At 35.9% G+C, this 56,482-nt stretch carries 59 protein-coding genes, 6 tRNA genes, 1 rRNA gene, 2 pseudogenes and 1 riboswitch (1 of these 69 cut by a window edge); of the genes and pseudogenes, 21 read left to right on the top strand and 47 right to left on the bottom strand.

From position 1 onward, the window contains the following. Positions 1-37, top strand: the 3' end of a protein-coding gene (locus ACIQ1H_RS18150; protein WP_337980254.1) for a GNAT family N-acetyltransferase. The gene continues 419 nt to the left of window position 1, outside the view; only the last 37 of its 456 coding nucleotides appear in the window; the start codon falls outside the window, past its left edge; its stop codon occupies positions 35-37. Positions 38-74: 37 nt separating this feature from the next. On the opposite strand, the gene ACIQ1H_RS18145 is transcribed toward ACIQ1H_RS18150, so the two are convergent. The 3 genes from ACIQ1H_RS18145 to ACIQ1H_RS18135 are packed head-to-tail and all read right to left on the bottom strand — an operon-like array spanning position 75 to position 2,326. After that, positions 75-434, bottom strand: coding sequence for a YybH family protein (locus ACIQ1H_RS18145; RefSeq protein WP_402890669.1), 360 nt, complete (start codon positions 432-434; stop codon positions 75-77). 42 nt (positions 435-476) lie between these two features. Further along, positions 477-1,370: a DMT family transporter gene (locus ACIQ1H_RS18140; RefSeq protein ID WP_402890667.1), complete on the bottom strand. Its 894-nt coding sequence runs from the start codon at positions 1,368-1,370 to the stop codon at positions 477-479. Continuing rightward, a complete protein-coding gene (locus tag ACIQ1H_RS18135; protein WP_402890666.1) occupies positions 1,367-2,326 on the bottom strand; it encodes a proline dehydrogenase family protein in 960 nt (319 codons plus the stop codon). Before ACIQ1H_RS18135 ends, ACIQ1H_RS18140 begins: the two co-directional genes overlap by 4 nt. A gap of 114 nt (positions 2,327-2,440) precedes the next feature. Between ACIQ1H_RS18135 and pdxR the strand changes: the two genes are divergently transcribed. Continuing rightward, the gene (gene pdxR, locus ACIQ1H_RS18130; protein WP_402890663.1) at positions 2,441-3,832 is read left to right on the top strand and encodes a MocR-like pyridoxine biosynthesis transcription factor PdxR; all 1,392 of its coding nucleotides are present in this window, start codon (positions 2,441-2,443) and stop codon (positions 3,830-3,832) included. A 35-nt stretch (positions 3,833-3,867) separates the two neighbouring features. Further along, positions 3,868-4,362, top strand: a complete 495-nt coding sequence (locus tag ACIQ1H_RS18125) for an SRPBCC family protein (RefSeq protein WP_402890660.1) — start codon at positions 3,868-3,870, stop codon at positions 4,360-4,362. Between the two features lie 48 nt (positions 4,363-4,410). On the opposite strand, the gene ACIQ1H_RS18120 is transcribed toward ACIQ1H_RS18125, so the two are convergent. The 5 genes from ACIQ1H_RS18120 to ACIQ1H_RS18100 form a co-directional block, all read right to left on the bottom strand. Then, the gene (locus ACIQ1H_RS18120; protein WP_402890658.1) at positions 4,411-5,220 is read right to left on the bottom strand and encodes a hypothetical protein; all 810 of its coding nucleotides are present in this window, start codon (positions 5,218-5,220) and stop codon (positions 4,411-4,413) included. A gap of 158 nt (positions 5,221-5,378) precedes the next feature. Further along, positions 5,379-7,010: a ribosomal protection-like ABC-F family protein gene (abc-f, locus tag ACIQ1H_RS18115; protein WP_402890655.1), complete on the bottom strand. Its 1,632-nt coding sequence runs from the start codon at positions 7,008-7,010 to the stop codon at positions 5,379-5,381. Between the two features lie 479 nt (positions 7,011-7,489). Beyond that, positions 7,490-8,035 carry a transporter gene (locus tag ACIQ1H_RS18110; protein WP_402890650.1) on the bottom strand — a complete coding sequence of 182 codons (546 nt, stop codon included), beginning with the start codon at positions 8,033-8,035 and terminating at the stop codon, positions 7,490-7,492. A 138-nt stretch (positions 8,036-8,173) separates the two neighbouring features. Next, on the bottom strand, positions 8,174-8,686 hold the full coding sequence (locus ACIQ1H_RS18105; RefSeq protein WP_402890648.1) for a DNA-deoxyinosine glycosylase: 513 nt from the start codon (positions 8,684-8,686) through the stop codon (positions 8,174-8,176). A gap of 120 nt (positions 8,687-8,806) precedes the next feature. Then, on the bottom strand, positions 8,807-9,598 hold the full coding sequence (locus ACIQ1H_RS18100) for a DUF2268 domain-containing putative Zn-dependent protease (protein WP_402890647.1): 792 nt from the start codon (positions 9,596-9,598) through the stop codon (positions 8,807-8,809). 108 nt (positions 9,599-9,706) lie between these two features. On the opposite strand from ACIQ1H_RS18100, the gene ACIQ1H_RS18095 reads away from it, so the two are divergent. Next, entirely contained in the window at positions 9,707-9,964 is a 258-nt protein-coding gene (locus ACIQ1H_RS18095; RefSeq protein WP_173479307.1) for a hypothetical protein, read from the top strand. A gap of 74 nt (positions 9,965-10,038) precedes the next feature. On the opposite strand, the gene ACIQ1H_RS18090 is transcribed toward ACIQ1H_RS18095, so the two are convergent. Continuing rightward, a complete protein-coding gene (locus ACIQ1H_RS18090) occupies positions 10,039-10,710 on the bottom strand; it encodes a polysaccharide deacetylase family protein (protein ID WP_402890991.1) in 672 nt (223 codons plus the stop codon). A 434-nt stretch (positions 10,711-11,144) separates the two neighbouring features. On the opposite strand from ACIQ1H_RS18090, the gene ACIQ1H_RS18085 reads away from it, so the two are divergent. The 3 genes from ACIQ1H_RS18085 (at position 11,145) to ACIQ1H_RS18075 (ending at position 12,358) form a co-directional block, all read left to right on the top strand. After that, positions 11,145-11,267, top strand: a complete 123-nt coding sequence (locus tag ACIQ1H_RS18085; protein WP_255639596.1) for a hypothetical protein — start codon at positions 11,145-11,147, stop codon at positions 11,265-11,267. Between the two features lie 102 nt (positions 11,268-11,369). Beyond that, complete coding sequence (locus ACIQ1H_RS18080; RefSeq protein WP_173479305.1) at positions 11,370-11,672, top strand: YunC family protein; 303 nt, start codon at positions 11,370-11,372, stop codon at positions 11,670-11,672. Positions 11,673-11,707: 35 nt separating this feature from the next. After that, positions 11,708-12,358: an SIMPL domain-containing protein gene (locus ACIQ1H_RS18075; protein WP_402890643.1), complete on the top strand. Its 651-nt coding sequence runs from the start codon at positions 11,708-11,710 to the stop codon at positions 12,356-12,358. Positions 12,359-12,413: 55 nt separating this feature from the next. Here the strand turns inward: ACIQ1H_RS18075 and ACIQ1H_RS18070 are convergent, their stop codons facing one another. Further along, positions 12,414-12,959 (bottom strand): histidine phosphatase family protein, encoded by a 546-nt coding sequence (locus ACIQ1H_RS18070; RefSeq protein WP_402890641.1) that lies wholly within the window; start codon positions 12,957-12,959, stop codon positions 12,414-12,416. A 139-nt stretch (positions 12,960-13,098) separates the two neighbouring features. On the opposite strand from ACIQ1H_RS18070, the gene ACIQ1H_RS18065 reads away from it, so the two are divergent. Further along, a complete protein-coding gene (locus tag ACIQ1H_RS18065) occupies positions 13,099-13,350 on the top strand; it encodes a group-specific protein (protein WP_370635696.1) in 252 nt (83 codons plus the stop codon). 38 nt (positions 13,351-13,388) lie between these two features. On the opposite strand, the gene ACIQ1H_RS18060 is transcribed toward ACIQ1H_RS18065, so the two are convergent. The 3 genes from ACIQ1H_RS18060 to ACIQ1H_RS18050 all read right to left on the bottom strand — a co-directional run bounded on the left by ACIQ1H_RS18060 (position 13,389) and on the right by ACIQ1H_RS18050 (position 14,780). Then, complete coding sequence (locus ACIQ1H_RS18060) at positions 13,389-13,547, bottom strand: DUF1540 domain-containing protein (RefSeq protein ID WP_173479301.1); 159 nt, start codon at positions 13,545-13,547, stop codon at positions 13,389-13,391. 108 nt (positions 13,548-13,655) lie between these two features. Next, positions 13,656-14,267: a methyltransferase domain-containing protein gene (locus ACIQ1H_RS18055; RefSeq protein WP_402890638.1), complete on the bottom strand. Its 612-nt coding sequence runs from the start codon at positions 14,265-14,267 to the stop codon at positions 13,656-13,658. A 69-nt stretch (positions 14,268-14,336) separates the two neighbouring features. Beyond that, on the bottom strand, positions 14,337-14,780 hold the full coding sequence (locus ACIQ1H_RS18050; protein ID WP_173479299.1) for a VOC family protein: 444 nt from the start codon (positions 14,778-14,780) through the stop codon (positions 14,337-14,339). A 455-nt stretch (positions 14,781-15,235) separates the two neighbouring features. Between ACIQ1H_RS18050 and ACIQ1H_RS18045 the strand changes: the two genes are divergently transcribed. Then, positions 15,236-15,541 (top strand): YuzC family spore coat inner layer protein, encoded by a 306-nt coding sequence (locus ACIQ1H_RS18045; protein WP_402890635.1) that lies wholly within the window; start codon positions 15,236-15,238, stop codon positions 15,539-15,541. 108 nt (positions 15,542-15,649) lie between these two features. Continuing rightward, positions 15,650-15,751: riboswitch (SAM riboswitch) on the top strand. Positions 15,752-16,000: 249 nt separating this feature from the next. Beyond that, a complete protein-coding gene (locus ACIQ1H_RS18040) occupies positions 16,001-16,738 on the top strand; it encodes a cyclase family protein (RefSeq protein ID WP_402890633.1) in 738 nt (245 codons plus the stop codon). A 65-nt stretch (positions 16,739-16,803) separates the two neighbouring features. Here ACIQ1H_RS18040 and ACIQ1H_RS18035 read toward each other — a convergent pair whose 3' ends face one another. Together ACIQ1H_RS18035 and ACIQ1H_RS18030 are read right to left on the bottom strand one after the other, a co-directional pair. After that, positions 16,804-17,400 (bottom strand): DedA family protein, encoded by a 597-nt coding sequence (locus ACIQ1H_RS18035; RefSeq protein WP_402890630.1) that lies wholly within the window; start codon positions 17,398-17,400, stop codon positions 16,804-16,806. Between the two features lie 466 nt (positions 17,401-17,866). Beyond that, positions 17,867-18,640 (bottom strand): Cof-type HAD-IIB family hydrolase, encoded by a 774-nt coding sequence (locus tag ACIQ1H_RS18030; RefSeq protein WP_402890627.1) that lies wholly within the window; start codon positions 18,638-18,640, stop codon positions 17,867-17,869. 465 nt (positions 18,641-19,105) lie between these two features. Here ACIQ1H_RS18030 and ACIQ1H_RS18025 point away from each other — a divergent pair, with 465 nt between their 5' ends. Beyond that, positions 19,106-19,801 (top strand): DUF2225 domain-containing protein, encoded by a 696-nt coding sequence (locus ACIQ1H_RS18025; RefSeq protein ID WP_402890624.1) that lies wholly within the window; start codon positions 19,106-19,108, stop codon positions 19,799-19,801. A gap of 21 nt (positions 19,802-19,822) precedes the next feature. Further along, positions 19,823-20,176: a hypothetical protein gene (locus ACIQ1H_RS18020; protein ID WP_173479296.1), complete on the top strand. Its 354-nt coding sequence runs from the start codon at positions 19,823-19,825 to the stop codon at positions 20,174-20,176. Between the two features lie 58 nt (positions 20,177-20,234). Here the strand turns inward: ACIQ1H_RS18020 and ACIQ1H_RS18015 are convergent, their stop codons facing one another. Next, on the bottom strand, positions 20,235-21,068 hold the full coding sequence (locus ACIQ1H_RS18015; protein ID WP_402890623.1) for a MerR family transcriptional regulator: 834 nt from the start codon (positions 21,066-21,068) through the stop codon (positions 20,235-20,237). An 84-nt stretch (positions 21,069-21,152) separates the two neighbouring features. Here ACIQ1H_RS18015 and ACIQ1H_RS18010 point away from each other — a divergent pair, with 84 nt between their 5' ends. Both ACIQ1H_RS18010 and ACIQ1H_RS18005 read left to right on the top strand, forming a co-directional pair. Beyond that, entirely contained in the window at positions 21,153-21,620 is a 468-nt protein-coding gene (locus ACIQ1H_RS18010) for a GNAT family N-acetyltransferase (RefSeq protein ID WP_402890620.1), read from the top strand. Beyond that, on the top strand, positions 21,607-22,941 hold the full coding sequence (locus ACIQ1H_RS18005) for an MATE family efflux transporter (protein WP_402890617.1): 1,335 nt from the start codon (positions 21,607-21,609) through the stop codon (positions 22,939-22,941). Before ACIQ1H_RS18010 ends, ACIQ1H_RS18005 begins: the two co-directional genes overlap by 14 nt. 140 nt (positions 22,942-23,081) lie before the next feature. Here the strand turns inward: ACIQ1H_RS18005 and ACIQ1H_RS18000 are convergent, their stop codons facing one another. After that, on the bottom strand, positions 23,082-24,125 hold the full coding sequence (locus ACIQ1H_RS18000; RefSeq protein WP_173479292.1) for an AI-2E family transporter: 1,044 nt from the start codon (positions 24,123-24,125) through the stop codon (positions 23,082-23,084). Positions 24,126-24,591: 466 nt separating this feature from the next. Here ACIQ1H_RS18000 and ACIQ1H_RS17995 point away from each other — a divergent pair. Continuing rightward, positions 24,592-24,983 (top strand): annotated as a pseudogene (locus ACIQ1H_RS17995) (RidA family protein). A 122-nt stretch (positions 24,984-25,105) separates the two neighbouring features. On the opposite strand, the gene ACIQ1H_RS17990 reads toward ACIQ1H_RS17995, so the two are convergent. The 6 genes from ACIQ1H_RS17990 to ACIQ1H_RS17965 form a co-directional block, all read right to left on the bottom strand. Continuing rightward, positions 25,106-25,714, bottom strand: coding sequence for a flavin reductase family protein (locus ACIQ1H_RS17990; protein WP_173479411.1), 609 nt, complete (start codon positions 25,712-25,714; stop codon positions 25,106-25,108). Positions 25,715-25,734: 20 nt separating this feature from the next. Next, entirely contained in the window at positions 25,735-26,673 is a 939-nt protein-coding gene (locus ACIQ1H_RS17985) for a ring-cleaving dioxygenase (RefSeq protein WP_402890613.1), read from the bottom strand. 254 nt (positions 26,674-26,927) lie between these two features. After that, complete coding sequence (locus ACIQ1H_RS17980) at positions 26,928-27,470, bottom strand: cupin domain-containing protein (RefSeq protein ID WP_402890610.1); 543 nt, start codon at positions 27,468-27,470, stop codon at positions 26,928-26,930. A 525-nt stretch (positions 27,471-27,995) separates the two neighbouring features. Then, entirely contained in the window at positions 27,996-28,565 is a 570-nt protein-coding gene (locus tag ACIQ1H_RS17975) for a GNAT family N-acetyltransferase (protein WP_402890608.1), read from the bottom strand. After that, a complete protein-coding gene (locus tag ACIQ1H_RS17970; RefSeq protein WP_402890605.1) occupies positions 28,534-29,814 on the bottom strand; it encodes a histidine--tRNA ligase in 1,281 nt (426 codons plus the stop codon). Before ACIQ1H_RS17970 ends, ACIQ1H_RS17975 begins: the two co-directional genes overlap by 32 nt. A 369-nt stretch (positions 29,815-30,183) precedes the next feature. Further along, positions 30,184-30,705 (bottom strand): GNAT family N-acetyltransferase, encoded by a 522-nt coding sequence (locus tag ACIQ1H_RS17965; RefSeq protein ID WP_402890603.1) that lies wholly within the window; start codon positions 30,703-30,705, stop codon positions 30,184-30,186. Between the two features lie 351 nt (positions 30,706-31,056). On the opposite strand from ACIQ1H_RS17965, the gene ACIQ1H_RS17960 reads away from it, so the two are divergent. Continuing rightward, complete coding sequence (locus tag ACIQ1H_RS17960; RefSeq protein WP_402890600.1) at positions 31,057-31,764, top strand: DUF421 domain-containing protein; 708 nt, start codon at positions 31,057-31,059, stop codon at positions 31,762-31,764. A gap of 188 nt (positions 31,765-31,952) precedes the next feature. Continuing rightward, positions 31,953-33,398, top strand: a complete 1,446-nt coding sequence (locus ACIQ1H_RS17955) for an MDR family MFS transporter (RefSeq protein WP_402890597.1) — start codon at positions 31,953-31,955, stop codon at positions 33,396-33,398. Positions 33,399-33,517: 119 nt separating this feature from the next. Here ACIQ1H_RS17955 and ACIQ1H_RS17950 read toward each other — a convergent pair whose 3' ends face one another. Then, positions 33,518-33,733 (bottom strand): helix-turn-helix domain-containing protein, encoded by a 216-nt coding sequence (locus ACIQ1H_RS17950; protein WP_402890594.1) that lies wholly within the window; start codon positions 33,731-33,733, stop codon positions 33,518-33,520. A gap of 10 nt (positions 33,734-33,743) precedes the next feature. Then, entirely contained in the window at positions 33,744-34,229 is a 486-nt protein-coding gene (locus tag ACIQ1H_RS17945; protein ID WP_402890591.1) for a DUF2975 domain-containing protein, read from the bottom strand. Positions 34,230-34,913: 684 nt separating this feature from the next. On the opposite strand from ACIQ1H_RS17945, the gene ACIQ1H_RS17940 reads away from it, so the two are divergent. Beyond that, on the top strand, positions 34,914-35,384 hold the full coding sequence (locus tag ACIQ1H_RS17940; protein ID WP_402890588.1) for a DUF2975 domain-containing protein: 471 nt from the start codon (positions 34,914-34,916) through the stop codon (positions 35,382-35,384). 357 nt (positions 35,385-35,741) lie between these two features. Continuing rightward, entirely contained in the window at positions 35,742-36,188 is a 447-nt protein-coding gene (locus ACIQ1H_RS17935; RefSeq protein ID WP_402890585.1) for a helix-turn-helix domain-containing protein, read from the top strand. Positions 36,189-37,176: 988 nt separating this feature from the next. On the opposite strand, the gene ACIQ1H_RS17930 is transcribed toward ACIQ1H_RS17935, so the two are convergent. The 3 genes from ACIQ1H_RS17930 to ACIQ1H_RS17920 form a co-directional block, all read right to left on the bottom strand. Then, complete coding sequence (locus ACIQ1H_RS17930; protein WP_402890582.1) at positions 37,177-37,374, bottom strand: hypothetical protein; 198 nt, start codon at positions 37,372-37,374, stop codon at positions 37,177-37,179. 332 nt (positions 37,375-37,706) lie between these two features. Then, the gene (locus ACIQ1H_RS17925; RefSeq protein WP_402890579.1) at positions 37,707-38,879 is read right to left on the bottom strand and encodes an RHS repeat domain-containing protein; all 1,173 of its coding nucleotides are present in this window, start codon (positions 38,877-38,879) and stop codon (positions 37,707-37,709) included. Next, complete coding sequence (locus ACIQ1H_RS17920) at positions 38,842-39,921, bottom strand: hypothetical protein (RefSeq protein ID WP_402890577.1); 1,080 nt, start codon at positions 39,919-39,921, stop codon at positions 38,842-38,844. Before ACIQ1H_RS17920 ends, ACIQ1H_RS17925 begins: the two co-directional genes overlap by 38 nt. Before the next feature lie 24 nt (positions 39,922-39,945). Here ACIQ1H_RS17920 and ACIQ1H_RS17915 point away from each other — a divergent pair. Continuing rightward, positions 39,946-40,272, top strand: a pseudogene (locus ACIQ1H_RS17915) (DUF3888 domain-containing protein); the annotation flags it as partial. 927 nt (positions 40,273-41,199) lie between these two features. On the opposite strand, the gene ACIQ1H_RS17910 reads toward ACIQ1H_RS17915, so the two are convergent. From ACIQ1H_RS17910 to ACIQ1H_RS17825, 18 genes are all read right to left on the bottom strand, one after another. Continuing rightward, positions 41,200-41,562: a hypothetical protein gene (locus tag ACIQ1H_RS17910; protein ID WP_402890575.1), complete on the bottom strand. Its 363-nt coding sequence runs from the start codon at positions 41,560-41,562 to the stop codon at positions 41,200-41,202. A 647-nt stretch (positions 41,563-42,209) separates the two neighbouring features. Continuing rightward, entirely contained in the window at positions 42,210-42,344 is a 135-nt protein-coding gene (locus tag ACIQ1H_RS17905) for a hypothetical protein (protein ID WP_402890573.1), read from the bottom strand. 306 nt (positions 42,345-42,650) lie between these two features. After that, on the bottom strand, positions 42,651-43,508 hold the full coding sequence (locus tag ACIQ1H_RS17900; RefSeq protein WP_402890570.1) for a hypothetical protein: 858 nt from the start codon (positions 43,506-43,508) through the stop codon (positions 42,651-42,653). 62 nt (positions 43,509-43,570) lie between these two features. After that, positions 43,571-44,299 carry a TnsA endonuclease N-terminal domain-containing protein gene (locus tag ACIQ1H_RS17895; protein ID WP_402890567.1) on the bottom strand — a complete coding sequence of 243 codons (729 nt, stop codon included), beginning with the start codon at positions 44,297-44,299 and terminating at the stop codon, positions 43,571-43,573. Between the two features lie 153 nt (positions 44,300-44,452). Then, positions 44,453-46,255 (bottom strand): glutamine--fructose-6-phosphate transaminase (isomerizing), encoded by a 1,803-nt coding sequence (gene glmS, locus ACIQ1H_RS17890; RefSeq protein WP_402890988.1) that lies wholly within the window; start codon positions 46,253-46,255, stop codon positions 44,453-44,455. A gap of 668 nt (positions 46,256-46,923) precedes the next feature. After that, positions 46,924-47,445, bottom strand: coding sequence for a type 1 glutamine amidotransferase domain-containing protein (locus ACIQ1H_RS17885; RefSeq protein ID WP_139859488.1), 522 nt, complete (start codon positions 47,443-47,445; stop codon positions 46,924-46,926). Positions 47,446-47,563: 118 nt separating this feature from the next. After that, complete coding sequence (gene glmM / locus ACIQ1H_RS17880) at positions 47,564-48,916, bottom strand: phosphoglucosamine mutase (RefSeq protein WP_173479284.1); 1,353 nt, start codon at positions 48,914-48,916, stop codon at positions 47,564-47,566. Between the two features lie 324 nt (positions 48,917-49,240). Next, positions 49,241-50,317, bottom strand: coding sequence for a CdaR family protein (locus ACIQ1H_RS17875; protein ID WP_173479283.1), 1,077 nt, complete (start codon positions 50,315-50,317; stop codon positions 49,241-49,243). Further along, positions 50,310-51,146, bottom strand: coding sequence for a diadenylate cyclase CdaA (gene cdaA / locus ACIQ1H_RS17870; RefSeq protein WP_173479282.1), 837 nt, complete (start codon positions 51,144-51,146; stop codon positions 50,310-50,312). The genes ACIQ1H_RS17875 and cdaA overlap by 8 nt, the downstream gene beginning before the upstream one ends. A gap of 149 nt (positions 51,147-51,295) precedes the next feature. Continuing rightward, positions 51,296-51,919, bottom strand: coding sequence for a zf-HC2 domain-containing protein (locus ACIQ1H_RS17865; protein WP_402890561.1), 624 nt, complete (start codon positions 51,917-51,919; stop codon positions 51,296-51,298). Between the two features lie 13 nt (positions 51,920-51,932). Then, positions 51,933-52,496, bottom strand: coding sequence for an RNA polymerase sigma factor SigW (gene sigW / locus ACIQ1H_RS17860; protein WP_004225410.1), 564 nt, complete (start codon positions 52,494-52,496; stop codon positions 51,933-51,935). A gap of 134 nt (positions 52,497-52,630) precedes the next feature. Continuing rightward, positions 52,631-53,536, bottom strand: a complete 906-nt coding sequence (gene rocF / locus ACIQ1H_RS17855; protein WP_402890558.1) for an arginase — start codon at positions 53,534-53,536, stop codon at positions 52,631-52,633. A gap of 180 nt (positions 53,537-53,716) precedes the next feature. After that, positions 53,717-53,789: transfer RNA gene (locus ACIQ1H_RS17850), tRNA-Lys, on the bottom strand. A gap of 12 nt (positions 53,790-53,801) precedes the next feature. Next, a tRNA-Gln gene (locus tag ACIQ1H_RS17845) sits at positions 53,802-53,876 on the bottom strand. A gap of 20 nt (positions 53,877-53,896) precedes the next feature. Continuing rightward, positions 53,897-53,980 (bottom strand) — tRNA-Tyr (locus ACIQ1H_RS17840). A gap of 14 nt (positions 53,981-53,994) precedes the next feature. Beyond that, positions 53,995-54,070: transfer RNA gene (locus ACIQ1H_RS17835), tRNA-Val, on the bottom strand. 74 nt (positions 54,071-54,144) lie between these two features. After that, positions 54,145-54,219: transfer RNA gene (locus ACIQ1H_RS17830), tRNA-Glu, on the bottom strand. Between the two features lie 118 nt (positions 54,220-54,337). Further along, a tRNA-Asn gene (locus ACIQ1H_RS17825) sits at positions 54,338-54,414 on the bottom strand. A gap of 271 nt (positions 54,415-54,685) precedes the next feature. Here ACIQ1H_RS17825 and mbcS point away from each other — a divergent pair. After that, entirely contained in the window at positions 54,686-56,263 is a 1,578-nt protein-coding gene (mbcS, locus tag ACIQ1H_RS17820; protein ID WP_402890556.1) for an acyl-CoA synthetase MbcS, read from the top strand. A gap of 120 nt (positions 56,264-56,383) precedes the next feature. On the opposite strand, the gene rrf is transcribed toward mbcS, so the two are convergent. After that, positions 56,384-56,482 (bottom strand): 5S ribosomal RNA (gene rrf / locus ACIQ1H_RS17815); the annotation flags it as partial.

Raw genomic sequence — 56,482 nt, 5'->3', positions numbered from 1 at the left:
CGAAAGCTCACGCATTTATGCGGCAAAGCTAGATTAAGAGGGTTGATTGCAAAGGGTGCCCAATGCCAACTGCACTAGCTACTTAAATGCTCATGAATAAGCTTCCATTCATTATTTACTACTGTAAATACGTTTGTTGCTCTCCCGCTCCCTGATACAAATGTGCCATTATGATATCCTTCGTAATGGTATGTATAAATACAGGTAGCGGTAGTTTCATCAACGGTAAGCCACTGAACATTTGCCGCTCGATAAACTTCATTTTTTATGACATGCCATGCATGATTGAAATAAGCTTCTATCTCCTCTAGCGTTGTGCATGTTTTATCAGTAAACCAATAAACTGCTTGTGGGTGTAATAGCGCTTTGACATTATTAAAGTCATGCGTATTTGTTGCGTCAATGTACCGTGTTAAAACTTGTTGATAATCCATTCCCATTCCTCCTGTCTTCTTCTTTCCTGCTCTTCAAAACACTTATTTAGTTGCTGGTTGTCTAGATAGATAAAATATGGCAACTAAAACTAGTACACATCCAATTAATTGAACAGAAGTAATCGCTTCTCCTAACAACAAAGAAGATAACGCAATACTACTGATTGGCAAAAAGCCCGTTAAAATGCCAGCCATACTTGCTGACACTTTTGCTATCCCCAGATGCATTAAAATAAATGCGATGACCGTTACAACGATTCCAAAATAAAGAATTATGCCCCATTCAGCAAACGACACTTTTTCATATGCAAACTGCCTACTTTCATATAGAGCAAATGGTAGAAATAATATTGTCCCAAAACAGCAAACAATTGTAGAAATAGCTAACGCACTAACACGTTGGGAAATAAATTTCCCAACGATAATAAACAATGACTCGCACATAATTGCACCAAATACAAGTAAATTACCAACTACTGATATATGAGGAGTGTTAGAAATACCAAACATCCCAGGAGCATTAATCGTCGTAATTCCCATCATTGCAATGCATATGCCCAATACAATATTCTTTGTTAATTTCTCTTTCAATAGAAAAAATGACAGCAACCCCGTACAGGCAGGGACAGTACTTGTAATTAAACCTGCTTCAGTTGCTGTCGTTTGCGTCAGTCCATAGAGCATAAAAATATTAAATAAAAACACACCTGATAATGCTTGTAAAAATAAGAAGAGATAGTCTTTTTTTCGTATTGAAGGCATACCTTCAGCTATTAATAATATCGGCACTAAAATGATTGTTGCCACTAAAAACCTCAGTTCAGAAGCAAGAAATACAGGGAAGCTTTGAACAATAAGTTTACCCGCAACAACAGAGCTTCCTACTATACTCATAGCAAGGCTTATATTGATAATAGGAATGATTTGATTCTTCAATAATCTTCACTACTGTCTACTAATGCTGTACTTAACATGTCCGATACTGCTAAATATAGGTTCTCTGGGTTTTCGGCAAGACGATGACATAAATATAAATACCAATCCTGACCATACGGCAAATATACCTTACCGTTATATCCTTTTTCTTTTAAACCCCGAATTAACTCTGGTCGAATTCCATAAAGCGTCTCAATTTCTACATTCGTTTGCTGCAAATATTGTCGTTGTTCCATCACTTGTATAATGGATTCATCATGCGTAGCTATTGAAATAGGATGATTTAATTTAACTAATTGATCTACATATTGAAGATAACGACGATTCAACTCTTCTGATCGCTTCAATGCAATTGTATTTGGCTCTTGAAAAGCACCTTTCACGATTCTTATCTTCCCAGAATATTGAACAAGCTCCTGTATATCCAACGCAGTTCGGTATAAATGAGCTTGTAATGTAATGCCGATATTGTTGTATTCGGTCGCTATCTTTTTATATATGTTAAGAATATCGTCCGTCTTTGAGGATTCCTCCATACTAATCATTAAAATAATGCCGTATTTTTTTGCCTGCTGAACAAGTTGAACTAGGTGTTTATAAGCCATCTCTTTGTTTATAGACAATCCAATATGCGATAAATCGAATGATACAGTTTGCCCCATAGCTAAAGTACCAAGCTCTTCAATCAACATCATAAATTCGTTTGTAGCCTTTTGACATTCCTCAAGATTGACAGTATTTTCTCCAATATACTCAAGTGAAATTTGATAATCTTTCGCAAGAAAATTTTTTGCTATAGAAATGGCCTCCGCTCTTTCTTCCCCTGCTACATAGCGTCTTGCAGCCTTCGATAATAGTGGATAAAGTTCTTTCGATTGTTGCAAATCATTTTTCATTTGATTATTTCTTGCAGCCGATTTCAATGCTTGAGTAACTAATTCTTCTGGCTTTTTCATTTTTTCAGCTCCTATTCATTATTTAAAGTTACTGTATCATGGTAATATTGGTAAAAATAGAACCACTTACTATACTTTTTAACGGTACCAATTTGAAGAAGGAGACGAATAAACATGCTGTGGATACCAATAAATAGAGCATTAGATATACCTTTAAATAAACAGGTCTATCAACAAATTCGTGAAAAAATTTTAAATGGCACTTTACAAGGTGGCGAGAGGTTGGCATCAACACGTAAACTCTGTTCCGAGTTAAGTGTGTCTAGAAATGTAATATTAGAAGCTTATGATCAACTAATAGCAGAAGGATTTATAGTCTCCTATAGAGGTTCTGGTACATTTGTTGCAGATGGTGCCTTATTAACTCAATCTAACAAAGTTGTATTAAAGAACAGAACGGAAGAAAAAAAGGAAGAAATGAAAATTGATTTTCGTTCAGGCATTCCTGCGTTAAGTTTATTTCCGCGTAAAACATGGGCAAAATTATCTCATCGTATATGGAATGATACGAATCCAACACTTTTCGGTTACGACCTACCTGAAGGTCGATACGAATTGAGGGATGTATTAGCCAACTATTTATTGCGGACAAGAGGTGTCGAATGCCATCCAGAACAAATAGTCATAACTTCTGGTGCTACTCAGGCATTAACCATCATTGCTAGATTATTATTATCAGCAAATGATATCGCTATTATGGAAGATCCGATTACAAATGATATTCAAACAATATTTACATCTTCTGGCGCTTCTATTTATGCAATTCCAGTTGATCAATCTGGTATGAGAACATCCTTATTACCACATAATCAACAGCCAAAATTCGTCTTTATTACCCCTTCTCATCAGTTTCCATTAGGGGGTACTTTACCAATCCAACGCAGGATTCAGTTAATAAACTATGCAAGACAAAAACAATGTTATTTGGTGGAAGATGACTATGATAGCGAATTTAGATATGAAGGTCCTCCCGTAAACTCCTTACAAGGATTAGACCCCAATCGTGTTCTTTACGTTGGATCGTTTAGTAAAATTCTCTCGCCAGCATTAAGAATTGGCTATTTGGTTCTTCCAATAGACCTTGTTGAGAAATGCCGTCAACTTAAATGGTTCTCTGATTTACATACGCCTTCTGTGGAACAGCTAATTCTAGCTCACTTTATTAAAGAGGGATACTTAGAGCGACATATTGCAAAAATGAAGAAGTATTATAAAAACAATAGAGATTTTCTTATCGATTGTTTACATACAACCTTTTCAAATCGAATAAAAATTTTAGGCTTTTCTACAGGTTTGCACCTTGTTGTGGAAATACAAAACATCAACTTCTCAAGAGCACTACTTGATAAAATTGAACACTTTGGGGTGAAAGTATATCCAGTTGAAGATCATTCCATTAGTAAAGGAAACCATAACAATCGAATTATTTTAGGATTTGGCCATTTAAAGAAAGATGAAATACAAGAAGGCGTGACTCGATTATTCCAAGCAGTCTTTCCTAAATAAAAGGTCAAATAGTCTTAAATACAAGGAGGATATTTATGCTAGCTCTAGCTACCATTCAAAAACACCAATCAGGCTATAGCGCTCAATTTACTTGCCCATTGTCACATGCAATTAGTGAAGTTTGGGCGGTACTAACAGACAATGGCAAACTTCAAAAATGGATGAGCAATTTAGAAATGGTTGACCTTAAGAAAAATGGTAACATGCGTTTTAATATGAATGATGGAACAGATGCCTTTATAGAGATGGCGATTACGGATTATATGGAGCAGGAGGTACTAGAGTTTGAATGGGGCAAGGATAGTGTACGCTTTATGCTATCGCCAACTAGTGATGGCTCTATATTAAGTTTGCGTGAAACAATTGGTCAGCTATCTGACCATACACCTAAAGATTTAGCGGGTTGGCATATTTGCTTGGAGCAATTGTCGGACCTATTAAACGGTATTGTGCATAAGGAGTTTCCAATGGAAGCATGGCAAAATAGAGTAGCAGAGTATACGCTACTAGTAGATGAGGCTGAAAAGTAAATAAACAAAAAAATTCCTTGAGCGCAATTACCGCTCAAGGAATTTTATTTATTGATTAAAGACTGATGCAATTGCTAATGCCTTCATTGGATCCTTAATCGAATCAAGGGTATAGACTAGTTTTCCATCTTGCCATACGATTAAGTTTCCTGATTCATAGACGTCTAAATGTACCATGCCGTTTTCATGTGGAATCGGAAGCGTATGGGATTCTAAATATTCTACTGCTTGTTTCGCTAAATCTACTCCAGCGTCTGGATTATCTGTTCGGGTATGAGTAGCAATGGCCCATCTTCCTTCATTCCAGCCAGTCCATAACGAGCCAGCGCCTGCATCTTGGTAGCCATTAATATTGTAGCCGAGCGCTACTTGTTGCCCACCATTTTTACTATAGTCTTCATAAGCAATTTGTTTGCTTGCTTCATCAACACTGTCAAATAGCTTTACAGTAAGCTTGGCAATCGGTGTAGCAGCTGAAGCATTTTTTAGCTTCACATCATTAACAGGAATATATTCTTTGCTTTCTAGAAATAGTATTTCAGCCTGTGTATCTGTGCCATTCGTTGTTGCCGTTAAAAAATTCCCCTTTGTAAGCGGAAGATTATTTGGCATTACAACCGCCAGTTCTGTGCCAAGCTGCTCTTTTATCGTTTTTAATGCTTCTGCCTGTGTTACAGAAGAAACAGTGTCTTCACCATTTGATTCAGTTGTTGCATGCTCATTTTCATTCGATTGCTGCTCTTCTTGTGTATCGTTTTGCTGTGTTTGGTCTTGCTCGTTCACTTTCTCATCCTCATTTGTAGTACATGCGCTTAGCATACTAATCGTGAGTAAGCTTGTAAAAAGTAATTTTTTCATCTAGACACCCCTCTTTGGCTTTATATCAATTACGCTTTGGCGTTTTTTATTTGTTTGAAAAACCTATGATATAAGCCCGTTTTCCCCACATTATAAATGCGAGAATTTCTGCTGAATCATGTTTATTTTCCCCACTCTTTTCTCTCTTAAACGTGAAACTAACGAAGTTCGTTAATTTGCTTCGTTAAGTCATTAAACTTTCGATCAAGCATTGCATATTCTTTATCCTTTGCCGTTAGAAAGCTCAATTTGCCGAGTATTTCTTGTCTTTCATTTTCAAGCGTTAATCGTAGTGCGCTCGTATCATTGACTTGTGGAGGTGCACTCTCTCTCCATTTTCTTTCCATGCCATTATTTTTAAGCTCCCAAACAATGTTCGTCGTTTTTTCTAGAAAATAACGATCGTGTGAAACAACAAGCAATGTACCTGTATACAGCTCCAATGTTTTCTCCAATTGCTCTCGTGAAGGCAAATCTAAATGGTTCGTTGGCTCATCTAAAATGAGAACGTTTTTTTCCTCTAATATATAGGCCATAAGCTTACACTTCACACGCTCACCCATACTCATATTGCCAATAGGCGCTGTCCAATGACTCGCTGTAAACCCTAAATGTTTCATGACATTGCGGACTTTACCTCTTTCCTCGAACGTCTCCTTGTAAAAATATTGCTCTGGCGTCAGTTCAAGCGGCAAATCAAATACGTCCTGCGTTAAATAGCCAATATTGGCAGCAGGAGAAATCCATATATCCCCATCTGCTTTTTCTTGCCCTGTCAGCACTTTCAATAAAGTCGTTTTCCCGCTACCATTTGGACCAGTAATCGCAATCTTTTCGCCAAATTTAATTGTCATATTTACATCTTTCAATATAAGACGATGGTGAAAAGATTTTGTTACATGCTTACACTCTAAAAATCGTTTTCCTACCCGTTGGCTTGTTTCTACTGAAAATCGTACTTCCTCTTCTTGCTTAAGTTGTTCAACTTTATTTTTTGCTAATTCCTTTTCCAATCGTTTTTTCTTTGATTTCACTTGCGCATCCATTCGTTTAGCTTTAACTCGATAAAACTCCTTCACACCCTCTTGCTTCGTCGATTGCGCATGTGCCTTATGCGACCACGACGAAAGCTCATTCATCTGTGCTTCAATACGTTCAATGTTCTTTTGCTGTTTTTCATAGGCACGTTGCTGTGCTAATCGTTGCTGCTCTCTAGCCGCCATATAACTTGTATAATGCCCACTATGCTCATGCAATTTACCGTCTTCCAATGACCATATTTTCGTGGCAACTTCATCTAAAAAATAACGGTCATGTGACACGACAATAATTGTACCGCCATATTTTTTTACTTGGGCAATTAGCAGTGCTGTACTTGCTTCATCTAAGTGATTTGTCGGTTCATCCAATAATAGTAATTGCGCATGCTGTGAAAAGCCTCGTGCTAGTCGCCTTTTCAGCTTTTCGCCCCCACTTAAAGCGGTAAACTCTGTGTTTGGCACATGCCATTTCGCTAGTAAATTGGCTTCCTCTGCACTTACTTCCCCATTTTCAATAGCTGCTTGCTCTTGCTCTACATAAGCTATTTTGATTTGCTGTAACCACAATAGCTGCCCTGTTGTAGGAGTTAGTATGCCTTGAATGAGCTGTAATAATGTCGATTTTCCAGCACCATTTTTACCGATTATGCCAATGACTTCACCTTGTTTTACCGTAGCGTTCACATTTTCAAAAATTAGTGTATCATTCACTTCATACTGTACATTCTGTAATTTTAAAAATTCTTTCATTTTATCCGTTCCTCTCCGTATAGAGGGACAAAAAAATCCCTCCAATTATTTTGGAAGGATTAGTCGCGAAATATCATACATAAAAAAGCTCCAACATAGAGCCTCGTTTATGAGATGATCCAATACTAAAAAAGCTACACCCCATTAAAGAAATTTTAACGGGGAAATATGCGTTTTAAGTATACGGTTAACGATAGTCAGCGGTTATGCCTGTATCGTTACACTTATGGAAAATGGGCAGACTAATCCTATTTTTGGTTCATTGAAATATACATTTCATGTGCAAAAAATAAGATTAGTTAATCATCAGCCACCCATCGTCCCTTCATCTTTAGTTACAATAATTGTAACATCAATTGCTCAAAAACAGAATAATTATCATAAATTTCTCTCTATATTTTCGAAAAGGGCACTATGTTCACTACAATCAAAAGGGATTCATCTCGTTAAATCGACGAATCCCTCGCAATAAAAGTCCCTTATCTAAAACATTCGAATGCGAGGATGTTATCCCGCAAAATTGTACTGAAGCGCCAGCCAGATCTACTGCTCCAGCGGAATCCTGCGATAACTTCCCTACCAATAACCGTTGGGAAAAACCAGAAATTTCTTCCATTTCTCGTCCATATAAAAGTATTCCTAAATAAACATCTTTGAATACCACTAGATCCTCCATGCCATGCAGGCATAGCTGGCGAAAAACTTGGTGGAGCACTCGTTGGCATTTGTCCAGTAGATGGAGGGCCGTAATTAGGTGGTCCTATATTCGGTGGACCGAAATTTGGTGGGCCAAAGTTAGGTGGTCCCATATTCGGCGGACCGAAATTTGGTGGACCAAAGTTAGGTGGTCCCATATTCGGTGGACCGAAATTAGGCGGGCCAAAGTTAGGTGGTCCCATATTCGGCGGACCGTAATTAGGTGGGCCAAAGTTAGGTGGTCCCATATTCGGCGGACCGAAATTTGGTGGACCAAAGTTAGGTGGTAAACGTCTTTCCCCTAAATCATCATTAGGAAATATATTCAATGCAAACTCCCCCTTTTACATATTTCAATATATGTGTAAGGGCAATTGCTGATTGAGCCATTAGCCTATTCATCAATTTAGTCTTTACTTAACCATTTACTTTTTCGCCATAAAAGCTATGTTCATACGTTTAAGCTTTTATTGTGCTAAGTACGATTGCATCACTTGCCAATCCTCGAGTTTTTCATCAAATGTTTTAATATTTTTGCCTGGGATTGGGCTTGTCGATGGCATCTTTTGATATGCTCGCCCGTCTAAAACTTCAAAGCCAATATGTTTTTTAAACACTTCAAATGCTTTACCACCATTAAAAAGCACAAGTTTGATATTTGGATAACGTATAAAAAGTGTTTTAAAATCATTCGGTTTTTCATTTTTAATGGCTGCATCTAAACTGCCCTTCCGCTCACATGATTCGATTGTATCCCACAGTCCAATATGATTTTCCTTTAACAACGCTATTCGCTCACTATAATCTACAGGTATTTCTTGCTTTAAAATTTCCCCAATAATAGACCAAAAGTGATTGCGTGGATTGCCATAGTATTGTTGCTTCTCTAATGATTGCTTTCCTGGCATTGAACCGACAATCAGCACTTTTGTTGTGACATCAATTACAGGTGGCAATACATTTTTTACTTCATCTGACATAGCCATCACTCCTTTCTTTTATTGTAGCGTAAAGTTTTAGAACGGTCGTATGTAAAAGACGATCACTATCTAATTACAAACCCAGTTGTCAATGCAAGCATCGACAACTGGGTTTTGGCGTTATAACGGAAATACGGAGCCTGTCAGTATGTTTTTTGAACTTTCATTAAGAAGCTCTTGCGCCGTATGTTTTTGAATAGATGTTTTGACAATTTCATAACCAATGCAATATCCGATCAACGGTGGAAGCTTCCCACCATATAAAAATTCAACATGATTGTGTAAGCCTTGGACATGGATATTGGGCACAAAATCATCCTTCCAAATCGCTAGCATCTTTTGCAACGTATAATCTCCCAGCCAAGGCGCTAACCATTTAGACCCGTAAATTTCCTCTACTGCACATTCAGCTAAGCCTTCTAAAATTATGGAATCTAATAGCGTTACTTCTTGTAGCGATTTGTTTAAGTAGTGCAGTCGGCAAACATGATTGTACTCATGTGCAAATAATGCTTTAAGTTCTTCCCTTTCTAGCTCTCCTATAAATAAAAATAATGCATCTGGATAAGCAACACCATTTTTATTTGTAATGGTTTGCTCTTGCGTTATCGGGAAAATATAGATTGGAATATTTGGACCGTTCCACTGTTTCTTTAAATAATAATATTCTTCTTGAACAATATCCCAAGTTTTTTGATCCTGTAACTTCTTAATATTAATTTTTTCATGCGCGCGAAAAAGGCCTTGTTGCTGTAACTCAAACTGTATTTCGTGCGGTGTTCCACCATTGAAATGTTCTAGTAATCGGCTACAAAGAATAGTACGTTGCAACTCTTCAAAATCTCTCCTGTCTTTTAACTTTTGACTAGTCTTTAACTCGTAAAGCCAATCATCAGTTGATATGACTGACATACGTTCACCCCCTTGCAGTAGCTTATGTTTCCAATAGACATTCGGCTAGTGATGGTTGTAACCAACGGCATATATTATCTTGTAAGGACTAAGAAAGGAGGAGATTCTGTGAATCCAGCTGAATGCTATAATCTTTGCTGTAAATATCACGGTAAACGTGTAAGAATTACTGATACATCTGGGAATGTTCATGTCGGAGAAATAACTAAAGTGGATAGAAGACAGGTATGGATTCTACCTGATAGACAAAATAGAGGATTTGGTTTAGGATTTTGGGGTTGGGGTTTCGGAGGACCAGGGTTTGGCGTTGGTATCGCACTTGGTGCAATTGCCGGAATTGCATTAGCACCTTTATTATTTTTCTAGTTTAAATACCTCAAATACATGTTTAATATAACCGAAAAATAAGCCATTTCAATATTTTTGAAATGGCTTATTTTTTATTGGACTTTCTCTTGTTGCTGTTTTCTTTCAATTAATTCCGATACTGTTACAAATGTATAGCCCTGTTTTTTTAATGTTGGGATTATTTCTTCTAGGGCTTTAATTGTTTGTGTGCGGTTGCCGCCTCCATCATGAAATAAAATAACATCCCCTGGCCTTGTTCCACCAAGCACTTTTTGGACTATTTTATTTACTCCTGGTTCTTTCCAATCTTGTGTATCTTGATGCCAAGACCACATAACGACCTGGTAACCATTTTTTACAGCTGTATTAATTATTTTATCGTTATAGTTACCACCTACAGGGCGAAATAAAACAGGCGAAAAACCAGTAATATTACTAATCATTTCGTTTGTCCGCTGTAATTCATCCTGTAATTTAGAAACAGAAACTTTGAAGGGGTGCGTGTAAGTATGGTTGGCTAGTTCATGTCCCTCTTTATAAGTTCTTGACACAACATCTGGATACTTTTCTGCATTTTGACCAATAATAAAAAAGGTCCCCTTTGCTTCATACTTAGCTAAAATATCTAGCACCTGAGAGGTATATTTCGGATCAGGTCCATCATCAAAGGTTAAGGCTACAATTTTATCCTTTGTGTTAATATCCCATACAACCTCACCAGTCTCCTCATATTCACTACGCCCTTTTTCTGCAGAGGTACTCATTTCCGTAAAACATATAGAAATGAATAAAAAGCAAGCCGTCAAAAACAATACATTTTTACGTATCACAGTATCACCTCCCACAATTAATTGCATATTACAGCTCATCTTACTATTTACGAAACACGTCAAATTTATTCTTCAAAAAGACTGCCTGATTTTACTGATACGCGATAAAACATTATGTTGAAAAATCGTTTAATAAACGTTTTTCGCATACTTTACTAACTTTCTTTATCTAAACATTTTCCACATCCTTATTTCTAAATAATTTTCACGAAAACCGCGTCAATTTTTGAACGAAATGTGAAACCTTTCATTTTACACTTTATTTTTTAAAAAATCGGTGTAAAATAAGGGGCATATCTGATATATAACAACTACAAACAATTGAAAAACTGTTATATTACAAATTTGGGCGAAAGGGGATATTATACATGTGGGTTATTACTGTTTTTGAACAAGATACATACCGTATGTTCGAGTACACTACGCAAGCTGAGGCTACATTAGCGTTAAAAAATATACAACAAACAGCATTGCTTTCTTACACAAGATAAGTGTCAGGCACCCAAACAATTCACACACAATTTTTTAGTGGAAATACCGAACACCTTTTTATCTATTGCCATATGTATAGAGAGAAAAGGAGTGTGATGTTCATGGTGACGATTGAACCTATTATGATTAAAGGTCATTTTTTCACTGCTGTAATTGTACATTTACCAAAAACGACACTACTAACTATTTCAAATGATACGGGCTACATCATGTGTGGTGCATTAGATGTCGGTCTTTTAAATAGCCGCTTATTAGATCGGAAAATTATTGCAGGTCGAGCGGTTGGAGTAAAAACGATCGATGAGCTATTAACAGCCCCTCTCGAATCCGTTACATTTGAGGCTGAACAACTAGGCATTTTTGCAGGAATGACTGGAGTAGAAGCATTATTAAAAATGATTTAAAACACGACTAGAGCCCAGTCGGGAGGTGGTATTAAATGTATTTCACACAGACAAATGCACAATCGCTCCCTGCATCGCGCATAATGACTGTAACAGGCAACGGAAAAGTAGTGGCTAATGCCAGTTATGTGCAACTTCAAATTGAAGTATCTACGCAAGGGGAAAATGTGCAGCAAGCACAGCAAGAAAATGCTAGCATTATGAATCGTGTAATTCAATCCATCTTGGCACTATCTATTCCAAGAGAAAATATTCAAACTGCCACCTATTCGATTGCGCCTCTTTATGATTATGTAGATGGTAAACAGGTGTTTAAAGGCTATGAGGTGACAAACGCCATAACAGTAAAAGTGCCTGACACTAATCTTGTAGGGGTTGTTATTGATACGGCTGTAGAAAATGGCGCAAATCGTATATCCTCTATCCAATTTAAAATTGATAATGCAGATGTATACTATCAGCAGGCACTTAGCTTAGCACTTCATAATGCACAAATGAAGGCTAATACAATAGCACAGACGATGCAATTATCTGTGCATCCTCAACCGATAGAAATTGTTGAAGAAAACGAAAATGGCCCTGTGCTATATAAATCGATGGCAATGGCAGATTCATCAATGGTAACGCCCATTGAACAAGGACAGCTCACCATCAGTGCCGCTGTTCGCGTTACATTTCAATACTAAGCAGTACAACAAAGCCAGACTCCATTTATCATAATGAAGTCTGGCATCTTTTCTATTAATGATCGTTCCAAATACGTTCAATCACCGCTTCGTTTTGAATATAGCTTATTTGATAGACATCTGGATTACTGAGCCTTTGCCAAAACTGAAAATCTACGTCACTTTGATAACTCTTTACGAGCAAGGATATTAAATTGCCATGACTGACAATAACCGTCTGTTCAGTACCTCTCTCAGCCACTTCGTTTACAACGTTCTTGATGCGAGTCATTGCCTCCTGACTGGACTCCCCACCCTCATATTTCAAATCTAAATCAGTAAAAGTTATTTTAAGTTTTTCATACCAATCTGGTAAATTATCCGTGCTTAATGTACGCTCTGAAAGTCGGTCATCTAATTCAATTTTTTTGTTTGTTCTTTTACTTAATAGTTGAATGGATTGGATAGCACGTAAATAAGGACTCGAAATAATTCGGTCGATGTTATAAGTATAAAAAAAGTCAGCTAAACGTTTAGCCTGCTCATGTCCTCTTTCTGTTAAAGGCGCATTAGAAAATTGGCCTTGTGCTTCGCAATGTCTAATTACGTAAATCCGCTTCATTTGACTCCCCTCCGCATTCCAATAAATTATTCCGATCATTTTACTATTTGTAACAACTATAAGGAAATGTATTTACTCATGAACTGCCCATAATCATCATATATTTAGTCAGTGTAAAAGATGATGCTTAGAGGAGGATATGATGCAGGCTGAAAACAAACGCCTTCGGAAAATTCAACATCTTGCTCATGAAATTATGGATGAGATGAACGCAGGGAAAGAACTGAATGAGCTCGAAAGATTAATACCTGTCATTGATAATTTATCTCGTGCAATCGGTGATTTAACAGATGCTTATGGAAATTATTCAATAGATTATGTAGAAGAAAAAGTCAAAATTGCACATACTTTATTGTTCAAAAAAGACAAAGTAGATATGTATCAGTTATGAAAAAAGAGGGTAGCCCATTAAGGGTTACCCAAACGCTATTAATGCTCTTCAGGTGTAAATGTTTTGCAATCTGTTTCTTCACTATTCGATGCATGCTGACCTTTTTGACTTACAACGTAAATAGCTTCTGCAGTGCATTTATTACCAGAGCCCCAATACGTGCAGTTATTGACTTCACATAGAATTTGTTGTGCCATCGTATCACACCTCCTCTTTTGTTATATCTTTAACAAATTCGGAGTTTTCAATACTTAACTTAAATAAAACCCAAAAATATCCTCAAGTTACAAAGGCACTGTCTTGCTTTATCTTTCGTCAGTTTTAACGGCAACTAATTTATTTGCTGCGTGACAATGTTGAATATTGTTATCATGCTCATCTTCAAATTGGTAGGAACGATAATATGGAATTGACCAACGATGATATAGTTCTTTGATTTCGCCTTCTTTACATATCCCTTTAATAAATGGTGCTAAATCTTCTGGAATCTCTACTTCATCAGTGAAAACGGTAATAATATTTATTCCTTGTTGCTTCGTATGTATTTGCATTGATTGTATAATGTTATGCCACGCATCTCGCTCTAAAAAATGGAACAAGCCATGCGAAATAATTAAATCAAAGGAACGTTTAAACTCATATGTCGTAGCATCTTGGACAATTGCTTGTAAGCTATGTAATTGGTGTAACTCTTTGTATCGATTGATTTTAGCAATACCTGCCTCCGAAATATCGATAGCTTCCACCTCAAACCCAAGCTGCGCTAAATAGACCGCATGCCTACCATCACCACATCCTATATCTAAAATGCGTGCCCCAGCTTGCAATGTTTTTGCCCATTCAACCACTTCCTCACTAGGATTACCAAAAGCATAATGCGTATCAGCTAAGTAGTCTTTCTCCCAAAATGGTTTCACTCTACTGTCTCCTCTATATCTAGTTTATCTAAATGTGCTTTGACAAAATTTCATCAAAGCACCGCCAATCTATTGTTTAATAATTAACATATCGTTTTCATCAAATTCCCACATATCACCGTATGCCACTTCCCAATAAAAGCCGTTTGGATCTTGAAAATAGCCACTATAACCTCCCCAAAACACTGTTTCAGGCTCCTTTACAATGTTTGCTCCAGCTTTTTTTGCTAACAAAAATACTTCATCGACTTCCTCTTTAGACTTTCCATTGTAGGCAAGCGTAATACCATTAAAGCCATTACCTACAGTTGGTGGATTCGCTTCATTTATATCCTTTACTAAGCGATCAATTTGGAAAAGAGATATTTTAGTTCCTCCATTATTAAAGAAAATAACATCTGGATTTGCTTCATCCCCATAGACAACTACTTCGAACCCAAGCCCATCACGATAAAATGCCAACGATTCAACCATATTTTTCACACCTAATGTAATTAAATTTAAACGATTCATCCCATCTTCCCCTTTTCTACAGTATCTATTACATATTCTCCCTTTCTTGTGGCAAATCCTTTTTGCTTTATGCTATTGCCATTACTGTATACGCATTATCAAATTGCTACATGGCTGCACACATTGCATTATTGTCTCGATTCAAACATCTTTATTTCAGCCATTTCGATTGCCATTTTTTCTGATAAAAATAATATCATCCTCGTTCCGGACTTTTTTTACATTCATTGCAACATATATAAAAAGAGGACTACGCTAAGCTTTGTTCGATAAGAACGGGCTACTTCAACACAAAATAGAATGCCTCTACATAAGATACACTAAGATATTAGCTATAGATTGGAGGAATTCTGCTGTATTACAATCCTTATCCGTATTATGTTTATGTACATCAATATCCAAATTGGGGCGTTGCTAATTCGCCTTTCCCCCACCATTTGCCTGGACAGCTTGCGATGCCCACATCTCCAAACCCAAATCAGTACCCGCCTATTAATACATTGAAGTTGAAGACATCTGCCAAACAAATTCAGCCGATTATGCAGCAGGCCCAATTATTAACAGAGAAAATTGAAGGGTCCGATCAGTTTGCCCATGATCTTAAAAATGCCGCACAGCTTTCCAAGCAAGATGAAGTCCAAAAACTCATTTCTTCTGCAGGTGTTACAGCGAAATTCGAAGCGAAATATACGCCAGACAATATTCGAATTGTTTTATCAGAAGGTGGGTGCTGTAGTATCGCGGTCATATTATATTGGTAAGAAAGAAGGCATCTTATTTTTATAACCATGCACTCCTATAGAACTTGTAAACTATTTATAAGTATGCTAAAGTATTTGGTATTACTATTTCTGAAAATTCATATATTTTTCTTATCAAGAGAGATGGAGGGATTGGCCCTATGAAGTCTCAGCAACCAGTCTTAGGCATGGTGCTAATTCCAAATGGTGAAATTCACCAAAAGATGAGAAGACTGACTTCAGTTACACGAGAGTCCTCTTCTACAAGTAGGGCTCTTTTTTTATTTTTATTAATGGGTAATTTCCTATTAGTTTTTCTAAGAAAAATTATGAACTTTTGAATGTAGTAGGCTTGAGCTTGTCCGCGAAAGGTTCGCCTGAAGCGTAATGATGGGAATAATCATTCTTTTTTCACTTCGATGTTCGTATTTAATGACGCAATTGTTTCACCACTCATAATTAAGAAAGCAGGGAATAAAAATGACAAATGAACTTTTACAAGCATTACAGCTATTAAAAACTAAGCAATGGGTCGACTTAACACATACATTCGGGCCAGACTCTCCTCATTTCTTTATGTTTGAAGATGCAAAATTTGAAACGCTATTTTCCCATAATGACGGCTTTTTTGCACAACAATTTACGTTTCCCGGGCAATATGGAACGCATATTGATCCACCTATTCATTTTGTTGCAAATACGCGCTACTTAGACGAATTAGAATTAAAAGAACTTGTCCTTCCGCTTATTGTTATAGATAAGTCCAAGGAAGCAGAATTGAACAATGACTTGACGTTAAGCGTACAAGATATTTTAGATTTTGAAGCACAATATGGAGAAATTGAAGCAGGTACATTTGTTGCACTGCGCACTGATTGGAGTAAACGTTGGCCAGATAAGGACTTGTTCAATAATAAAGATAAAGACGGTCATAACCATATTCCAGGTTGGGGATTAGAAGCGTTGCAGTTTTTATTTACAGAACGGAAAATCAGTGCCATCGGTCATGAAACATTCGATACAGATTCAGCGGCGGATTTCCGTAAAAATGGTACGTTAGATGGCGAATATTTTGTACTAGATCAGGATACATATCAAATTGAACTGATGACAAATTTAGATAAGCTACCAGCCAAAGGGGCAGTCATTTTCAATATTGTGCCAAAGCCTGAAAAAGCTTCTGGATTCCCTGTGCGTTCATTTGCTATTTTGCCTTAAATTTAAATAAAAATGGTCTGCCTCAAATGCCAAATAAACATTTGAAGCAGACCTTTTTTTACTATTTATTTAATAGTATTTCTTTTTTTAAATACATAGTAAACAATCAGCATTAATACGATAAACACCAATATGGCATATAGGCTGTATTGAGATAAATACATTCCAACAAAACGCCATTTATTTCCGAGTACTTTCCCTAAAGTAATAAAGGTGAAAGTCCATATTATTGCACCTGCATATGCATAAACAGCAAACTTTTTATAGGGATAATTATTAATAGCTGCAATATATGCTGTTAGATGACGAACACCAGGTATAAAATAGCCAATTAATAATAGGACAGGCCCTATCTTTTCAAACAGTTTTTTCGTAAACTCAATTTTTTGTGCAGTGATATGAACTTTCGGCCCATATTTTTGTAATAGCGGTAACCCAAATCGACGCCCAACAAAGTAGCTGAGGGTGATGCCTCCTGCTGCTCCCACTGCAGCACTTATTAATGCAGGAATATGTTCTAAATTTTCACGATAAACATTATATCCTACATAGGTTAAAAAAATTTCGTCAGGAAGTGGCAGCCCGACAATCCCTCCAACTAGTATAAGAATGATTCCGAAATACCCGTAATGTTCAATAAGAGATTGCACGTGATGCACCATAAATTTACCCCACCTAAAGCCTTAATTTTCCCAATATCTTAGCTTACCATAAGCCTCTTAAAGTCAATTTTTTCTATCAATTACTTTTGTATAGGTTTAATCATTATTACATGTATATTAATATTGTACAATCATCATAACTTTATTTTCGATAAATTCAGTTTTTAAAAATTACTCTCTTTACCGTATCCTCCTATCTCTTTCAGTCTAAATTTCTATTTCACATCACTTCATTTTCATTACTGCCACCAGTGACGGATATGCTGACTGAAATCTAAATACATGTGACAATGGTAACGAGATCATCTACTCCAATTTATTCATACAATCTAATAACATTCCTGTCTATCCAAAATATAAGTAGCGTTGAGCACATACTATGGAAGTAGATGTTAAAAGCTAAAAAGGTTCTCTTAGGGGCCATTACGATAGCAGAAATATTTTATTTCTAATAATATTTAATACTCTAGATAAGTTGGAGCTTACGCAATGCATAATCAATGCCACCTTCATCCGAGTTTAACGTGACATAATCAGCAACATTTTTTAATGCGACACTGCCATTTCCCATCGCAATACCGTATCCAACTTGCTCTAACATATCAATATCATTCTCTCCATCTCCAAAAGCAATTGCTTCTTCTCGAGGGATGTTGAAATATTTTAGCACCGCGTCAACAGCGATGGATTTTGATACATCATCTTGTAGCACATTCATAATTGTCGGATGCCATCGTTCAAACTTTAAATTTGGAAATTGTGTTATGTACTTTTTCTCCACTTGCTCATTGGCATATAAACACATTAAGTAAACTTGCTCATTTAAAATATTATGATTCGTGGGAGGATAGTCATTTAAAGATAATGTCTCCTTCATTGCCTTTAATGTTGCTTGATGACGAACATTATTCATGAATAAGTGGTCAGTAAAAAATGTCAGGCTATCCCGATTATTATCAGCAAACGCTTTTACACTTTGTACGACATCTTGTGCGATGGGCATGCTATGGATTATTTGATTACCATGCCGAGTATAAGCCCCATTCGCAGTAATAAACGTATCGATACCTAGTTCTAGTAAACGATGGCACATAGATAGTGGTCTTCCTGTTGCAGCAACTAATCGAATTCCTTTGTTTCTTACTATTTGTAGAGCGTTCTTTGTACTCGATTCAATACAACCATCGCCATAATTGATGAGCGTACCATCCACATCAAAGAAAATAATTTTACAGTCCATTTCAATCTAGCCCCTTTCAATTAAATAAGAAAATATAGAAATTATTGTACTCGAAAATAAAGAAAACAGTAGCTTTCCACTTCCTTAAACTCCTTATTTAAAACCATATTATTGAATAGTAAATTTATCCTATGTGTATTATAATAAAACTACTTAAATTTTTTTATAAAAAAGAGCTTTTTAGGTATGTCAGACTTAATTTAATAAAGTAGATTTAAAACAGTTAACTTTTCCCTATGTACCACCGATAAATACTATTGCTAGTATATTTAAAGCAAACATTCCCTTTACATAAAAAAATATATTTTTTTCTTGGTACTACTTTAATCACGTTGAAGGAGTATACCAAAAAACATAGAATTGCTAAAATAGTAGAAAATCCATTACATATATTGAACGAGTATTCCCCCTATTTAAATAGAACTAAAGAAATGTTAAAAACTCGACACAGAGGAGTTGGTTCATATGGGTTTTAATATTTACTACTACGAAAGTAATGTGGAATGTAAATTTTGCAAAAAACAATATACAACATATAAGGTACGACCAAATCGTTTTAAAATAATCGAAGAACAAACGGATTTTATGCCCGTTTATGAAGGCTTGAATCCACTTCTATATGAAGTTGCTGTATGTCCACATTGTGGATATGCTTACCATAAATCTATGACGAGAACTTATGGACCGTTCTTGCTACTAATTGATGAATTGTATATTAAAGAACTACATAAGCCAATGAATATTTGTCGTGAACGCACTTTGGACGATGCGATTGTTAGCTATAAATTAGCCTATCTCGTAGCAAAGGCTTCAATGGAAGAGGCACTTTTAATGGCTAATATCGCAATAAAAATAGCATGGCTGTATCGTTTAAAAAATGAAAGTGAATCTGAAAATCACTACTTATATGCAGCAAGAGATTTTTACAGTAAATCTTTTGCGTCCAATCAAGAAGGCAGTGAACGAATTCAATACTTACATGCCGAATTAAGTCTTCGACTCGGTGATATTGTAGAAGCAAAAAAAGGATTTTCTCGGTTAATCGCGGATCGCAATGTCTCCAATAAATATCGTAAATTAGCTCGTACTCGTTGGGAAAACTATAAATATGACGAACAACCCGATAATGTTCCAGAAAATAAACAAGAAATCATTAAATAATTGAGAAGGGAGAGGAATCGAATGCTGCTGTTCGGAAAGAAAATAGACGCTCGCGAAGAAGATGTTTTTTCAGATTTACACCATTTTTTATTACGAAAAAATAATCGGCACTTAACGAATGATGAAATTGTTGCGTTAACAGGTATTTCATCAGACTTACTTTATAAATGGGTGAAGACAGGCAAGTTAAAAACCTCTATCTTTCCTAATCTTGGCGCACCATGTGAACGATGCGGTAAAATTACACAAGCCAAAATTTGTGTTAATTGTTCCTCATCCATCGTTAACACCTTACAGCAAGAAGAAAAAGATCAAGCGTGGTTTAATAAAATTCAACGCAATAATTCAAGAGCTAGCACTTACCATTACAAATAAATCTTTGAACACAAGAAACTACCTATATCGTGTATAGGTAGCTTCTTTTTTTGCAAGGCTACTTTGCCTTTTTGACTATTTCCATCATAATTTTCGTTACATAGTCTTCCTCTCGATTTTTAATAACCGCATCATAAATATATTCCTCATACACGTACTGTCCAAGCTCGTAGCCGTTTTCTTCCATAACCTTAAATAATCTTTCATACGTTTGCCCAAGCGTCGTTGATAACCCGATATGGTAACCAATAATAAAATCGCCTTCAATCGCCTTAAAATAAGGATGCCCTTCTTGTGGTTGGGGCTGTTCCATATATAAGTAACAATAATTATCATAGTTACCAGCTAAAACTTGCTCTCTTTTGGTGATGCCTCCAATTGGATAACCTGTATCAAGTTGCGAGCGATCCAATTCATCGATAAAATCTGAGACCGCCTTTACAAACTGTTCCTCCGTGGAATCTTCAATATTTTTGCTTAAATATAATGTCTCCTCAGGGAAATGCCCAATCGTCATACTGTCAAAATCTATATGCATCGCTTCCTCTGTTGTCTCTATTTTCACCTCAATAATACTTTCAATCATTTCAAGCTCTCGCCTTTTTTTTGCCACAAGCTCCTTTTGCTGACGCATTAAATCTAGAAAATTTTCTGGTGATTTATCTGACATATACTTTTGAATTTCTTTTAAAGACATACCAAGCGTTTTTAATAATTCAATAACGCTAAAAAAATCATATTGTGCGATGGAATAATAACGATAGTCCTTACTATCTTTCATAATTGGTGATAAAAGACCGATTTGATCATAGTAAATAAGCGTTTGTTTATTAACCTTACAAAGCTTAGCAAATTCACCTGTTGTAAAATATTTTACGTTTTTATTAAGCATTTTAAGTTTCCTTCCTTGACTATATAGTTACTATATACTTTAGATTGTAGCTATTCACAATAAATTTAGAAAGGTTTTGACATTATGTTCACGGAAATACGTGACATCACAGCTTTAAACAAAGAAGAAGTATTAGCTTTACACATCGCTGACAATCAGCAGAACTTTATTGAAAGTACACAGGAGTGCTTAGATGAGGCACATGACGATCGACGCTTTGTTCCAGTTGGTTTGTATAAGGAGGATATCGCAGTAGGCTTCGCAATGTATGGTGTATTTCCACATGAGGATGATACACAACGCGTTTGGCTAGACCGCTATCTAATTGACGAGCGTTATCAGCATAAAGGACTTGGAAAGCACTTTTTACAACAGCTTATCAATTTCTTACAAGCAAAATACAATTGCCAAAAAATATTTTTAAGCGTCTATGACAACAATAAAGTAGCCATTCAGCTCTATAAAAAGTTTGGATTCGTCTTTAACGGCGAATTAGATGAAAAGGGCGAAAAGGTGATGGTAAGAGAGGTACTTGCTCATGACGACAATTAATCCAATTGAAACAAGACCGTTAAAGCCATTGTTTTTATCTTACTTATTCCCAGCGATGATTGGGATGCTACTCATGTCTGTAAACATTTTAGTTGATGGTATATTTGTCAGTCACGGAGTTGGCCCGACCGCTCTAGCAGGCGTCAATATTGCCGTGCCGATTTTCTCCATTTTATTATCAATTTCCCTATGGATTGGTATGGGTGGTGCCACTTTGTACTCCATTTCACTTGGGGAGGGCAATAAAAAACGAGCACATCAGCTTTTTACACTAGCGTTTACATCAATGCTTGCAGTAGTTTTAACTTTAGTGCTAGTACTTTTATTTAACTTAAAAGAAATTGCCTATATTTTTGGGGCAAGTGATGTTACTTATCCTTATGTACAAGAATACTTACATGTAATTTTAATATTTGGTGTCTTTTACACAATCGAAAACTTACTAAGTATTTTTATTCGCAATGATGGAAATCCAAAGCTCGCAATGATGGGTTTAATTACTACATCCATTTTAAATATTATATTAAACTACGTATTTATTTTCGTGCTCCATTACGGTGTAAAAGGTTGCGCCTTAGCGACAGCAATCTCTACAATCATCGGCATGTCGGTGCTATGTCTCCATTTCTTCCGAAAGCAATCTGAATTAAAATTTGTATCTACGTTTTTCAACTTATCCGATTTGAAGAAAATATTTGCCATCGGTTTACCAAGCTTTATCGTAGAGGCTTCTATGGCGATTATCGTGATTTTATATAATGTATCGTTTTTGCACTACCTTGGTGCAAACGGTGTAACAGCATATGCAATGGTTAACTATATTCATACAGTATTATTAACCGTATTCCTAGGTATCGGTATGGCTCTACAACCTCTTGTCAGCTACCACCATGGTGCCAGATTAACAAAGCGATTAACTGCACTTTTGAAAATTGGTTTAGCAACTGCTCTTATACTTGGATTAAGCATTGCCATCATTGCTATGCTATTCCCTTCCCAATTAATAGCCCTATTCGGCGATAGTACGTTTGAAATTCGCCATATAGCAACCCAAGGTTTTGTTCAATTTGCAATTGGCTATGTTTTTTTAGGCTTAAATATGGTACTTGCGGAGTTTTTCCAATCTATTGAAAAGATTCGTCTTGCAACAACTATTATGTTACTACGCAGTATTATTTTATTTATTCCAGCGCTCTTATTGCTTCCTAAATTATTAGGCGCACAAGCAATTTGGTGGACTTTCCCCGTCGCTGAAGGTATTACTGCATTGCTGATTTTCTTATATATCCGAAGAAAGCCGCAGGCGGTTTTTTCCAACTAACGGGTAATATACTGCTATCGTTGATTTGCGTTACAAGCGGCGCTTTCCGCATCAACTACAATAATTGTTTGAGAATTGTTTGAGTGCCTGGCACCTTAAAAAGGAAGCATGCGCCTAGAGCGATGCTTCCTTTTTTTAATTTACTTATTTACTTTTATAGCTACAGATTGTTTAGGTTCTCCCTCGGTGGACGTTACACCTAGAACATCGAGCAAGAACATAAATAACGGAATCCCGATAATAAGTCCCCATACCCCAAGAAATTGCTCTGAGAAAAGGATTACAATAAATGTATAAAAAATAGGGAGATTCGTTTTAGCAGACATGAGCTTTGGATTTAGGAAATATGCCTCGATTGCATGTAGCACCACTACAATAATAAGAATGTAGACAATGTACATCGGGCCACCAATACTATAAGCGATAATGCTCAACGGAACTAATGAAATAATAACCCCTGCTACAGGAATTAAACCTAAGATGAAAAGCATTATTCCGAGTGCAATTAAATGCGGGAAGCCCATGATCGAGAGCGCTATAACAGATAAAACACAATTGACCGCAGCAATGATAAATTGTGCTTCAATCACTTTACCAAAAGAACGAATAAATATTTTAGAGAAATACGTTAACTCATCGTAAAGCGGACCAATTTTACTATCTTTAAATTTTGCAGTGAATTCAATAATTCGCTTCTTCTCCAGAAGAATGAACAAACTCAAAATAAGTGCTATGAAAACGTGCAAAATGACCTTACCAATGTTCGTTAAATTTTTAAGTGTAATGTCTACACCTTGCTCCAAATATTTACCGAGTTCAATCTTCTCAAATGTTGGGGCTAAATATCTCGCAATCTCATTATCATTCGGATTGAGATTAAAGGCTGCAATTAAATCAAACAGCTGTGTTATCTGTTGGGTCACAACAGGCAAATACTTATAAATAACAGCAATGATCCCGGCAACAAGTAATAAATACAGCGTAACTATCATCGCTTTTTCATTGATTGGCGCAATACGTCTAAACTCTTTAGTCGCCTTAGTAGAGAGCTCATTCATTAAGTAGGTCATAATGAATGTGAGAAGAATAAGGTTAATCATACTGCGCATTAAATATAATGCAACAGCGATTCCTGCTAGAATAATAAAACGTTTAAATCCATTACTTCGAAAAAAATTACTCATGCATTCGCTCCTTCCACAAAACGGCTCCGCCTCAACTGCCTACTTACAAAATAGGATATTATTAAGCAAGCAGACAAAATAGTAGTTATCAATATATATAATTTTCATGTCATTATTTGAGCTACTGGAAAAAATCTCTGTCTAGAAGAGTATTTCTATTACTCTATAAAATATAACAATAGGATGTTTTCTTACTCATAACAATTCCTAATCCAAGAAGTAAATCCATATATAATAGATTTTTTACACTTTTCAAATTAAAATGAAAGACAATACAATTAATCATAGTGTATTGAAAGCTATACCAGCGTTAAAGCCTTATTTTTATTACTTCTATTATAACCCTATAAACTGCGATATCCAAAGTAACTTCTTTTGTAAACAGCATCAAATTAATGGTTTTATGTTAATTTTCGTACGATATTTTAGAAATTTCACTAAATACGACCAGATAAGGATTGATTAAATGAAAATCTCAAGAAATCCCAAGGAAGTTCATCAACCTGTTGCACCATACGAACACCAAATAGAAATTACAGGGCCCAATAAATGGCTAACATTATCGGGACAAATAGGAATGGAAGTTGACGGCACTGTGCCTGAAAATCCAATAGCTCAATTGAAGTTAGCACTTAACAATATTAAAAAAATCTCGAAAGTGCTAGCATGACGGTTGATGATCTAACAAAGGTGGTTTTTTACTTAGTTGGGGATTTCGACTCAACAGAAAGAAAAAAAGTGATGACTGACTTTTTTGGCGATCACGTCCCATGTATGACGATGTTGTATGTAGTAGCACTTGCTGCGCCAGTATTCAAGGTGGAGATTGATGCTTGGGCATGCCAGGAAATGCAATAACCGAGGTTACATGGACCTTGAACTTATCCGTTCAAGGAGAAGAATAGCTCATGAATGGAGACCCGTCGATTTCTCGTACACTCCATTCACAAGCATATTTTTTGTCCAAATTTTCATTCTGATTAATTAGGACGTTCTATTTCAAAAAGCTCTCCTATTTTTGCATAACTCGATCCTGCAAGCCTGCTAACAGCCTTTAGTGCTCTTGGATTAATCTTTCCATCAAAATAAATCGTGTCGTCTAAATGAAAATGTACGACTTCGCCGATAAATAAATCGCCTGTCCGCTCCTCCCCATTCAGTAAAGGGATTGTCTGTACTAAGCGACACTCCATCCGAACTTTCGCCTCTTTAACACCAGGTACATTAATACAATGACTGTCTATAAGACTCAAGTTGGCCTTTTCAATTTCACTCTCAGTTACAGGCAGAGCAGCCGCTGTTTCATTAACCTGGCTAACATTATCTTCATCTACAATATGCACAACAAATTGCCCTTGATACTGAATATGACGAGCAGTATCTTTTAAGTACCCTTTTGATCTTTGAATGGCTAAAGAAATCATCGGCGGGTTAGATGATACGATATTAAAATAACTAAACGGTGCGCCATTTATAACACCTTGCTCTGACTTTGTCGTCACAAAGGCAATCGGTCTCGGAATAATACTACCAGTTAATAATTTATAGTTTTCACGCTCTGTATTTTTCTTAGGATCAATCGAAATCAAAAGATCCATCCCCCTTTTTATCAATCAACCGAACGAACTTTGATTGGTATTAATGTTCTTTCCAACTGTTCACGATGTGGCTCATACTGCAATGGTAACATTAATTGACTACCCATTGTTTCAGCTGTTTCGTCATGTGCGAATCCTGGAGGGTCTGTCGCAATTTCAAATAAAATTTCCCCTGCTTCACGGAAATAAATCGCATTAAAATAATTACGATCTTTTACTTCTGTTACATGTTGTCCATGATTCATTACATACTCTTGCCACTCTAAGTGATCTGAATTATCCTTTGCGCGCCAAGCAATATGGTGAACTGTTCCAACACCCATTTGACCACGTATGCCAGGTACCGTTTTTAAATCAATAATATTTCCAATAGCGGCGCTTGATTTAAAGCGGGCATATTCCCCTGCTGTTGCGATTTTTTCAAGCCCCATTACCTCTGTTAAGACCTTTTCTGTTTCTTGAGGACGACTTGAATAAAGTGTTGCTCCACCAAACCCTTTTATTGCAACCTCTTGTGTAACCTCGCCAATTGTCCAATTATTCAATTTGCCTTCTGCACGTGCAACTAATTCAAGATGAAGTCCATGCGGATCATCAAATTGCACGACTTGTTCGCCAAAGCGTTCAGCTTTTTTGAATGGAATAGAAAATTTCGCAAGACGATTAATCCAAAAAGGCAATGCCCCCTCTGGTACCTCATATGTTGTAACGCCAACTTGTCCATCACCGATTCGTCCTTTATAAGCATTTGCCCAAGGGAAAAATGTAATAATGGTACCTGGTTGCCCAGCACTGTTACCAAAGTAAAGATGATATGTTTCTGGGTCGTCAAAATTGACCGTTTGTTTGACTAATCGTAAACCTAAAATTCCTGCATAAAAATCAACATTTTCCTGCGGATGCCCAACAATAGCTGTAATATGGTGAATACCTTCTGTATGTTTGCTCATAATGACCATTCTCCTCTGCAAATAATTTGCTTTCTCTTGTAATAATTTCTAAGAATGTGTTACTTCAAACTTCTAACAAGAAACAATTTGTAAACCTACATTAATATCTCGAATTAATTTATCTTGAATTCGAGATAATTATAACACGGTATTTTTTGTTTCGTCAATCACTCTGCTAAAATTGATTTTTCATAGCATATAAAAAAGCAAAGTTGCTTCAACAACTTTGCCTATCATTAAAAATCTATCATTTGCTAATGACCATAACCCGCTTCCGCAGCCATTGCATCTGCTTTTGTAGGATGAACTGTCCCAAATGGATGGTTAGGAGGAGCATAAATCGAAAATAGCTTTAGTGGCTCATTTCCTATATTGGTTACATTGTGCCATGTTCCAGCGGGTATGACGATGGCATAATCATCATAGACATTTCTAGCAAAGGTTAAATTATCTTTACTACTCCCCATTTGAGTAACCCCTTGCCCTTGTTCTATATATAAAAACTGATCAACATCTGGATGCATTTCTAAACCAATATCCTCCCCAACATGAAGACTCATAACCGTTATTTGCAAATGATCTCCTGACCAAATAGCTGTACGGTACGTATTATTAAGCTTAGTTGCCTCTTCCATATCAACCACAAAAGGTTTTTTTCCAAAATCGGTAGTCAATTGATTATGATTACCATAGCCTGCTTGATTAGGAAGGACTGCCTCGTAAGGAACAGGCAAGTGCATAGGCTGATTACCGTAGTTATACATTGGGACATTTACATAATAAGGCACATAGTACATTTTCTCAATCCTCTCACAGATTATAAAAGTATCCTATGCTTCTGTTTGATGAAATGTCCCCACGCTGTAGGAGTAAGCAAAGCTACAGTTCTATCTGAGCAAGATAGATAGAGAACTTGTTTCTTAGATAAAAGGCTAGAGCATAAATAGCCAGTTTTCACGTCCCGAAAAGCTGAGCATAGTAAAGAATCACATAGACAGGAAGTGCTATTGAAGTAAGTAAATACATCACCATTTCGCCCTTCGACAGCTTTCTTTTCCATTTCGTTAGCTTTAGTTGTCTACAATAAACAAAACTTGAAAGTATTATTATTAAGAATGCAAAACCTTTTACGTTCTCTAAAAAGAGAATCAACCCTTTCTCCCCCTTTGTTGTGCAAAAAATACCTCTATTAATAGTAGATGACTAAATAACAAAAAGAATCTAGTATTTAATTTTTATGCTGCTGATATCGCAAAAATACTCTACCCTCTTAAAAGTATTTTTGCAGAATATCTCGTGAGTATTACTTCTCATTTTTGCACTTAAATATGTAAAACCATTAAATCCTCGTCAAAATACTGTCCATTAAATTTAAGGGCATTTCGTTCTACACCAAACACCTCAAAGCCTAAAGACGTATATAATGTCTTGGCTGGTATATTGTCAGAGACGACTGTTAACTTAATTTGCTCCAAACCTTCACAACCTTTAGCCCTCTCTATTAACTTACGCATAAGTAATTTACCTACCCCTTGCCCTCTACCTTCAGGAGCTACATACATGCCGAATATATTACTTTTATGACTTGTTTTCATATTGCTCTCGCGCATAAAAGTAACGATTCCAACTAACAAATTGTTGTCATTAAAAGCACCGAGAACAAATTTATCGTTCGTTGTTTCTAATCGCTCTGCGACGGTTTCCAATGAAAAGTTTACTTCACGCTCATAGGTTGAACCAAATGCCTCTGGATTAATTTGTAATGCACTTAATCGCACTTCTTGATACGACTGAGCATCTGATTTATTTAAAATACGAATTTCCATCATGTCTCCCCTTACGTCTGTTATTGAAGAAATATTAAATGTATGAATCGAAAACAAATTTTTCAATAGAGGTCTCTCCAGTATCCATGTTCTTTATAATATATTGATTTTGCTTCACTTCTTCCTCTCCTAACACAATGACGAATGGAATATTGTCTCGATTCGCTTTATCCATTGCTTTTCTTACCTTTTTTCCATTGAGTTCTACTTCCACACGATACGCTTTCCGCAATTCCTTTGCTAATACAAGAGACTCCGCTACTGTATTTATTGGGATAATATAAATATCAACGAATGTTTCCTGTTTCTTTCGCTCGCCCAACATCATGGCAGTAAATATAACGTCCAACCCAAATGAAATACCTACCGTGGCAAACCTTTCTGTTCCTCCCAACAGGCCACCAATTGCATTATCATAGCGTCCTCCACTTCCAATACTCGATGTCATAAGGCCATCGCTTACGAAAATTTCATAAATCGTACCTGTATAAATTTCTAGCCCGCGCGCTAGTAAGGGATTAAATAAACAACTTTGCGAAATGCCCAGCATATTTAAGTATCGTTCTAGTTCTAGCATTTCTGCTAAACCTTCTTGAATGGAGGGTTCCTTATATTGAGCAAAATAAGCAAGTGTAGTTTTGCTATTATCCAATAAAAAATCTTCGATATTTTTTAGTACCAATGCGTCTAAGCCTAATTCCTTTAACTCCTTTAGAACAGCAGCATTCCCGACTTTTTCAATTTTATCTAGTATTAAAATCACTCGACTTTGGGCATCTGCATTTACACCGAAAATACTAAGTAAGCCTACTAATAACTTGCGGTTGTTATATTGAATCACAACATTTTGTTCCAACTCTTCAAAAGCATCTAAAGCCATTATCATCAATTCTGCCTCTGCTGCTTGTGAATCAACCCCTACAATATCTACGTCACATTGTGTAAACTCACGAAATCTTCCCGCCTTAATCGGGCCGTCTCGAAACACTTTGCCTATTTCATAACGTTTAAATGGCATCGGTAATGTAGGATTCATCGCTATTACTTTTGCAAATGGAATCGTTAAATCATAGCGTAGTGCCAGTTCACGCTCTCCACGATCTGATAGCACATACATCTCTTGTAAAATTTCAGCACCCCCCGCATATTTAGATGCCATTAAACTTGTATAGTTTAAAATAGGTGTTTCGAGTGGTTTACACCCGTATGCAATAAACGTATCTTCTAATGTACGGCGAATTTTACGACGAATACACTCTTGCTCAGGTAAATAATCTTGTGTTCCTCTAACATTTTGATAATCCATTTTCTTCATCATCTTCACTCCTTCGTTTTTAAGAAAATAAAAAAACCGTACAAACATAAGCTCCAACTTCGGCTTAGTTATACGATTTCATGGGAAATAGTCTTCCTATTCATTATTAAAAAATTAATAAAGATAGCAAGACTAATGGATATGATGATGTGTAGTTGTGGACAGTAGACGATTTAAAATCGACATATAATCTCCTCCATTCAATTATTCGTTACTTTAAATCAATTGATGTTTTTTGTCAATTCGTTATTTTCTATTAATACTGACTTTAGTCAAAAATATTAGGTGCAAGCAGATTGCATTGTTAAATTACTTTAAAAAGAAAAAAGCAGTTACTCTGTATAGCTAACTGCTCGTTAAAACTTGGATTTAGAGTAGTTTTTGATAAAGTTCAAATTTATCTAAACCATATTTGCTGTATCCCAAATCAATCGTATCAATATAGTCAAAACCATATTTTCTATAAAGTTTGATCGCTGGTTTATTTTTTTCATATACATCCAAACGAATAGCTTTTATGTTCATTTCTTTACTATGTTGAATAATAAAATCCATAAGTTTTGTTCCAAGCCCTTTATTAAGATATGTAGGATGTACAGCAAAAGTATTTACTACCAATATGTCTTCATCATCGAAATTATTATGCCAATTCGCTGTAGAATAAGCTGCTTCTTGTTCATGTCTTAAGATGACAGTGCCCACAATATGATCCCCATCTTGCATCACATATAAATTGCCTTCCTGTATGCCATTTTGTGCAGTTTCTTTTATTGGATAGACCCCTTTTTTCCATCCTGGATAATTTATATGAGTCTCAAGGTAATCATTTAAATCATTATATAAAGATTCAATTTCTTCAAGATTGTGTTCCGTTCCCTTTTCAATCCTCATAATTTCTTCCTTTGCTATTTAGTTATTTTTAAAACCTAAATTATATGGATATTATACCTTATTAATATTTGGTAAACGATTGCTAATAATGAATTTAAAATGATGGCTTTAATGCACCGCTTCGGAGGTTGAATATTTCCGTAGATTGGGTATAGAACACTACCTATATGAGAGGAAGATAGGCAAAGCGTTAATCAATACTTCCGTGTTTGCTAGAAATTAATAAGGACATTCAGAACCGTTTGTGTGCGCACTACAGGCGCTCAAACAATGAACTGGACTATGACTAGAAGGGTACGTTATTCGTATCCTTATTTTGCTTAAAAAATTTAGTACAGAGGAGTTGATTTTATGACATATATGAATATTGGATTGAAGTTATTTTTTGGATTTATTGCTTTATTACTTGTAACGCGCTTGTTGGGCAAAAAAGAAATATCGCAGCTTACCCCCTTTGATTTTATTTATTCCATTGTTCTTGGTGGCATATTAGAAGAAAGCATCTATGATAATAAAATTTCACCGTTTCATGTCTGGTTTGCAGTTTTTGTATGGGGCGTCATGCTGTTTATCATCGAAAATGTATCACAACGCTACGATAAAGTAAGGGCTCTTCTAAAAGGTGAATCTTCTATCCTCATTAGAGATGGTGAATTCAACTTAAAAGAACTGGAAGCCAATCACTTAGAGATGGAGCAATTACGAATTATGCTACGGCAACACGGAGTCTTCTCTTTGCGAGAAGTATGTGATTTGTACTTGGAACCAGGTGGTACAGTCAGCTTAAAAAAATATGCTAAATTCGATGCGGTCACACCAGCAATGCTCAATTTAGAGCCAAAAGATGATTCAATCAATTTTCTATTTGTAGATGATGGAGCAATTAACGAAGAAATTTTAAGATATACAGGCAAATCAAAGGAATGGCTTTATACTGAATTGCAAAAGGAAGGCTATCCCATTATTCAAGATATTTTGTATGCAGAATGGTCAGAGACCGATGGGTTTTTCATTAAAACCTATTCAGATCAAAAAGACGATTTAAGCAAAGAGAATTAAAATAATCGTTCATTCTCATATTGAAAATACGCGTGTTTTCCTTTAGACTTAGATTTTCTTTGCATTTTATCTACAATTTTAGCAGCCTCCAGTATGACATACTAGGAAACTAGATTTGTTATTTGGCAGATTTAAATGTAAGTTATATATGGAAGAAATTTAACTAGATGGAAGTATAGAGGTAATTTATGAGAAAAAAAGTTATAGTGTCATTAATGTTAATGACATTCCTTTCTGCTGTAGAAGGAACAATTATTAGTACAGCAATCCCCCGTATAACAAGTGATTTATCGGGTGTTGAACTTGTTAGCTGGGTATATGCCATTTATATGCTTGCTACAGCCGTTTCGACGCCTATATACGGGAAACTAGCGGATTTATTCGGTCGAAAAAAAGTTTTACTTATTGGGGCTACAATATTTTTAGTCGGCTCTGCTCTTTGCGGTGTTGTGACTTCAATGGAACAGCTTATTATCTTCCGTGCCCTTCAAGGTCTAGGCGCAGGCGCTATTATGCCAATTACAATGACCATTATCGGTGACTTATATAGCGAAGTGAAGGACCGTGCAAAAGCACAGGGGTGGATTAGTGCCGTTTGGGGTATTTCTGGTGTTATCGGACCATTAGTAGGCGGATTTTTAGTTGATTCTCTTTCTTGGCGTTATATATTCTTTTTAAATGTTCCTTTTGGCATTATCGCTTGTATAATGATAGTCATTTATTACAAAGAATCTATTAAGCCTGCTAAGCATCATATCGACTATCTTGGTGCGACTGTCTTCTCTTTAAGTGCAATTGCTCTACTATATGCATTATTAACAGGTAGCAGTAAGAACAACTGGGGTGACATGACCATTATCGGTCTATTAATCTTTGCCGTTGTGTCATTTATTATTTTCTTATTTATTGAGAAGAAATCTCCAGAGCCATTAATTCCGCTAGCACTGTTCTCTAACCGTACATTATCTACTATTAATGTACTAACACTGATTTCAGGTGCAATGCTTATTAGTATTACAATGTATCTGCCAATTTGGAGCCAAGGTGTATTAGGGAAAAATGCAACAGATGCAGGGCTCATTTTAATGCCACTGCCTGTTATGTGGACAGTTGGGACTATTTTTTCAGGTAAATTAGTTGGACGCTTAAATACGAAGCAAATCATTCTCATTGGGGTTAGCGTTCTATCTGTAGCTGCCTTTACATTATTTACATTGTCCGCAGATTCACAAGCCTTCCTTATTTATGTTGGCGTCGGATTATTCGGATTAGGTATGGGGCTTGTATCACCTATTTACATGGTAACTATTCAAACGGCTGTTTCCAATCAAACGCGCGGTACAGCAATTGGCTTAAATACATTTATCAATACGTTTAGCCAAACATTAGGAGCTGCAGTTTTCGGAGCGCTGTTCAACACGATGATCCACGCACATGGTATTCAACACCTTGATCTTGTTTCCTCTGGCGGACATGGAGGAACGACAACAAATGTAATAACTGATTCCCAAGAGGCATTAGCTTCTAGTGTACATTACATTTATATGGGGACTTTTATATTAGCACTCATCACGTTGTTGATTGTTTGGTTCTTTTTAAAGCCAGCCACTCAACTATTGAATGAGCATAAATAACGAATAAATAAGCTATAAAGAGATTACTCTTTATAGCTTATTTTATAAAAGAATACAATGTAGCTATCCTTTAGCATTTCTATCAACAACCGTTCATGAAAATTTATTGCCTGTTTTTATTATATATCTTCATCGCTTTTGTACTCCAAAATATCTCCAGGCTGACAATCCAAAGTCTTACATATCGCTTCTAATGTTGAAAATCGAACTGCTTTTGCCTTCCCATTTTTCAGTATAGAAAGATTCGCCATAGTGATACCAACCTTCTCTGAAAGCTCCGTGACGCTCATTTTCCGCTTTGCCAACATTACGTCTATATTAATAATAATCGCCATATCATTCACCTCAAACCGTTAAATCATTTTCTGATTTTATGTTAATCGCTTCTTGTAGAAGTCGTTGGAGGATAGCAGCAAAAACAGCGATAACGAACGAAGCAAATATGATAATAAGTCCTATAAATCCAACAGGAGGATCAACTTTCTTCGCTATAAACGAAAAAAGCGGCATACCTACTATATAAAAACCACTAATTGTCACTGCGCAGTACTTAATGTTTTTTAACGCCTTTACCGATAAATCTGAGAACGCCGTGTTCTCCTCAATGTACCGTAAAAGATTAAATGTCTGATAGAGCGCAAAGTAAAAAGGGACTGCCGCTCCATACATTACAATGAAAATGGGATATTTCATTAGTGCAATATTTGGATACAAAGTTGATGAAAAATTCGCTATTCGGGGCACTAAAAATATACATAGAGCAAGAACTGCAATTCCAGCCAGAAAAAGAAATACCTTTAAAAAAGTAGTTGAGCCTCGTTTAATATTCATATTAAGCACCTCAGTTATGTAATGACAAAATTAATTTAACATAAAATTTATTGTTTTACAATAAATATAGATTGTTTATCATTATATAATAAATAGTTCTTACACAAACTTGAAATATATTTAAAAAGCATTTCCTATTACAAAGAAATGCCTCTACTTTAAAATATTAAATTTACAATTTGAAAGAAAACTGGGCAACAGGTAAAAGCGAAATTTCACATCATTCCGTTGTTGTTTTTATAAGTAATGTTAAATATTTTAAGCTTCACACTCGACCTCTAGATTTTTAATCGCCAACATCGAATTATCCTGAATGATTCCCGTATCTACGAAACCAAATGAAACGTATAATGTTTTAGCTATGATATTATTTGTTCGATAAAAGAGAGCCCATATTCTGCTTCACCATCTGGCAAAGTTTCAATTTCCATCAACATTTTTTCAAAGGCTCGTTTGCCATATCCTCCACAATATGGCTTGAAATAAAATTAAACCTCTTGCGCCAATCGCACCTGATTTTGCAGCACCCCCTGACTGAAGTACGATTCCTATATGATTATTAAACAAACTTTTGAATAACAACAATAATTTAATGAAAAACAAAATAAATATATTGATAAACGATAAAAAATAGACTAATATCGTATTAAATCATTTTATTATTAAATCAGTGAGGTGCTTCAAATGAATGTTAAACTAAGTTCAATTTTTTTCTTAAAGACCATTGCTTTTGTGATTGGAGTTGCGGTACTTGCTGTGTGTATATATTGGTTACCTCAAGCAGCTATACGTGATGCGAAAGTGCGTCCAGGAGATTACTCGATATATCCATTGTTAATATGTGCCTATGGAGTATGCATTACGTTTTTTGTTGCGTTGTCTCAAATATATAAACTATTAAGTTATATCAATATAAACAATGCTATTTCTGAGTTATCCATTAAATCCTTGAAGGTTATTAAAAAGTGTGCTTTTACAATTATTATCTTCACTTTGTTATTAATAATTTACTTAAGGATTTTGGCTATGTTCACAGGTGAAGACGCAGCAGGTCCGATAGCCCTTGGTCTAATAGGAATTTTAGTAACAGCTATCATCGCTGCCATTATAGACGTACTTCAAAAGCCTATAAAACATATACTAGAAAACATGTAGCAATTTATTTTTCATGTTTAATACCTATTTTCCCTCTGAAGGATGACTCTTACATGAAAAATGGGTGCCTATTCTTTTTTTAAAAGGACACCCAAAATTTAGACAGTATATGAAGGATTGAATTCGGTAAAGTCACCGAGCTCAATCCTTTTAATTTCTCCTTTATACGTTTGTAAGTATAGTATTCAAGTTCATGCTTATTACGTCACTTTACCACTTTACTTAAAATAATTAACAGGGCTATAACCAATAATAAATGCTGTTTCTAAGGGGAAACTAATAGTTTACACCCTAGCAACGATGCGGTTCTTTTGTTTTTTAGTGCAATTAAATATACTGTGGATAGGAGTTGATCATATGTATTTTTCTTCAAAAATAAAAGAAGAACGTCAAAAGCATAATATGTCACAACAACAGCTTGGAGAAAAACTTAATATTAGTAGACAATCTGTTTCCAAATGGGAACGTGGAGAAAGTTATCCTAGTATTGAATTATTAATTAAGTTAAGTGACATATTTGATATTACTCTTGATGAATTAGTAAAGGAGGATAATTCTTTGAGAGAGAAGATCATAAAAGACAGTCAAAAATTAGTCTATCCACGGTGGAAATTGTTTTTTGATATTCTTCTAATAATTGGATTTTTATTCATACTAACTAAAATCGTCATTGTAATAGGTAATAAATTATTTGATTTAAACATCGTGTTTTTACAAAGTTCTTTATTATTTCAAATTTTACCGTTTTTCATGACGATCATTGGGGCAATTGGCAGTGAATCTCTAGCCAAAAAATACAAATGATCTTTTTAGTTTTATCCTAATTATTTAGGAAAGTCCCTTCAAAATAGTCTGAAGGGACTTTTTCAGTATATTTCTTCGTCATTCAATTATATGGCCAGTTTGTGGAATAAAAAAAGATCCTGCATGCATAGCAGGATCTTTAATCAACATGTTGGTTTGAAATAAAGTTTGATCAAAAATATGTTGCAAACGTTGATTTTATAATAGAAGAACTCTCCGCATTTTAAATAAAGATTAATCAAAATGTGTAGATAAGGTTTTCCTTGATTAAAATTTTTATAAAAAAGATTAATTAAAACTTCTCTATATTCATATAAATAAATTTTGTGGCATTTGAATACGTTACAACTAAAAAGCTTTTAGATTAATTATACTATGAGCTACATAACCCTCTGTTTTCACCTACTAAGAGCTACCTTTTAATAAGGTTGCTTTTAATTGTATAAGTTCTATTATCAATCTCGATTAATGAAAGCATATCTACTGTACCTATAAAAACTTGAAAGGTCGAACGCAAATCTTAGAAATTTTATGCTTTGTAATAATTAATCCGGATGATTATGTTCTAAAATTACCGTCATTAATTCAGATATTCATTGAATAGAGTTCACGGTATAAACCACTCTTCTTAAAGTTATGCGTCCATAACATTTGTTTTTCTACAATTTGTAGTGATTACGACTCTTTATTTTGCATCATTAAAGTCAAGAATACTTAACTTTGATTTCTTTATATTGTATTTTTCGGATAAACAGATATCAAAAAGCTGTAAACCTGAACTATACATAAATTGGCATCAAATCTAGGGATTTGAGTGCTTCAACACATATCTAAACATAAAGACCCCGTAAATGTTAAATTTGTATCTAACATTTACGGGGGAACTGTTGTTTTTTTCTTTTAAACTAGTCTTTTATTAAAACGCTCAGATACTTATTTTAATAATTAAATTTCACTCTGTATTTATTAAAATAAAGGAGGATTATTCTCAGATAATAAACCCAACTATAATTAATAATACTCCTAAATAAAGCAACGCGGTTGGACCCATAAATGGATCTGTAAAATATTCAATAAACGAGAATATTTTATCTTTCGTACTATTTTCCCCTTTTAAATTTTTAATAGCAAATATTAATGAAATGGTACATGCCATTAAACCAGAAATTATAAAGATGATATTCATACATTTCTCCTTCTTTATAAGTAAATTCCTAATTTTTTCAACTGTGCTATCGCAAAATCTTTCCAACTTTGTTTTCCTGGTTTATTATTAGTTAGTTTTACAGCTTCACTTAATATAAAATGTTTTCCTTGAATAATTCTTTTATATAGTTTCGCTTCTTTTTCTGTTAGATAACCTAATTTTACAGCTGATCTAAATAACCCTCCTACTTTATATATACCAGATAATCCGCCATTTAAAGCACCGAGACCAGCTGCTGTTCCTACTATTGCGATTAAATTAGATCTGTTATATTTTCTTATTTTTAATTTAACCTCAAGCTTATAAGTTAACTACGCAATAGCTGCTCCTGTTAATGCACCTATGACAACCCATGCTAATTCACCATCTGGGTCAACAAGCATCACTGGATTATTATTTGCATAACTATAACCATTCAGCGTTAAGGGATTCATTGTATCCCCACGCACAGGATCTAATGATAAGAAAACACCAGTATCTGGATTATAGTAACGTGCCATTAAATAATATAACTTTGTATCTTCATCATAACGGTATCCTGCATATCGATATGGATTGATAGAGTCCATATGATCTATACCACTCTGCGTTAAAATGTTACCCCATGCGTCATATGTGTAAGATGCTACAAGTTTGCCACTTGCATCTGTCATCCCCAGTACATCACCTCGATAGTTTGTAAGGTAATGATAAGGTTTGCCTTCGTAAATCATTGTGAGTGGGTGACCGTTATCATCGTAAACATAACTTTTAACTGCGTAGGAGGAGCTTTTATCCTTTTCATAAAGAACGCGATTGCTATCTCCATCATAAGCATAGTAAATAGGTCCATTACTATCTTTACTATAGATTCTTCTCCCTTTTTCATCATAGCCATATTCTGCAATAATAGTGCCTGAATTACTTTTTACTTTCGTTAGCTGATCAAATGCATTCCATTCATACGTATACGTTCCATCACTTGTTAAGTTTCCATCTGGATCGTACAGGTATTGCTGATTGTTTACATACGATAATTGATTTGCATCATTATATTGGTACGTTGTAGATTCTGTTTTTCCTGCATTTTTCACGAGTTTTGTTAGACGATTCCCAACCTCATCATACGTATAGTCCATTTGTGGACCACCAATATATGCTTCTTGCGTTAACTGATTCAAAGCGTCATAACTGGAATTTACTTTATTAGTAATGCTTTTAATATTGTTGTTTACATCATACTCATATGTGAACTTATTCCATTCAGATAAACTATCTAGCGATAATGTCTCTTCTTGTAAACGACCAGATTGATAAACTTTTGAGAGTTTGCTGCCGTTTGTGAAATTAGTATCTTTTAATTGTCCGGTCACATCATAAGTAAATGTTGCAAGTGGATTGTCGTTTAACTTTATCTGCTTAGTATTATAAGCATCGTCTGGTTCATATTCTAATGTATTATATCGTTTAAACCCTGGGAATGACAGTTTTGATAAAATATTCATCACCTAAATATTCATAGCTGATATCACCATCAATATCCCCTTTATCAATTGTTTTTAATAATCCATTATCATAGTAGCTAATCCGTTTTAAAGTAGATTCATTTTCTCCATAAATTAGCTGATCGTCCCCATCCTTTGTATAACGCCACACTACTTTTCCATTTACAACAACTGTGGAACTTGGGGCTTCTTGGTCAATTTTATATTCAATACGATCATTCTTAGCTGTTTGAAGTAATGTAAGCTCACCATTTTCATCATATTGATAAGAAGTTGCATTATTATTAGGATTTGTTTCTTTCGTTATTTGGTTTTTACCATTAAATTCAAATGTTGTAGTAAAGCCTTTTGCATTCGTTATCTTATTTAAATTACCATTTCCATCATATTCGTACGCAGTTTTCTGCTGATTTGCATCGGTTACGGTTTCTAGTTCATTTTTCAAATTATATTGATACTTTGTTTCATTTAGCTTGCCGTCTTTAGATGATAAAACGTTACCAGACAAATCTTGCACTGTAGTTGTCGTGTTGTTAAACGCATCCGTATAGGTAATTACTTTTTTGGAATCACTATAATTTGTTGCAAAGGTTTCCCTAACCCCATCAGATGTTTCCATCCATTCTAAATCACCGAAATTTTTATATTTATAAGTAGTCGTAGCAATACCAGAAGTAGATGGTATTTCTGACTTTATTAAATTCCCTTTATCATACCAATACTTACTTACCTTATTTCCCGAATCCGTATGTGTCTCAACATTTTGGAATGAAGTATACGTATACAATTGCTTATTGTTTTCCGCATCCGTTGTATTTAATAGATTACCGTTACCATCGTATTCATTCATCTGCAAAACTTTAGAAACACCATCAATAGTCTCTGTTTCTTGCAAAAGGTTGTAGTTTTGATCGAGTTTATAAGTTCTTTCCTCCCCAGCAGGAGAAATGATTTTTTCGATAACATAATTATTGTTAACAAAATATCTTGTTACACCTTGTTCTGGGTCGGTAATTGTTGCAACGCCAGTTAATCGATCCAATGAGTATTCAGTTTTAGGTTGGCTAAAGACTCAAACGAACTTAGATTAGAGGATTTGCTTATGATTATGCTAACTCCTTATATTGAAAAAGACTTAACTAGCTACTATTATCCGAAGATTTTCAAAGATGTTACACCACATGTTACTCCATGGAAAATTGAAGTTATTGAAACTAAAAGAGTTAACGGTTTTCGTGGCTTTATATTGCAAATTACATTTGAAATTGAACCAACAGTTGATCAGTATATCCCTCTGGGGAAGGACCGAATGATATATGAAATATCTTTTGGGCCTGATGTTAAACTGATAAATCACACTCATTTAGAGATATATAAATATCCGCAAGAATAAATATATTGAGTAATTTTCAAATGTGCCTTTATCAAGATTAAAAAAATTAAGTATAAATATTAATTCTTCGCTAGTAGTTAGCCCTCTTTTCATCAGTTAGGGTACAAAGGTTGATGATAAATTCTCTCGCTAAATTATAGCTTGTACTTTTTGTATCAATTTATCACTTATAGTGTTTCTAATGATAAAAACATTTAATGGCATCTCATAACGGATGGTTTTAGGTATTCAGATTAAGCGGGGCGAATAACTACGTCCCAAAGCCACTAACCAAAATGTAGTATTTAGTTTGTTCATGCTACAAGGAGATACAATACCGGCATTATTGAGATAATATACAGCAGCTAGAAAAAATAAGTTGTCTTACCATAAGCATTGTAATCACGCAATGCTTATGGTAAGACAACTTATTTAATAATTTATTTCTTGTTCACTGATTATGTTAATAGAAATGAGACAATTGAAAAGTCCCATCTACATTCCGTTATTAATAAAACTTTAGTACAATCAAATGCAGTATTGTATGAACTGTATGAACTGTCGCCATTTTAAAATTTTTATTAAATACTTACACATGTTCTCATCATGATAAAGTAGAACAGCATATAGGGCACCTTTAACAATCTTATATAATATTACTTTTATATGTGAGAACTTATCCGAGTAAGATGCTCATGATACAAAATTGTTCGGTTATCCACGTGTTTAACATCAAATTCGATTTCGTATTGTAAACGTGAATAGGTTAAAACACGCGAGATACGTCCTTTCGCATTCTTCAAATGTTCCAATAATACAACAAACCCCTGCAAAGTTCCCAGGGATTTTATTGACACTTTTGTTTTTAAACACTATAGCCAAACTTTGATTTGGGAACGTTATTTTGTATAGCTTTGTATGCTGCATGGTGAGAATTAATTAACCAAATTAATCCCCAAAATGAATCATCCATTTATTTTTTTTTATTGCTTCATCAATTTTTTTCATTAAATTCTCAAGTTCTTCTGATTTATAATCGTCGTTCGCTTCACGCACAATCTTTAAAAAGTAAGCATGAGAATTCGGTGGTATCAATGTTATTCCGAAATAGCAGAGATTGTTATACGGTCTATCTGTGCTATGTGCGAATGTCTGTAAGTTGTCTATTTTTTTTCCGAAATCTGTAGCACATAGGTCGTCAAGAAAGTCGCCATCTACGGTTATGCAACCATATTTTTCAGGGTCATATCTAATGTCATCTTTAATCTCTTCTATACTATCAATTATTCCAAACTCATGAACATGGGGCATATTAACAACTCCTTCGTCTTACCTTAATACATAGCTCTATTATCTTAAATTCCAATGACCATTTTTCATTGTTCCCAAAGCGACGTTTGGTAACATTTCTATGTCATTCAGAATAACTGAATCGAGTTTCTATGCAGGTTACCTGCTTGTTTAAAAATCGATTTTTGTGAATTCGTGTCGTACTCCAGTGGATTTGAAAATTGTATATCCAGCATTAGATTGACTTAAATTATTATTCATATTTTTACCTCAATAATCGTAAATAGTAAACTTCGTATATCAAATCTATCTGTAACATAAATACCTATATTATTCCTGTGAAGCGTTTTTATAGGTGATAGATAAGCCTTTGACGTTATCGCCAGCTTTTCCCCCACTTCACACCGTACGTGCGACTTTCACCGCATACGGCGTTCCAACTAATCCAATTCATTCGGAATTTTATGTATATGCAAGATGATATGTAGAATTAGATAGCTTCGTTAAGACATTGCTCACGCAATTCATTGACTTTTTTAGTTGCTTTTTATCTAACATGAGTGCATTTAATAACACTTGTATTTTCTCGTATGAATGAGACGGTGAAAAGATTCATGCAATATCAATAGATTCCCGTATGAATCATCTTTTGAAAGATGGTACGATATTTATATGATGACAATGCCAATCGTCCAGTCCTTATTCGATTCCTGTAACAGCGCATTTTCCATATTGTGCAATAAATCGGCTAATCCGATTATTGTCGTATTCAACAAATATAGCACACCTTCAACGAATTTCATGGCCATGAGACACATTTATAAAGGCAATAAATGTTATTCAATAATCAGGCGCGATTTAGTAATAAGGATCGCCCTTTTTCATTATAGGGCCATATATGTAGGATTGTACATAAAGCTATCGAAAGTGTAGGCTTTTGATTCAAGAAGGAATAATGCCGTTTTTGTTGAAGTTAAAATAAATACACTAGCAGCCTTTACTGCTAGTGTATTTAAATACTTCGTAAAAATTGATATCTAAAATTTTTTTCTCCAGTAAAAAAGTCGTAATTGTTCAAACTAAAAATGTCTATGTAATAACATGGGCATTTATTTACCGTGACTTAATATTTTTGTAGTAGCAGTATCGGTTACAGTAATATATACACCAGTAATTGTATTCTTATATTTTTTTTGAGCTACATAATTACCTGATGCGCCTGTTTTAGTTAATGTCCACAGACTAGTTGATTCGGTAATTTTTTTTACTATATCATGAGTTTGCGTGGCTGATTTTAGATATTGTGTTACAGTTTTCGCTCCTACTTCATTTTTATGTTTACCAAAATGGTAATCTACACTTTTAGCTCTAGAGCCATAAGTTCCTGGATGCCATTCAGATAATTGGCTTTCAGTATAACTTTTATCTATTTCATCAGAAGAAGTAGATTGAGTTAAACCACCATCAGTTACTGTAATAGTCACATAATATTTCATAAATGCGGATATTTCTAACATATCAAAAGTAAATGTTTTTGGTGCAACAGAATATACTCTAGTTGCACTTTGTGATTGTTCACTATATCCAGTAGCAGAAACTTTAACTGTTACTTTGTCTAAAGGATCACTACCGATATTATATACTTTTACTTTTACACTAGTATCAGTAATAGTAGTATCAAATGTCACAAGATTGGCACCTAAAGGTTCTATAGGCTGTGTTTGATTTTCATCTATTAGATTTTCATCTATTAGACTTTCATCTATTAGACTTTCCTTTTCTAAAGTTATTTCTTCAGGGAAAGATACTGTACCAGAAAAATCAGATGTTCCATCAATCATGAGAGTTTGTTCAAATGTTTTTTCGTTTGATTCAGCATAGGTGTTACTTGCTAAAGAAAATTGAGTTAAACCTAGTGTGAAAATAACCGCAAGCTTTAACAAAATTCCTTTTTTAAATAATTTCATTTCAATTTCTCCTTTATTATCTTCATATTAGAATATTATACTAATATTTACAAATATTCTAGTTATATAATAACATAAGGATTTTTATAAAGAAACCATTTTTTTGGAAAAACTGTCAATGAAATCTTACCTACTCTAATGCTTTTGCTTTCACATAATATTCTCTGTAACAGTGCCATTGCTAAATCTTCAATATGTTGTCGGTTCACATTTTGAAATGCCTCATATTTTTGAATATCATAATAATCATGAATATAGCTAATATTCCGAGCCATTTCTTTAGGAATCTCCAACTCTGTTACAATGCCCCAATCAATTTGCCTTCGCTCCCAATAAACTCGTTCAATCTCAAACTTTTCAATAACTCGCTGTTTTAGTAGCTCATCTTTCATTTTTATTGTTCGTGCAAGCTCTACTAACCCATTTCCTTTTTCTACAGTTAATAAAAAATCCGTTGTCATTACAACTGGCTCATTCGTTTTAGGGTCTGTAGGATGTTTTAGACCTAATTCATCAGCAATGACAATTGTTTCTTCCAACGGCAATAAAGGAAATTGTTCTCGAATATCAATAACAAAATCAGAATATTCAATTAAATAAAAGTAGTTTCGTTCCAAATCTGATAAAAATTCGTGCTGCCTTTTCGTTTTAATACCTTTTAAACGAGTGGATCTTCCCAATGAGGAAACATCTTGAATATTCAACCACGGTTTATAATCAGCACCAATTCCCGAGCCACGACCTTCTTTAATCCACTTTTCAACTTTAGATGTTCTAGTTCTTTTAGACATAAAAAACACCCCTTTGGCTAAATAATAACCAAAGGGGTAAAGCTTCGCAACTTTTTTATAATCGTCGCGACTTTATTTTAAACGTCGCATCTTTTTTATAAACATCGCGACTTTATTTCAAATCTACACAACAACCACAATACCACTCTAGCCTTACTCTACAGTTACTGATTTCGCCAAGTTACGAGGTTTATCAACGTCGCAGCGACGGTGTAATGCCGCATAGTAGCTAATCAACTGTAATGGCACTACAGAAACGAGTGGTGTTAAATATTCATTGACATGTGGAATGATTAGACGGTCGCCATCTTCGTCTACGCCAGCCATTGCGATAATGCATGGGTAAGCGCCACGTGCAGCTACCTCTTTCACATTGCCGCGAATATTTAATGCTACCGCTTCCTGTGTAACAAGGGCGAATACTGGTGTTCCTTCTTCAATTAGGGCAATTGTACCGTGTTTTAGTTCGCCACCTGCAAAGCCCTCTGCTTGAATATATGAGATTTCTTTAAGTTTTAAAGCACCTTCAAGACTTACGCAGAAATCAATGTTACGACCGATGAAGAACGCATTGCGTGCAATTTTTAAATAGTCTTCTGCAATATCTTCTAACACATCTTTTGAATCGATAATTGTTTGAATACCGTTTGCTGCAATTGCAAGTTCTTGTTTCAAATCAAATTCTAACCCTTTACCACTTGCTTTCGCTGTCACATATGCTGTTACTGCAAGTACTGCTACTTGAGCTACATATGCTTTTGTAGAAGCTACCGCGATTTCTGGACCTGCGTGTAATAATAGCGTATGGTCTGCTTCGCGTGATAGCGTAGAACCAGGTACGTTCGTAATTGTTAATGTTGGGTAGCCTAGCTCTTTAATTTTCACAAGCACTTGGCGGCTATCCGCTGTTTCACCTGATTGTGTAATGAAAATGAATAGCGGTTTTTCTGATAGTAATGGCATATTGTAGCCGAATTCACTTGAAATATGAACTTCAACAGGAATGCCTGCCATTTTCTCAAAGTATTGTTTACCGATTAAACCTGCATGATAGCTTGTGCCAGCAGCGATAATGTATAAACGATCTGCCGCTTGCAATGCTTGTAAAATGTCTGCATCAATTGTTAAATCGCCATTTTCACCTTCGTATGCTTGGATGATTTTACGGATAACTGTTGGCTGTTCATCCATTTCCTTTAACATATAGTGAGGGTACGTACCTTTTTCAATATCGCTCATATCAAGCTCTGCTGTATATGGTGCACGCTCTACTACTGTGCCGTCTAATTTTGTAATTTCAACACTGCCTTTGTGTACGATTACAACTTCCTTATCGTGTAATTCCACAAATTGGTCTGTCACTTGTAGCATTGCCATTGCATCTGACGCAACTACGTTAAAGCCTTCACCTACACCTACAAGAAGTGGTGATTTGTTTTTCGCGACAAAAATTGTATCTGCCGCTTCAGCATCTAACAATGCAAGTGCATAAGAACCGTGTAATAATGATAATGTTTTGCGGAATGCTTCTGCTGTTTGCAGACCATCTTTCACAAATAGCTCCACTAACTGCACGATAACTTCTGTATCTGTGTCAGACTTCATTGGAATGCCTTTTAAATATGTTTTTTGTAATAAATGATAGTTTTCAATAACACCATTATGCACAATCGTAAAACGACCTGATGTACTTTGATGAGGGTGAGCGTTTAAGCGGTTTGGCACTCCGTGAGTTGCCCAGCGTGTATGACCAATCCCAACTTTTGCCGCAACTTCCTCGTCTACTGCTTCACGTAAGTCAGCAATACGACCTTTTTCTTTGAAGATTGTTACGCCCTCTTCATTGCGTACAGCAATACCTGCTGAGTCATAGCCGCGGTATTCCAGCTTCTCTAACCCTTTTAATAAAATTTCCTTTGCATCTGATTCACCAATATATCCTACAATTCCACACATAATTACTTTTCCTCCGATATTGTCATATTGACGCAATGACAAACTAGACCTCAGCCTATCGACATTTTTTCAGTGGGCGTAAACCGTACCACTTATTTTCATCTCAAAAATAAGCATACTTATGCGCGCACATCCTCGTACTATTTTAGCCATCTAAAATAGTGCTTCGCTTCGATATGTGAAGTTTTCCTATTTATCTATTGCTTTACTTATACCTTCTCCATTTTCTGTACATTCAATCACTTAAATGCTTTCAAAATGAAAAATGACAATCGGGTATGTCGATCGGGAGGCATCCGCCGAATTTTCGATAAACCTCCACCTCGTCTGCTGAAGATGTCTTCGTCCAATTTCCTCAGCTCAGGCGCTATAATTGTTTTCCGATTTATGTGCGTTCTTTCCTCCTTTTGCACTTGCTAAGCGGACAAGGTTTAACCGAGCCGTCAGCTTCTCCATAATACTCAATCATATGCTATTCGTCAAATTTTCGTTATAAAAACTTCTTCTTTTCCTCTTTTTTTAAGACGAATTTTAGAGCAAAGACGTAAAAAAATAGCATTATCCGTACATTGATTAAACGCGTAATTTTATAAAGCAGCATAAAACGTAAGACACAACATGGATTACCTGTTGCATCTTACGTTATAAGTGCTTAGAGGGCCTTATAATTAACTCTCTTTACTTGCAAGTAATTTCACAATTTCTCGATTAAATGCTGGTAAGTCTTTCGGTGTACGACTTGTGACTAATTGCTTTTGACAAACAAATACTTCTTCGTCATGGAAATTAGCACCTGCATTTTCTAAGTCCACCTGAATAGACTTATAACCTGTCGCATCACGCCCGTTTAGTGTCTTCGCTGTAATTAGAAGCTGTGGTCCGTGACAAATTGCAAAGGTTGGCTTCATGTCGTCCATAAACGTTTTGACAAAGGCTACAATACGATCATCTGCACGTAAGATATCTGGTGAAAAGCCACCTGGAATGAACAATGCATCGAATTCTGAAGCTTTGACTTCATCAATACCTTTATCGATTTTTACTTGTTCTCCATGTTTACCTTTTACTTCTTTTCCTGCCTCAGTATCAATTGTGACTAGCTCATGACCTGCTGCTTCTAATGCTTCCTTAGGACTTGTGTACTCTACATCTTCAAACATATCTGTTATTACTGTTGCTATTTTAGCCATATTCAATAAAACACCCCTTGTTGTTATTGTGACTCAATAGTATTGTTCCCTCCCCTATCTATTTCAAACATAAAAAAACTCAATCTCTCATTATTTGAGAGATCGAGTGAACTAACAATTATTCAGTTAAACCCATTTCTGTACGTACTACATTTGCAATACGTTCTACATAACGTTCACAGTCCGCTTCAGTAGCTGCTTCCACCATTACACGAACTAGTGGCTCTGTACCAGAAGGGCGAACTAAAATGCGACCGTTACCAGCCATTTCTGTTTCCACTTCCGCAATTACGGCTGCAACTTTTGCATTTTCTGTCACTGCATGCTTGTCTGTTACACGTACATTGACTAAACGTTGTGGGAAAATCGTCATTTCTGCTGCAAGCTCCGATAGTTTTTTCCCAGTAGCCTTCATAATATTGACAAGTTGAATACCTGTTAACAGGCCATCACCTGTTGTATTGAAATCTAAGAAAACAATATGGCCTGATTGCTCGCCACCTAGGTTGTATTCATTGGCACGCATTTCTTCTACAACGTAACGATCACCTACAGCAGTTTGTACACTGTGCATCTCGTTTTCTTCAACAGCCTTGTAGAAGCCCATATTACTCATCACCGTAGAGACAATCGTTTGTTTTTTCAAACGACCGACTGCATTTAAGTGCTTACCAATGATAAACATAATTTGGTCGCCATCAACGATTTTACCTTTTTCATCTACAGCGATTAAGCGGTCTCCATCACCATCAAATGCTAAACCAACATCCGCACCCTTTTCAGTCACAAAAGCTGCAAGGCCCTCTGGATGTGTTGAGCCAACACCGTCATTAATGTTAAGACCAGTTGGTGAAGCACCCATTGTAGAAATGTCTGCTTCTAAGTCAGCAAATAAATGAGTCGCAAGTGATGATGTTGCACCATGTGCGCAATCTAGTGCTACATGAATGCCATCAAATTCTTCATCTACCGTTTGCTTTAAGTATTGGATATACTTTTGTCCACCTTCGAAATAGTCACTTACAATACCTAAATCTGCACCAATTGGACGTGGTAATGTATCTTCTGGTGCATCAAGAATTGCTTCGATTTCTGCTTCTTGTGCATCAGTTAGTTTGAAACCATCTGGACCGAAAAATTTAATGCCATTATCGGCAACTGGGTTATGTGAAGCTGAAATCATGACGCCTGCATCTGCACTCATAATTCGGGAAAGATAAGCTACACCTGGTGTAGAAATTACACCAAGACGCATTACCTCTACGCCGATTGACAATAGTCCAGCTACTAGTGCACCTTCAAGCATTTCGCCTGAAATACGTGTGTCACGACCAATTAATACCTTTGGACGCCCTGTTGCATCCTTCGTTAAAACATAGCCACCTACGCGGCCTAGTTTAAATGCAAATTCCGGTGTTAATTCACTATTCGCGACGCCACGGACGCCATCTGTTCCAAAATATTTACCCATTTTAATTGTTCTCTCCTTCAATGCAAGACGACCGCATCATGCTTGTTTCCTGCGGACAATCGGACGGCTCGTCTGCTTACTTTTGGAAAAGTCTTTTTCATTCATGTAGTAGTAGTTAGGCCTCTCTAACTATTTTTCAGAGGCTCTATGGCTCCAAGCTTTTCGTACTCAGGCATTGTTCGTTTAAGCTAATAAAATTGCTCTTGCGCTCATGCTAGCCTGGGCCACACTTGTTTGTTAGCATTTTGAAATATGCTAGAAAGCACGATTTGTTGAGACAGGAAATCTCTAATGAATCAAGTTAAAATTATAGTCAGTTATTGTTTAAGAATCAATATCTTCTTCTGTACCAGAATCAGGATTTGGTTCTTCAGGTTTTGTCTCTTCAGGTTTTGTTTCAGCATTTGTAGGTGTTTCTTTATCTACCTTATCCACCTTGTCTTCCTTGTCGGCTGCTTTACCTACCTTTGTAACATCTGCTTTAATTTTAATTTTTTGTTCAGATACTTTAGTCGCACCATCTGGTAATTTTACCTCAAATTCATACGTTTTTGATTCGGTAATTTTTGATAAATCAATCTCAACAGGTATTTCGGTTAAAACATCAATAATTGATTTTTTCCCATATAGCTTCAATGCAGGCGTACCAAGGGTTAATTGGTTTATAGTAATACCTTCTGCAGCTTTACCTGTTTCCTTTATCGAGACTGGTAGTTCTTTGCTATATTCTGCAATGTCTACCCGTACTTTTACTTTTTCTGGTTCTATCGTCACATCTAATTTATTCAAATCCCGATCTAACACTTTAACTGCCGCTTCTTGAGAGAAGGACTGTTTCAAACCTTGTTCACCCGTTACAGTTGCTTTCACATAACTAATGCTCTCAATTACACTTTTTGCCCCTGTTACAAATACTGTCGCTGGGTTGGCAGACATCCCTTTTAGATAATAGCCTTCATCAATTAAACGGTTATTCATTTCAGGATCGACACGGAACTCTTGCGTGACTTTTTCCTCAATATTGACATTCACTGTTGCTGGGTCAAGTGTCACTTGCAACTTATCAGATATATTCTCGTATTGAAGTTGCACATTATGTTGACCAATTAATAAGTCATTTAAGTCAACAAATATTGAGAAATCCTTTACTAACTTTGTATTTAAAGCAATTTGTTTTGGTCCTTTAATCGTAACATTAACTGTTTTCGGAATCCCCGTTACAATAAGATTATCGTCATCATAATAAACCTCTACGGGTACGTCTCGAATCACTTCCATCTGTTCATTCGTTGCCGATTTATTAGTAGAAGATAATTCAGTCCGAACAGAGAAAAATAATAAGCACGCTAGAAAAAGCGCAATGATTCGCAATACCCAAGGGCTATCCATCATTTTATCCATTCTTTTTCCCCCTCCAAGTCAACTTAGAGGCTGCATTCGATTCTTGCGCTGATCCGAACCACATTTTACGTAACAGTGTTTCGAATTCCTCTAGAGAAAGATTGCGATGTAGGTTACCGTTTAACGTAATACTAATCGCTCCAGTTTCCTCGGATACAACAATCGTAATCGCGTCTGTTACCTCACTAAGCCCAAGAGCCGCACGATGTCGTGTCCCTAGTTCTTTCGAAATAAACGGACTTTCAGAAAGTGGTAAGTAACAAGCCGCTGCTGTTACCTTATCTTTCTGCATAATGACAGCCCCATCATGAAGTGGTGTATTCGGTATGAAAATATTAATAAGTAATTCAGATGAAACTTCTGCATTTAAAGCAATACCCGTTTCAATATATTCATTCAGGCCTGTGTCTTTTTCAATAGAAATTAACGCACCAATACGACGTTTAGCCATATAACTAACAGATTTCTTCATTGCCTCAATCAGTCTAGTTTGCTCTTCTTCTTCTTGGCTTGTTGAACGTTGGAACAACTTGCCTCGACCAATTTGCTCAAGACCACGTCTGATTTCAGGCTGGAAGATGATAATGATCGCCAAGAAACCAAACTCGATTACTTGCTTAAGCATCCATCCTAATGTTTCTAACCCCAAAAAGTCTGTTGCAATGCGTGCAATAATAATGACGAAAATGCCTTTTAATAATTGGACAGCTTTCGTCCCTTTAATGAGGGTTAAAATTTTATAAACAACGTACCAAACGAGCAGTACATCTATGAAGTTAATAACAATATTCACTGGTGTTAAATCCGTGAATTGTTCGATAATTTGCACGTGGCATCCCCCACTTTTCATTGCGAATCCATATACATTTAAGTATAGCACATTCTTTTCAAATGTAACTTTTTTCAAAAGAAAAGTCTACCCATATGAGTAGACTTTTCATCCTCTCCCGTGCACTACCATGTAGGACGTATAGAGTTCTATTTAGTTTCTTTTTCCTCAAATGTCATTGCAGCCTTAACGGAATTTTTGATAGTATACCATAACCATTCAAACGCTTCGTCTATTTCCTCTATCTTACCTGAAACGACTGCGGAAGATGCCATATACTGGCCATTAATAATCGTTACATCGCCGTCTACTTCACCCTCAACAATTAAGTCGCCATTTTTAACGACAATATCGCCCTTAACAACTTCACCTTTTGGCACTATAACCGTTTGTCCCTCTACAACTAAGTTTGGTTGTTTTGTAACAGAGAAATGCTGATCATCCATAAAGTGCCCCAATAAAGTAGCACTCATAAATAAACAGAAGACTGCTGCCGCAACAAAGAACGGGTGACGGCGAATCCATTTTTGCATACCTACACGACTTTTTGGTTTCGGTAAACGAGCCATCACCGCAGCTTCAAAATCTGGAGGTGCTGTAATATGGGAAGCACTCTTCACAAAGGCGATCGTCTCACTCAATTCTTGCATCAATTGCTTGCAATCACCGCATGAATGCAAATGTTGTTTCAACTCTTGTTCATGCTCACGACTAATGTCACCGTCTAAGTAATCATGCATATAATCTATGATATGCTCTGGACAAATATTCATGATGCTCCCCCTCCTACAGATTGTTTAATTGCTTTCGTAATGCTTCACGTCCGCGGTGAATTCTCGTTTTCACTGTCCCAAGAGGCATATCCAAAATTTCACTGATTTCTTGTAACGATAATTCTTCAATATATTTCAATACTATAACTGAACGATATTTATCCGGCAAACGTCCAATCTCATATTGAATGCGATCTTGTAGCTCCATCTGCTCTAACTGCTCTTCTGGTAGCTGGTCGTCTGCTGCAATTTGTGAATACATATCCAGCCCTTCTGTACCAGCTACCTCCGCATCTAAATAATAATCCGGCTTTTTCTTTCTAATACGGTCTATACAGAGGTTCGTCGCGATGCGATAAAGCCACGTCGAAAATTTTCTTTTTTGATCAAAAGTATGCAAATTCATATATGCACGAACAAACGCTTCTTGTGCAATATCCTCAGATTCTTGCTTGTTTCCTAACATTCGGTAGCATACTTGGTACAGTTTGTGCTGATAGAGACTCACAATATCGGCAAATGCGTTTTGATCGCCTTTAAGCACTTGTTTTATTCTCTTATTTACTAACGCATCCATTGTGTTTACTTCTCCACCTTTACAACTGTCTTATACTATACGGCCCGACTATAAGAAAAGTTTCAATTTATATTCAATTATAACAAAAGATTTTTATCCAATGTGGTGATAAACAATATTTTCACAATTTGGAATTAAACTAGTGTCTCACCGAATAAAGAACCGATTAATGCGACAGCGACATCTGCAGTTTTATTTTTTTCATCTAGTATTGGATTTACCTCAACAAATTCAGCAGATGTTAGCATGCCTGATTCTTGTAGCATTTCCATCGCTAAATGGCTTTCTCGGTATGTTATGCCACCAGGCACTGGCGTACCTACTCCTGGTGTATAAAGTGGATCTAGACCATCTAAGTCTAACGATAAATGTAAGCCATCTACGTTACGTTCTTTTAAATAAGCAATAGCATCTTCCATTACACGCGTCATTCCAAGGCGATCAACTTCATGCATTGTATATACTTTAATTCCTTGCTGGCGAATTAGCTCACGTTCACCAGGATCTACTGAACGCGCTCCAATTATAATTACATTTTCAGGTTTAACTTTTGGTGCAAAATTACGAATTTGCACAAGGCGCTCATGACCTAAGCCAATGCTAACAGCAAGTGGCATACCATGGATATTACCAGATGGAGTAGTTTCTGGTGTATTAAGATCCGCATGTGCATCAAACCAAATAACACCTAAGTTTTTAAAATGCTCACCAAGTCCTGCAAGTGTACCGATTGCAATACTATGATCCCCACCAAAAACAAGCGGGAATTTTTTCTGTTCTAATGCTTCATGTACTTGATTTGCTAATGACGTACTAACATCTACAACTTCTTCTAAATTTAATAGCTGTTTATCAATTTCCTTACTCTCTTGCACTTGACTAACAAGAATATCTCCCTGATCCTCTACCTTGTGACCAATTGCCTCTAATCGCTCAACAACACCCGCATAACGGATTGCACTTGGCCCCATATCAACCCCTCTTCGTGTTTGACCGTAATCTGTTGGAACTCCAATAATTGATACTTGATGTTTATTCATTATTTTATACCCCCTATTCTTAATAAGACTATTGTAAAGCTTACAATGTACTTGGCTCAACCCAACATAAATTCGTATATTTATACATTTTAAAATAACAAAAAAAATCTCCTGCTGTTTTCAGCAAGAGATTAGTATCTGTAGTTAATGTTACACTTTTGAATTTGAATTATAGAAAAGTGAGCCATGAAGGACTCGAACCTTCGACCCTCTGATTAAAAGTCAGATGCTCTACCAACTGAGCTAATGGCTCATAAAAGAAAAATGGCTGGGGTACCTGGATTCGAACCAGGGCATGACGGAATCAAAATCCGTTGCCTTACCGCTTGGCTATACCCCATTCATTCATATAAATAAAACTGGTGGAGGGGGACGGATTCGAACCGCCGAACCCTAAGGAGCGGATTTACAGTCCGCCGCGTTTAGCCACTTCGCTACCCCTCCGAAAAAACACTATATGGTGGAGGATGACGGGCTCGAACCGCCGACCCTCTGCTTGTAAGGCAGATGCTCTCCCAGCTGAGCTAATCCTCCATAGAAACAGGTGTTTTTTTCTTCACAGTTTATTTATCTTTTTAAGCCTTTGCATTACTACGATGCTTAGAAAATGGTGACCCCTACGGGATTCGAACCCGTGTTACCGCCGTGAAAGGGCGGTGTCTTAACCGCTTGACCAAGGGGCCATTTATTATGTCTCAAACAAGACAAGATTTATATTAACATCATTTTCAATATGATGCAAGCCTTTTTTAAAATAATTTCTTTTTAAATATAATATGTAGTTAAAAAAGGGCAAAAAAATGGCTCCGAAGGCAGGACTCGAACCTGCGACAACCTGATTAACAGTCAGGTGCTACTACCAACTGAGCTACTTCGGAACAATACTATTCAATTCGGTTTTAACAACCTCTTAAGTACATTTATTATTATAGCAAGCATTCTAAATTATGCAATACTTTTTTAAAAAAAATTATTTAATTTATTGCATAATTTTTAACTTGTAGGTAATAAAGCATAATAGTTCTCTATTAAATCTAATATTTCTATTTTGAGCATCAAATATTCTTGCTGTATATTATTGTAATTGCTAAAATAAAAATAGTTTTAAGAATTTTCTATTAAATTAGTTTTGGGGAGGAATGTTCATATATGGTAACAAATGATTTAATTGCACCTGAACTTTATAACATCACAGAGGAATTAGAGAAGTTTTCCCAAGATAGTGATCGTCAAGCTATTAGATGGCTAGATACGAAACAAAATCGCCGTACAATTTCATATGCTGACCTTATTCAAAAAATGAACCAATACGCGAATGCCTTTACAGAGAGAGGACTTCAAAAAGGTGATCGTGTACTAGTGATTATTCCACGTCTACCAGAAGCATATTTTGTTTTCCTCGGTTGTTTAAAGGCGGGAATTGTTCCTATCTCTTGTTCAGAGATGTTACGTGCAAGTGATTTAGAATATCGTATGGAACACTCTTCTGCAAACGCAGTGATTGCCTACGAGGCATTTACTAGCGAGGTTGATCAAATTACTTCTTCCGTCTCAGCTTTAAACAATAAATTAGTCATTGGCAATGCTACAAACAATTGGGTGTCTTTAGATGCATTAGCTGATAAGCAACCTACAAGCTTTACGGCTGTAGCTACAACACGCGATGATATGGCATTTCTTTCTTATACTTCAGGAACAACGGGTAAACCAAAAGGAGTAGTTCACTCTCATGGCTGGGGTTATGCACATATTCGAACAGCAGCTTCCAAATGGCTTTGTGTACGTGAAGGTGATCTCGTATGGGCGACTGCAGCACCAGGTTGGCAAAAATGGATCTGGAGTCCATTTTTATCAACAATCATGTTAGGGGCAACTGCTTTCGTCTATCATGGAAGTTTTGATCCTCATACGTATCTCCAGCTTCTTCAGGACGAAAAAGTGAATGTTCTTTGCTGTACGCCTACTGAATATCGTATTATGGCAAAGATTGATAATCTAAAAGATTACAATTTAGCTTCATTAAGAAGTGCCGTTTCTGCTGGTGAGCCGTTAAATCGTCCAGTAATTGAAACATTTATGAAAAATTTTGGCCTTAAAGTACGTGATGGCTATGGACAAACAGAAAATACATTATTAATTGGTACACTTGAAAACACCGAATTACGCCCTGGCTCTATGGGTGTTCCTACGCCAGGAAATATTGTACGTATTATTGACCATGAGGGCAATGAGGCACCTGTAGGAGAAGTTGGAGATATCGCTGTCCATAAATCTTCACCAGCTTTATTCAAAGAGTATTATCGTGAACCTGAACGCACACAAGCTGCTTTTAGAGGTGATTGGTATATTACAGGTGACCAAGCAAAATGCGATGAAGATGGTTACTTCTGGTTTGAAGGACGTGGAGATGACATTATTATTTCTTCAGGCTATACAATTGGTCCGTTTGAAGTAGAGGATGCTTTAAATAAGCATGAAGCTGTACAAGAATGTGCTGTTGTCGCTGCACCAGATGAAATTAGAGGACATATTGTAAAAGCATTTGTAATCTTACGTGAGAGCTTCCGAGACCATGATGAGGAAGAACTAACGAAAGAGCTTCAGGAGCACGTTAAAGCATTAACAGCGCCTTACAAATATCCTCGCAGTATTGTCTTTATCGATGAGTTGCCAAAAACAACATCGGGAAAAATTCGACGTGTGGAGCTACGTGCCATAACTGTTTAATTAATTAAAAAGACATTTCGCCTATCAGGTGAAATGTCTTTTTTCTATTCTATTTCAGTTAAATTAATTTTATAAAAATAAAAAAAGCCACTACTGAGTGTATCAGCAGCGACTTTTTGCGCCTAGCGACGTCCTACTCTCACAGGGGGAAGCCCCCAACTACCATCGGCGCTAAAGAGCTTAACTTCCGTGTTCGGTATGGGAACGGGTGTGACCTCT

The sequence above is a fragment of the Lysinibacillus sp. NPDC097279 genome, assembly GCF_044761745.1.
Taxonomy (GTDB): domain Bacteria; phylum Bacillota; class Bacilli; order Bacillales_A; family Planococcaceae; genus Lysinibacillus.
The sequence above is the reverse complement of the archived record's forward strand: the minus strand, read 5'-3'. Positions and strand labels throughout refer to the sequence as shown.

What these genes read in the sequence shown, in the direction of transcription:
- ACIQ1H_RS18145 (WP_402890669.1), bottom strand. Translation starts at nt 434, where the DNA reads ATGGATTATCAACAAGTTTTAACACGGTACATTGACGCAACAAATACG.
- ACIQ1H_RS18135 (WP_402890666.1), bottom strand. Translation starts at nt 2,326, where the DNA reads ATGAAAAAGCCAGAAGAATTAGTTACTCAAGCATTGAAATCGGCTGCA.
- pdxR (WP_402890663.1), top strand. Translation starts at nt 2,441, where the DNA reads ATGCTGTGGATACCAATAAATAGAGCATTAGATATACCTTTAAATAAA.
- ACIQ1H_RS18125 (WP_402890660.1), top strand. Translation starts at nt 3,868, where the DNA reads ATGCTAGCTCTAGCTACCATTCAAAAACACCAATCAGGCTATAGCGCT.
- ACIQ1H_RS18120 (WP_402890658.1), bottom strand. Translation starts at nt 5,220, where the DNA reads ATGAAAAAATTACTTTTTACAAGCTTACTCACGATTAGTATGCTAAGC.
- abc-f (WP_402890655.1), bottom strand. Translation starts at nt 7,010, where the DNA reads ATGAAAGAATTTTTAAAATTACAGAATGTACAGTATGAAGTGAATGAT.
- ACIQ1H_RS18105 (WP_402890648.1), bottom strand. Translation starts at nt 8,686, where the DNA reads ATGTCAGATGAAGTAAAAAATGTATTGCCACCTGTAATTGATGTCACA.
- ACIQ1H_RS18100 (WP_402890647.1), bottom strand. Translation starts at nt 9,598, where the DNA reads ATGTCAGTCATATCAACTGATGATTGGCTTTACGAGTTAAAGACTAGT.
- ACIQ1H_RS18090 (WP_402890991.1), bottom strand. Translation starts at nt 10,710, where the DNA reads ATGAGTACCTCTGCAGAAAAAGGGCGTAGTGAATATGAGGAGACTGGT.
- ACIQ1H_RS18085 (WP_255639596.1), top strand. Translation starts at nt 11,145, where the DNA reads ATGTGGGTTATTACTGTTTTTGAACAAGATACATACCGTATGTTCGAG.
- ACIQ1H_RS18080 (WP_173479305.1), top strand. Translation starts at nt 11,370, where the DNA reads ATGGTGACGATTGAACCTATTATGATTAAAGGTCATTTTTTCACTGCT.
- ACIQ1H_RS18075 (WP_402890643.1), top strand. Translation starts at nt 11,708, where the DNA reads ATGTATTTCACACAGACAAATGCACAATCGCTCCCTGCATCGCGCATA.
- ACIQ1H_RS18070 (WP_402890641.1), bottom strand. Translation starts at nt 12,959, where the DNA reads ATGAAGCGGATTTACGTAATTAGACATTGCGAAGCACAAGGCCAATTT.
- ACIQ1H_RS18065 (WP_370635696.1), top strand. Translation starts at nt 13,099, where the DNA reads ATGATGCAGGCTGAAAACAAACGCCTTCGGAAAATTCAACATCTTGCT.
- ACIQ1H_RS18060 (WP_173479301.1), bottom strand. Translation starts at nt 13,547, where the DNA reads ATGGCACAACAAATTCTATGTGAAGTCAATAACTGCACGTATTGGGGC.
- ACIQ1H_RS18050 (WP_173479299.1), bottom strand. Translation starts at nt 14,780, where the DNA reads ATGAATCGTTTAAATTTAATTACATTAGGTGTGAAAAATATGGTTGAA.
- ACIQ1H_RS18045 (WP_402890635.1), top strand. Translation starts at nt 15,236, where the DNA reads ATGCCCACATCTCCAAACCCAAATCAGTACCCGCCTATTAATACATTG.
- ACIQ1H_RS18040 (WP_402890633.1), top strand. Translation starts at nt 16,001, where the DNA reads ATGACAAATGAACTTTTACAAGCATTACAGCTATTAAAAACTAAGCAA.
- ACIQ1H_RS18035 (WP_402890630.1), bottom strand. Translation starts at nt 17,400, where the DNA reads ATGGTGCATCACGTGCAATCTCTTATTGAACATTACGGGTATTTCGGA.
- ACIQ1H_RS18030 (WP_402890627.1), bottom strand. Translation starts at nt 18,640, where the DNA reads ATGGACTGTAAAATTATTTTCTTTGATGTGGATGGTACGCTCATCAAT.
- ACIQ1H_RS18025 (WP_402890624.1), top strand. Translation starts at nt 19,106, where the DNA reads ATGGGTTTTAATATTTACTACTACGAAAGTAATGTGGAATGTAAATTT.
- ACIQ1H_RS18020 (WP_173479296.1), top strand. Translation starts at nt 19,823, where the DNA reads ATGCTGCTGTTCGGAAAGAAAATAGACGCTCGCGAAGAAGATGTTTTT.
- ACIQ1H_RS18015 (WP_402890623.1), bottom strand. Translation starts at nt 21,068, where the DNA reads ATGCTTAATAAAAACGTAAAATATTTTACAACAGGTGAATTTGCTAAG.
- ACIQ1H_RS18010 (WP_402890620.1), top strand. Translation starts at nt 21,153, where the DNA reads ATGTTCACGGAAATACGTGACATCACAGCTTTAAACAAAGAAGAAGTA.
- ACIQ1H_RS18005 (WP_402890617.1), top strand. Translation starts at nt 21,607, where the DNA reads ATGACGACAATTAATCCAATTGAAACAAGACCGTTAAAGCCATTGTTT.
- ACIQ1H_RS18000 (WP_173479292.1), bottom strand. Translation starts at nt 24,125, where the DNA reads ATGAGTAATTTTTTTCGAAGTAATGGATTTAAACGTTTTATTATTCTA.
- ACIQ1H_RS17985 (WP_402890613.1), bottom strand. Translation starts at nt 26,673, where the DNA reads ATGAGCAAACATACAGAAGGTATTCACCATATTACAGCTATTGTTGGG.
- ACIQ1H_RS17980 (WP_402890610.1), bottom strand. Translation starts at nt 27,470, where the DNA reads ATGTACTATGTGCCTTATTATGTAAATGTCCCAATGTATAACTACGGT.
- ACIQ1H_RS17970 (WP_402890605.1), bottom strand. Translation starts at nt 29,814, where the DNA reads ATGAAGAAAATGGATTATCAAAATGTTAGAGGAACACAAGATTATTTA.
- ACIQ1H_RS17965 (WP_402890603.1), bottom strand. Translation starts at nt 30,705, where the DNA reads ATGAGGATTGAAAAGGGAACGGAACACAATCTTGAAGAAATTGAATCT.
- ACIQ1H_RS17960 (WP_402890600.1), top strand. Translation starts at nt 31,057, where the DNA reads ATGACATATATGAATATTGGATTGAAGTTATTTTTTGGATTTATTGCT.
- ACIQ1H_RS17955 (WP_402890597.1), top strand. Translation starts at nt 31,953, where the DNA reads ATGAGAAAAAAAGTTATAGTGTCATTAATGTTAATGACATTCCTTTCT.
- ACIQ1H_RS17950 (WP_402890594.1), bottom strand. Translation starts at nt 33,733, where the DNA reads ATGGCGATTATTATTAATATAGACGTAATGTTGGCAAAGCGGAAAATG.
- ACIQ1H_RS17945 (WP_402890591.1), bottom strand. Translation starts at nt 34,229, where the DNA reads ATGAATATTAAACGAGGCTCAACTACTTTTTTAAAGGTATTTCTTTTT.
- ACIQ1H_RS17940 (WP_402890588.1), top strand. Translation starts at nt 34,914, where the DNA reads ATGAATGTTAAACTAAGTTCAATTTTTTTCTTAAAGACCATTGCTTTT.
- ACIQ1H_RS17935 (WP_402890585.1), top strand. Translation starts at nt 35,742, where the DNA reads ATGTATTTTTCTTCAAAAATAAAAGAAGAACGTCAAAAGCATAATATG.
- ACIQ1H_RS17930 (WP_402890582.1), bottom strand. Translation starts at nt 37,374, where the DNA reads ATGAATATCATCTTTATAATTTCTGGTTTAATGGCATGTACCATTTCA.
- ACIQ1H_RS17925 (WP_402890579.1), bottom strand. Translation starts at nt 38,879, where the DNA reads ATGAATATTTTATCAAAACTGTCATTCCCAGGGTTTAAACGATATAAT.
- ACIQ1H_RS17910 (WP_402890575.1), bottom strand. Translation starts at nt 41,562, where the DNA reads ATGCCCCATGTTCATGAGTTTGGAATAATTGATAGTATAGAAGAGATT.
- ACIQ1H_RS17905 (WP_402890573.1), bottom strand. Translation starts at nt 42,344, where the DNA reads ATGAAATTCGTTGAAGGTGTGCTATATTTGTTGAATACGACAATAATC.
- ACIQ1H_RS17900 (WP_402890570.1), bottom strand. Translation starts at nt 43,508, where the DNA reads ATGAAATTATTTAAAAAAGGAATTTTGTTAAAGCTTGCGGTTATTTTC.
- ACIQ1H_RS17895 (WP_402890567.1), bottom strand. Translation starts at nt 44,299, where the DNA reads ATGTCTAAAAGAACTAGAACATCTAAAGTTGAAAAGTGGATTAAAGAA.
- glmS (WP_402890988.1), bottom strand. Translation starts at nt 46,255, where the DNA reads ATGTGTGGAATTGTAGGATATATTGGTGAATCAGATGCAAAGGAAATT.
- ACIQ1H_RS17885 (WP_139859488.1), bottom strand. Translation starts at nt 47,445, where the DNA reads ATGGCTAAAATAGCAACAGTAATAACAGATATGTTTGAAGATGTAGAG.
- glmM (WP_173479284.1), bottom strand. Translation starts at nt 48,916, where the DNA reads ATGGGTAAATATTTTGGAACAGATGGCGTCCGTGGCGTCGCGAATAGT.
- ACIQ1H_RS17875 (WP_173479283.1), bottom strand. Translation starts at nt 50,317, where the DNA reads ATGGATAAAATGATGGATAGCCCTTGGGTATTGCGAATCATTGCGCTT.
- ACIQ1H_RS17865 (WP_402890561.1), bottom strand. Translation starts at nt 51,919, where the DNA reads ATGAATATTTGTCCAGAGCATATCATAGATTATATGCATGATTACTTA.
- sigW (WP_004225410.1), bottom strand. Translation starts at nt 52,496, where the DNA reads ATGGATGCGTTAGTAAATAAGAGAATAAAACAAGTGCTTAAAGGCGAT.
- rocF (WP_402890558.1), bottom strand. Translation starts at nt 53,536, where the DNA reads ATGAATAAACATCAAGTATCAATTATTGGAGTTCCAACAGATTACGGT.
- mbcS (WP_402890556.1), top strand. Translation starts at nt 54,686, where the DNA reads ATGGTAACAAATGATTTAATTGCACCTGAACTTTATAACATCACAGAG.